General features: G+C 69.3%; 58 protein-coding genes, 1 tRNA gene and 1 pseudogene (1 of these 60 cut by a window edge). 38 read left to right on the top strand and 22 right to left on the bottom strand.

Annotation, left to right across the window (positions count from 1 at the left end; genetic code table 11):
* Together FV234_RS08905 and FV234_RS08900 are read left to right on the top strand one after the other, a co-directional pair.
* Positions 1–98: the end of an ABC transporter ATP-binding protein gene (locus tag FV234_RS08905; RefSeq protein ID WP_147828781.1), read on the top strand. Its footprint begins 1,789 nt before the window's first position; the window shows 98 of its 1,887 coding nt (coding positions 1,790–1,887); its start codon lies beyond the left edge, outside the window; the stop codon is at positions 96–98.
* Positions 99–214: 116 nt separating this feature from the next.
* Complete coding sequence (locus tag FV234_RS08900) at positions 215–1,126, top strand: cell envelope integrity EipB family protein (RefSeq protein WP_147828780.1); 912 nt, start codon at positions 215–217, stop codon at positions 1,124–1,126.
* 18 nt (positions 1,127–1,144) lie between these two features.
* Here the strand turns inward: FV234_RS08900 and FV234_RS08895 are convergent, their stop codons facing one another.
* Positions 1,145–1,390 (bottom strand): DUF3572 domain-containing protein, encoded by a 246-nt coding sequence (locus tag FV234_RS08895; protein ID WP_246686145.1) that lies wholly within the window; start codon positions 1,388–1,390, stop codon positions 1,145–1,147.
* A 145-nt stretch (positions 1,391–1,535) separates the two neighbouring features.
* Between FV234_RS08895 and FV234_RS08890 the strand changes: the two genes are divergently transcribed.
* The 5 genes from FV234_RS08890 to FV234_RS08870 all read left to right on the top strand — a co-directional run bounded on the left by FV234_RS08890 (position 1,536) and on the right by FV234_RS08870 (position 6,885).
* A complete protein-coding gene (locus tag FV234_RS08890) occupies positions 1,536–1,907 on the top strand; it encodes a response regulator (protein WP_147753907.1) in 372 nt (123 codons plus the stop codon).
* Positions 1,908–1,968: 61 nt separating this feature from the next.
* Positions 1,969–3,342, top strand: coding sequence for a PleD family two-component system response regulator (locus FV234_RS08885; RefSeq protein ID WP_147828779.1), 1,374 nt, complete (start codon positions 1,969–1,971; stop codon positions 3,340–3,342).
* A 174-nt stretch (positions 3,343–3,516) separates the two neighbouring features.
* Positions 3,517–4,470 (top strand): acetyl-CoA carboxylase carboxyltransferase subunit alpha, encoded by a 954-nt coding sequence (locus tag FV234_RS08880; protein ID WP_187273623.1) that lies wholly within the window; start codon positions 3,517–3,519, stop codon positions 4,468–4,470.
* Positions 4,467–5,216, top strand: a complete 750-nt coding sequence (locus FV234_RS08875) for a DUF1796 family putative cysteine peptidase (RefSeq protein WP_147828778.1) — start codon at positions 4,467–4,469, stop codon at positions 5,214–5,216. The genes FV234_RS08880 and FV234_RS08875 overlap by 4 nt, the downstream gene beginning before the upstream one ends.
* Before the next feature lie 151 nt (positions 5,217–5,367).
* Positions 5,368–6,885: a murein L,D-transpeptidase family protein gene (locus FV234_RS08870; protein WP_246686144.1), complete on the top strand. Its 1,518-nt coding sequence runs from the start codon at positions 5,368–5,370 to the stop codon at positions 6,883–6,885.
* A 78-nt stretch (positions 6,886–6,963) separates the two neighbouring features.
* On the opposite strand, the gene FV234_RS08865 is transcribed toward FV234_RS08870, so the two are convergent.
* The gene (locus FV234_RS08865; RefSeq protein ID WP_147761587.1) at positions 6,964–7,137 is read right to left on the bottom strand and encodes a YqaE/Pmp3 family membrane protein; all 174 of its coding nucleotides are present in this window, start codon (positions 7,135–7,137) and stop codon (positions 6,964–6,966) included.
* 189 nt (positions 7,138–7,326) lie between these two features.
* Between FV234_RS08865 and FV234_RS08860 the strand changes: the two genes are divergently transcribed.
* Both FV234_RS08860 and FV234_RS08855 read left to right on the top strand, forming a co-directional pair.
* On the top strand, positions 7,327–8,601 hold the full coding sequence (locus FV234_RS08860) for a multidrug effflux MFS transporter (RefSeq protein WP_246685498.1): 1,275 nt from the start codon (positions 7,327–7,329) through the stop codon (positions 8,599–8,601).
* Positions 8,602–8,679: 78 nt separating this feature from the next.
* Entirely contained in the window at positions 8,680–9,192 is a 513-nt protein-coding gene (locus FV234_RS08855; RefSeq protein WP_147828777.1) for a DoxX family protein, read from the top strand.
* Between the two features lie 22 nt (positions 9,193–9,214).
* Here the strand turns inward: FV234_RS08855 and FV234_RS08850 are convergent, their stop codons facing one another.
* Both FV234_RS08850 and FV234_RS08845 read right to left on the bottom strand, forming a co-directional pair.
* Positions 9,215–9,631 (bottom strand): MAPEG family protein, encoded by a 417-nt coding sequence (locus FV234_RS08850; protein WP_238272845.1) that lies wholly within the window; start codon positions 9,629–9,631, stop codon positions 9,215–9,217.
* A 41-nt stretch (positions 9,632–9,672) separates the two neighbouring features.
* The gene (locus FV234_RS08845; protein ID WP_147828776.1) at positions 9,673–11,094 is read right to left on the bottom strand and encodes an MFS transporter; all 1,422 of its coding nucleotides are present in this window, start codon (positions 11,092–11,094) and stop codon (positions 9,673–9,675) included.
* Between the two features lie 325 nt (positions 11,095–11,419).
* On the opposite strand from FV234_RS08845, the gene FV234_RS08840 reads away from it, so the two are divergent.
* The 5 genes from FV234_RS08840 to panE all read left to right on the top strand — a co-directional run bounded on the left by FV234_RS08840 (position 11,420) and on the right by panE (position 15,725).
* Positions 11,420–12,241, top strand: a complete 822-nt coding sequence (locus tag FV234_RS08840) for a DUF3313 domain-containing protein (protein WP_246686146.1) — start codon at positions 11,420–11,422, stop codon at positions 12,239–12,241.
* Between the two features lie 181 nt (positions 12,242–12,422).
* Entirely contained in the window at positions 12,423–13,916 is a 1,494-nt protein-coding gene (gene guaB / locus FV234_RS08835; RefSeq protein WP_147752281.1) for an IMP dehydrogenase, read from the top strand.
* An 83-nt stretch (positions 13,917–13,999) separates the two neighbouring features.
* On the top strand, positions 14,000–14,245 hold the full coding sequence (locus tag FV234_RS08830; RefSeq protein WP_147828774.1) for a hypothetical protein: 246 nt from the start codon (positions 14,000–14,002) through the stop codon (positions 14,243–14,245).
* Positions 14,242–14,661: a type II toxin-antitoxin system VapC family toxin gene (locus FV234_RS08825; RefSeq protein WP_147828773.1), complete on the top strand. Its 420-nt coding sequence runs from the start codon at positions 14,242–14,244 to the stop codon at positions 14,659–14,661. Before FV234_RS08830 ends, FV234_RS08825 begins: the two co-directional genes overlap by 4 nt.
* 122 nt (positions 14,662–14,783) lie before the next feature.
* Positions 14,784–15,725, top strand: a complete 942-nt coding sequence (panE, locus tag FV234_RS08820) for a 2-dehydropantoate 2-reductase (RefSeq protein WP_147828772.1) — start codon at positions 14,784–14,786, stop codon at positions 15,723–15,725.
* 35 nt (positions 15,726–15,760) lie between these two features.
* Here panE and FV234_RS26130 read toward each other — a convergent pair whose 3' ends face one another.
* Positions 15,761–15,931: a hypothetical protein gene (locus FV234_RS26130; RefSeq protein WP_187273620.1), complete on the bottom strand. Its 171-nt coding sequence runs from the start codon at positions 15,929–15,931 to the stop codon at positions 15,761–15,763.
* Between the two features lie 202 nt (positions 15,932–16,133).
* Here FV234_RS26130 and FV234_RS08815 point away from each other — a divergent pair, with 202 nt between their 5' ends.
* From FV234_RS08815 to FV234_RS08800, 4 genes are all read left to right on the top strand, one after another.
* Positions 16,134–17,435, top strand: coding sequence for an RsmB/NOP family class I SAM-dependent RNA methyltransferase (locus FV234_RS08815; RefSeq protein WP_147828794.1), 1,302 nt, complete (start codon positions 16,134–16,136; stop codon positions 17,433–17,435).
* A gap of 93 nt (positions 17,436–17,528) precedes the next feature.
* Positions 17,529–18,527: an alpha/beta hydrolase gene (locus FV234_RS08810; RefSeq protein WP_147752286.1), complete on the top strand. Its 999-nt coding sequence runs from the start codon at positions 17,529–17,531 to the stop codon at positions 18,525–18,527.
* 375 nt (positions 18,528–18,902) lie between these two features.
* Positions 18,903–20,459 (top strand): glutamine-hydrolyzing GMP synthase, encoded by a 1,557-nt coding sequence (guaA, locus tag FV234_RS08805; RefSeq protein WP_147764316.1) that lies wholly within the window; start codon positions 18,903–18,905, stop codon positions 20,457–20,459.
* A 159-nt stretch (positions 20,460–20,618) separates the two neighbouring features.
* Positions 20,619–22,916 carry a fused MFS/spermidine synthase gene (locus tag FV234_RS08800; protein WP_147828771.1) on the top strand — a complete coding sequence of 766 codons (2,298 nt, stop codon included), beginning with the start codon at positions 20,619–20,621 and terminating at the stop codon, positions 22,914–22,916.
* Positions 22,917–22,994: 78 nt separating this feature from the next.
* Here the strand turns inward: FV234_RS08800 and FV234_RS08795 are convergent, their stop codons facing one another.
* Both FV234_RS08795 and FV234_RS08790 read right to left on the bottom strand, forming a co-directional pair.
* A complete protein-coding gene (locus FV234_RS08795) occupies positions 22,995–23,933 on the bottom strand; it encodes an acetamidase/formamidase family protein (protein WP_147828770.1) in 939 nt (312 codons plus the stop codon).
* A 183-nt stretch (positions 23,934–24,116) separates the two neighbouring features.
* Positions 24,117–25,730: an acyltransferase gene (locus FV234_RS08790; RefSeq protein ID WP_147828769.1), complete on the bottom strand. Its 1,614-nt coding sequence runs from the start codon at positions 25,728–25,730 to the stop codon at positions 24,117–24,119.
* Positions 25,731–25,877: 147 nt separating this feature from the next.
* On the opposite strand from FV234_RS08790, the gene FV234_RS08785 reads away from it, so the two are divergent.
* Positions 25,878–26,363, top strand: a complete 486-nt coding sequence (locus tag FV234_RS08785) for a DUF4113 domain-containing protein (protein ID WP_306422433.1) — start codon at positions 25,878–25,880, stop codon at positions 26,361–26,363.
* Positions 26,364–26,687: 324 nt separating this feature from the next.
* Here the strand turns inward: FV234_RS08785 and FV234_RS08775 are convergent, their stop codons facing one another.
* Entirely contained in the window at positions 26,688–26,903 is a 216-nt protein-coding gene (locus FV234_RS08775; RefSeq protein WP_147828766.1) for a hypothetical protein, read from the bottom strand.
* Positions 26,904–27,267: 364 nt separating this feature from the next.
* Positions 27,268–27,915 carry an SOS response-associated peptidase family protein gene (locus tag FV234_RS08770; protein WP_147828765.1) on the bottom strand — a complete coding sequence of 216 codons (648 nt, stop codon included), beginning with the start codon at positions 27,913–27,915 and terminating at the stop codon, positions 27,268–27,270.
* 361 nt (positions 27,916–28,276) lie between these two features.
* On the opposite strand from FV234_RS08770, the gene FV234_RS08765 reads away from it, so the two are divergent.
* The 8 genes and pseudogenes from FV234_RS08765 to FV234_RS08730 all read left to right on the top strand — a co-directional run bounded on the left by FV234_RS08765 (position 28,277) and on the right by FV234_RS08730 (position 37,105).
* Entirely contained in the window at positions 28,277–29,767 is a 1,491-nt protein-coding gene (locus FV234_RS08765) for an ABC transporter substrate-binding protein (RefSeq protein WP_147828764.1), read from the top strand.
* Positions 29,767–30,711 (top strand): ABC transporter permease, encoded by a 945-nt coding sequence (locus FV234_RS08760; protein ID WP_147828763.1) that lies wholly within the window; start codon positions 29,767–29,769, stop codon positions 30,709–30,711. Before FV234_RS08765 ends, FV234_RS08760 begins: the two co-directional genes overlap by 1 nt.
* A complete protein-coding gene (locus tag FV234_RS08755; RefSeq protein WP_147828762.1) occupies positions 30,708–31,631 on the top strand; it encodes an ABC transporter permease in 924 nt (307 codons plus the stop codon). Before FV234_RS08760 ends, FV234_RS08755 begins: the two co-directional genes overlap by 4 nt.
* Positions 31,631–32,668 (top strand): ABC transporter ATP-binding protein, encoded by a 1,038-nt coding sequence (locus tag FV234_RS08750; protein WP_238272837.1) that lies wholly within the window; start codon positions 31,631–31,633, stop codon positions 32,666–32,668. Before FV234_RS08755 ends, FV234_RS08750 begins: the two co-directional genes overlap by 1 nt.
* Positions 32,668–33,594: an ATP-binding cassette domain-containing protein gene (locus FV234_RS08745; protein ID WP_147828761.1), complete on the top strand. Its 927-nt coding sequence runs from the start codon at positions 32,668–32,670 to the stop codon at positions 33,592–33,594. Before FV234_RS08750 ends, FV234_RS08745 begins: the two co-directional genes overlap by 1 nt.
* Positions 33,591–35,186: a gamma-glutamyltransferase family protein gene (locus FV234_RS08740; protein ID WP_147828760.1), complete on the top strand. Its 1,596-nt coding sequence runs from the start codon at positions 33,591–33,593 to the stop codon at positions 35,184–35,186. The genes FV234_RS08745 and FV234_RS08740 overlap by 4 nt, the downstream gene beginning before the upstream one ends.
* A pseudogene (locus FV234_RS08735) lies at positions 35,179–35,322 on the top strand (beta-xylosidase); the annotation flags it as partial. The gene FV234_RS08740 and the pseudogene FV234_RS08735, both read left to right, overlap by 8 nt.
* Before the next feature lie 4 nt (positions 35,323–35,326).
* Positions 35,327–37,105 (top strand): hypothetical protein, encoded by a 1,779-nt coding sequence (locus FV234_RS08730; protein ID WP_147828759.1) that lies wholly within the window; start codon positions 35,327–35,329, stop codon positions 37,103–37,105.
* Between the two features lie 468 nt (positions 37,106–37,573).
* Here FV234_RS08730 and FV234_RS08725 read toward each other — a convergent pair whose 3' ends face one another.
* From FV234_RS08725 to FV234_RS08715, 3 genes are all read right to left on the bottom strand, one after another.
* A complete protein-coding gene (locus FV234_RS08725; RefSeq protein WP_147828758.1) occupies positions 37,574–37,810 on the bottom strand; it encodes a hypothetical protein in 237 nt (78 codons plus the stop codon).
* Positions 37,807–38,511 (bottom strand): Crp/Fnr family transcriptional regulator, encoded by a 705-nt coding sequence (locus FV234_RS08720; RefSeq protein WP_246686143.1) that lies wholly within the window; start codon positions 38,509–38,511, stop codon positions 37,807–37,809. The genes FV234_RS08725 and FV234_RS08720 overlap by 4 nt, the downstream gene beginning before the upstream one ends.
* A gap of 718 nt (positions 38,512–39,229) precedes the next feature.
* Positions 39,230–39,682, bottom strand: a complete 453-nt coding sequence (locus FV234_RS08715) for a GNAT family N-acetyltransferase (RefSeq protein ID WP_147828756.1) — start codon at positions 39,680–39,682, stop codon at positions 39,230–39,232.
* Between the two features lie 119 nt (positions 39,683–39,801).
* Here FV234_RS08715 and FV234_RS08710 point away from each other — a divergent pair, with 119 nt between their 5' ends.
* From FV234_RS08710 to FV234_RS08700, 3 genes are all read left to right on the top strand, one after another.
* Entirely contained in the window at positions 39,802–40,110 is a 309-nt protein-coding gene (locus tag FV234_RS08710; RefSeq protein ID WP_147828755.1) for a hypothetical protein, read from the top strand.
* A 262-nt stretch (positions 40,111–40,372) separates the two neighbouring features.
* The gene (locus FV234_RS08705; protein ID WP_147765358.1) at positions 40,373–41,263 is read left to right on the top strand and encodes an ImmA/IrrE family metallo-endopeptidase; all 891 of its coding nucleotides are present in this window, start codon (positions 40,373–40,375) and stop codon (positions 41,261–41,263) included.
* A gap of 110 nt (positions 41,264–41,373) precedes the next feature.
* Positions 41,374–42,420 (top strand): YihY/virulence factor BrkB family protein, encoded by a 1,047-nt coding sequence (locus FV234_RS08700; RefSeq protein WP_147751952.1) that lies wholly within the window; start codon positions 41,374–41,376, stop codon positions 42,418–42,420.
* A gap of 132 nt (positions 42,421–42,552) precedes the next feature.
* Here FV234_RS08700 and FV234_RS08695 read toward each other — a convergent pair whose 3' ends face one another.
* From FV234_RS08695 to FV234_RS08660, 8 genes are all read right to left on the bottom strand, one after another.
* Complete coding sequence (locus FV234_RS08695; protein ID WP_147828754.1) at positions 42,553–44,307, bottom strand: proton-conducting transporter membrane subunit; 1,755 nt, start codon at positions 44,305–44,307, stop codon at positions 42,553–42,555.
* Positions 44,304–44,723 (bottom strand): cation:proton antiporter subunit C, encoded by a 420-nt coding sequence (locus FV234_RS08690; RefSeq protein WP_246686142.1) that lies wholly within the window; start codon positions 44,721–44,723, stop codon positions 44,304–44,306. Before FV234_RS08690 ends, FV234_RS08695 begins: the two co-directional genes overlap by 4 nt.
* A complete protein-coding gene (locus FV234_RS08685; protein WP_147828753.1) occupies positions 44,720–45,496 on the bottom strand; it encodes an MnhB domain-containing protein in 777 nt (258 codons plus the stop codon). The genes FV234_RS08690 and FV234_RS08685 overlap by 4 nt, the downstream gene beginning before the upstream one ends.
* Positions 45,493–45,744: a DUF4040 domain-containing protein gene (locus tag FV234_RS08680; protein WP_147828752.1), complete on the bottom strand. Its 252-nt coding sequence runs from the start codon at positions 45,742–45,744 to the stop codon at positions 45,493–45,495. Before FV234_RS08680 ends, FV234_RS08685 begins: the two co-directional genes overlap by 4 nt.
* Positions 45,741–46,025: a monovalent cation/H(+) antiporter subunit G gene (locus FV234_RS08675; protein ID WP_147828751.1), complete on the bottom strand. Its 285-nt coding sequence runs from the start codon at positions 46,023–46,025 to the stop codon at positions 45,741–45,743. The genes FV234_RS08680 and FV234_RS08675 overlap by 4 nt, the downstream gene beginning before the upstream one ends.
* On the bottom strand, positions 46,022–46,273 hold the full coding sequence (locus FV234_RS08670; RefSeq protein WP_147828750.1) for a monovalent cation/H+ antiporter complex subunit F: 252 nt from the start codon (positions 46,271–46,273) through the stop codon (positions 46,022–46,024). The genes FV234_RS08675 and FV234_RS08670 overlap by 4 nt, the downstream gene beginning before the upstream one ends.
* Entirely contained in the window at positions 46,270–46,779 is a 510-nt protein-coding gene (locus FV234_RS08665) for a hypothetical protein (protein WP_246686141.1), read from the bottom strand. Before FV234_RS08665 ends, FV234_RS08670 begins: the two co-directional genes overlap by 4 nt.
* 192 nt (positions 46,780–46,971) lie before the next feature.
* Positions 46,972–49,302 (bottom strand): FdhF/YdeP family oxidoreductase, encoded by a 2,331-nt coding sequence (locus FV234_RS08660; protein WP_246686140.1) that lies wholly within the window; start codon positions 49,300–49,302, stop codon positions 46,972–46,974.
* Positions 49,303–49,421: 119 nt separating this feature from the next.
* Between FV234_RS08660 and FV234_RS08655 the strand changes: the two genes are divergently transcribed.
* From FV234_RS08655 to FV234_RS08625, 7 genes are all read left to right on the top strand, one after another.
* The gene (locus FV234_RS08655) at positions 49,422–49,664 is read left to right on the top strand and encodes a hypothetical protein (RefSeq protein ID WP_147764591.1); all 243 of its coding nucleotides are present in this window, start codon (positions 49,422–49,424) and stop codon (positions 49,662–49,664) included.
* Between the two features lie 544 nt (positions 49,665–50,208).
* A complete protein-coding gene (locus tag FV234_RS08650) occupies positions 50,209–51,069 on the top strand; it encodes an SDR family oxidoreductase (protein WP_147764600.1) in 861 nt (286 codons plus the stop codon).
* 557 nt (positions 51,070–51,626) lie between these two features.
* Entirely contained in the window at positions 51,627–51,812 is a 186-nt protein-coding gene (locus FV234_RS08645) for a hypothetical protein (protein WP_147764590.1), read from the top strand.
* Complete coding sequence (locus FV234_RS08640) at positions 51,812–52,030, top strand: hypothetical protein (protein ID WP_147764589.1); 219 nt, start codon at positions 51,812–51,814, stop codon at positions 52,028–52,030. The genes FV234_RS08645 and FV234_RS08640 overlap by 1 nt, the downstream gene beginning before the upstream one ends.
* A gap of 66 nt (positions 52,031–52,096) precedes the next feature.
* Positions 52,097–52,363 (top strand): hypothetical protein, encoded by a 267-nt coding sequence (locus FV234_RS08635; RefSeq protein ID WP_210246533.1) that lies wholly within the window; start codon positions 52,097–52,099, stop codon positions 52,361–52,363.
* 638 nt (positions 52,364–53,001) lie between these two features.
* Positions 53,002–53,307 (top strand): hypothetical protein, encoded by a 306-nt coding sequence (locus tag FV234_RS08630; protein ID WP_147764587.1) that lies wholly within the window; start codon positions 53,002–53,004, stop codon positions 53,305–53,307.
* Positions 53,308–54,133: 826 nt separating this feature from the next.
* Positions 54,134–54,210 (top strand) — tRNA-Arg (locus FV234_RS08625).
* Here the strand turns inward: FV234_RS08625 and FV234_RS26470 are convergent.
* Both FV234_RS26470 and FV234_RS08620 read right to left on the bottom strand, forming a co-directional pair.
* Positions 54,181–54,501, bottom strand: a complete 321-nt coding sequence (locus FV234_RS26470) for a hypothetical protein (RefSeq protein WP_210250867.1) — start codon at positions 54,499–54,501, stop codon at positions 54,181–54,183. The genes FV234_RS08625 and FV234_RS26470 overlap by 30 nt on opposite strands.
* Positions 54,502–54,628: 127 nt before the next feature.
* The gene (locus FV234_RS08620; RefSeq protein WP_147762273.1) at positions 54,629–55,006 is read right to left on the bottom strand and encodes a hypothetical protein; all 378 of its coding nucleotides are present in this window, start codon (positions 55,004–55,006) and stop codon (positions 54,629–54,631) included.
* A 97-nt stretch (positions 55,007–55,103) separates the two neighbouring features.
* Between FV234_RS08620 and FV234_RS08615 the strand changes: the two genes are divergently transcribed.
* On the top strand, positions 55,104–56,035 hold a 932-nt coding region (locus tag FV234_RS08615; protein WP_147828748.1), incomplete at its 3' end, for a LysR family transcriptional regulator.

Raw genomic sequence — 56,035 nt, 5'->3', positions numbered from 1 at the left:
ACGGCAAGGTGCTCGAAGCCGGCACGCACGACGCGCTCCTCGCCCGCCGCGGCCGCTACGCCGAGCTGTTCGAGCTCCAGGCGGCCGGCTACCGCTGATCCGGCTCGGCATTGCTCCGGACCTGGCATTGCTCCGCGCCCGGCACCCACTACCTGCAGCCTGCGCCTGCGCCTGACTTTTCACCTCGGCGGTCGCCGCCTCGGGAGTTTCCACGATGCCACGTCACGCCACCGCCCTCGTCGCCGCGCTCCTCGCCGGCGCGGCCTGCTTCGGCGAAACGGCGCACGCGGCGCCGGCGACCCCGGATGCCGCGACCAAGCCGGCGCCCGAGAGTCCGAAGTCCCAAAAGCCCGAGCCGGTGATCCTCGCCAACCATAAGGCGGTCTACGACCTGTCGCTGGCCTCCAGCGGCGGCACGCGGTCGGTCGAGAGCGCGCGCGGGCGCATCGTCATCGACTTCAAGGGCGACGCGTGCCGCGGCTACACCATGCAGACGCGGCAGGTGACCGTGCTCGAATCGGGCGAGAGCGGCGGCCGCACCTCGGACCTGCGCAACACCACCTTCGAGGGCGGCGAAGCCCACGACTTCCGCTTCCGCACCGTGACGGTGCTGAACGGCCAGCCGAGCCCGGCCGTGGACGGCACGGCGGATGCGAACGGCGACGCCTTCAAGATCCGGCTCAAGGAGCCGAAGAAGGAGCAGGTCTCGGCCGCCGGCCCGGTGCTGTTCCCGAGCCTGCACATGCGCCGCCTCGTCCAGGCCGCGCGGGCGGGCGAGACCACGATGTCGGCGAAGGTCTTCGACGGCTCGGACGACGGCAAGAAAGTCTACGACACCCTCGCGATCATCGGGCGCCGCGCCACGGGGCCGGCGAACGCCGCGGCGTCCGACCGCGACAAGCCCCTGCACGAGGGCGCGATGGCCACCGTGCCGCACTGGCCGGTGACCTTGAGCTACTTCACCCAAGGGGAGGGCGAGCGCACCCCGATCTACACCCTGACCTTCGACCTCTACGAGAACGGGGTCAGCGGCGCGCTCAAGCTCGATTACGGCGACTTCGCCATCCTGGGCGACATGACCCGCCTCGACCTCGACAAGGCGCCGGACAAGCCCTGCGCCCCGTGAGCGGCGCGGCGGCGCCTGTCAGAACTCGTCGGAGCCGCGCGGGGAGAGCCTTCCCCACGCCGCCGCGATCCGCTCGGGCTTGACGTCGAGCCCCTTGGCGCAAGCGAGCAGGACACCTTCGTCGCCCATGACGTGGTCGAGGACGCCGGCCAGGAACGCCGGGTCGGACAGCGACGCCCGCACGGTCTCGGGCGACAGGCCGGTGGCGTTCAGGAACGGGAACAGCCGGTCCTCGTCGGCGACGATCCAGCCGAGCACGTCCACGGCCAGGTTGTGGTCCGCGCCGGTGGCTCGCCCGGACCCATCGTCTTGAAGTGATTTGCGATTCATCAACATCTGGCGCTTACAAAGGAGGGAAGTCGGGTAACGTCCCGTAAAGGACGCGCGGCGGCACCGGGATCGAAGCGTGATGAAGAAGACGGTGCTCATCGTCGAGGACAACGAACTGAACATGAAGCTCTTCAACGATTTGTTGGAGGCCCATGGCTATGCGACCCTCAAGACGGCCAACGGCATCGAGGCGATCGAGCTCGCCCGCGCCCACCATCCCGACCTCATCCTGATGGACATTCAGCTCCCCGAGGTCTCGGGGCTCGAAGTGACCAAATGGCTCAAGGAGGACGACGACCTCAAGCACATTCCGGTCGTCGCGATCACCGCCTTCGCCATGAAGGGCGACGAGGAGCGCATCCTCGAAGGGGGCTGCGAGGCCTATTTGTCCAAGCCGATCTCCGTCGCGAAGTTTTTGGCAACAGTTCGCACGTATCTTGCCGACAAGTAGGGTTCGGATCGAGCCCTCGCCGGCGCCTTCGATCGCCCGCTGAAATTTTGTGCGAGGAACGATGTCGGCCCGCGTCCTGATCGTCGACGACCTCTTCCCGAACGTGAAGCTTCTGGAGACGAAGCTCGCGCTGGAATATTTCGACACCGTCGCGGCCATGAACGGCCCGGACGCGATCGCGATCTGCGAGAAGGGTCTGTGCGACATCGTCCTGCTCGACGTGATGATGCCCGGCATGGACGGGTTCGAGGTCTGCCGCATCCTCAAGAACAACCCGCTCACCGCGCACCTGCCGGTGGTGATGGTCACGGCCCTCGACCAGCCCTCGGACCGCCTGAAGGGCCTCGACGCCGGCGCCGACGACTTCCTGACGAAACCGATCGACGACACCGCCCTGTTCAGCCGTGTGCGCAGCCTCGTTCGCCTCAAGGCCGTCACCGACGAGCTACGCAGCCGCGCGCTGGCCTCGCGCGAATACGGCATGGGCGACCCGCTGGCGCTCGCGACCGCCGAGACCGGCCTCAACGCCAGCCTGCTGCTGGTCGAGGACCGGCGCGGCTCGGCCGAGCGGATGGCGGCGGCGCTCGGCCAGTACCACACGGTCACGGTCGAGGCCGACCCGCAGGCGGCGATCCACGTGGCGGCCGAGGGCAACTTCGACCTCGTGCTCGTCAGCCTCGACCTCGAAGGCTTCGACGGGCTGCGCCTGTGCAGCCAGCTGCGCAGCCTGGAGCGCACCCGGCAGGTGCCGCTGATCATGGTGGCCGAGGCGCATGACCGCGCCCGGATCGTGCGCGGCCTCGATTTCGGGGTGCACGACTACCTCCTGCGCCCGGTCGACCGGAACGAGCTGGTGGCGCGGGTCCGCACGCAGATCCGCCGCAAGCGCTTCTCCGAGGTTCTGCGCAGTGCCGTGCAGGCCTCGATGGAGATGGCCGTCACCGACGGGCTCACCGGCCTGCACAACCGGCGCTACCTCGACAACCACCTCGCCGGCCTGTTCGCCGATCCGCGGCTGCGCGAGCGCCCGGTGGCCGGGCTGATCCTCGACATCGACCACTTCAAGGCGATCAACGACACATACGGCCACGAGGCCGGCGACGAGGTGCTGCGCACCTTCGCCGACCGCGTGCGCCTACACACCCGCACCATCGACATCGTCGCCCGCTACGGCGGCGAGGAGGTGGTCATCCTGCTCCCCGACGCCGGGCTCGCCGAGGCCTACGCCATCGCCGAGCGCATCCGCGAGCGGATCGAGGGCACGCCGTTTCAGGTTCACCGCGACACCCGCAGCGTCGCCGTCACAGTCTCGATCGGCGTCGCGAACCGGCGGCCCGAGGATGTCGGCCCCGGCGAGATGCTGAAGCGGGCCGACCTCGCGCTCTACCGCGCCAAGGCCTCGGGCCGGAACCGTGTCGAGGCCCAGGCGGCCTGACACCTGCCGACCTCGGCCGAGCCGCCTCCGCTCGCCCCGACGTCGCCGCACCGCCGGTTGACACCCGTCCGCGCTTCGCCAACACCTCGCGCCGTTCGCGGCCGGGGCCGCCGGCACCTGCACCCGCGGCCGCTCCGGCCTTCGGATGGGAGTCCTGTGACGACGATGGCGGCGATGCGCTCCTACCTCGATTTCGAGAAGCCCGTGGCCGAGCTGGAGGCGAAGCTCGAAGAGCTTCGCGCCGTCGGCGCCCGCGACGGCGCGGTCGCGATCAGCGAGGAGGTCGGGCGGCTGGAGGCGAAGGCGGCGCAGGCGCTCGCCGAGATCTACGCCAACCTCACCCCCTGGCAGAAGACGCAGGTCGCCCGGCATCCGCAGCGCCCGCATTTCGTCGATTACTGCGCCGGGCTCATCGAGGAGTTCACGCCGCTGGCCGGCGACCGCGGTTTCGGCGAGGACGCGGCGATCGTCGGCGGCATGGGACGCTTCCGCGGCCGTCCGGTCTGCGTGCTCGGCCAGGAGAAGGGCGCGACCACCGAGACGCGCCTGCGCCACAACTTCGGCATGGCGCGGCCCGAAGGCTACCGCAAGGCGGTGCGCCTGATGGAGCTCGCCGACCGCTTCGGTCTGCCGGTGCTCGCCTTCGTCGACACCGCCGGCGCTTTCCCCGGGATCGAAGCGGAGGAGCGCGGGCAGGCCGAGGCCATCGCCCGCTCGACGGAGGCTTGCCTCGGCCTCGGCGTGCCCAACGTCGCCCTGGTGATCGGGGAGGGTGGCTCGGGCGGCGCCATCGCGCTCGCCACCGCCAACCGCGTCTTGATGATGGAGCACGCGATCTACGGCGTGATCTCGCCGGAGGGCGCCGCCTCGATCCTGTGGCGCGACCAGGGCCGCGCGCCCGACGCCGCCACCGCGATGAAGATCACCGCGCAGGACCTGATGCGCCTCGGCATCATCGACACCATCGTTCCCGAGGCGACCGGCGGCGCCCACCGCGACCGCTCAGGCGCCATCGCGGCCGCAGGCGACGCCCTGGCCGGCGCGCTCGCCGAGTTCGACGGGGTTGGCGCCGACGAGATCCGCGACCGGCGCGCCCGCAAGTTCCTCGAGATCGGCCGGCGCCTGTGAGCGGTCAGGAACCCGGCGGCCCCTACGGCACCGGCTTCCTGCGCGGGCTCGGACGCAGGCTCGGCGGTCTGCTCGCCAGCGAGCGCGAGCCCGGCCTCGTCAACCACGTCTCGCTCGGCGCCCACTGCCAGATGGCGCATGTGCTGAAGACGCTCGGGCTGCGCACCTGGTCGGGGCCGTTCGACTGGATCTTCACCATGCCGGGAATGGTCCGCGACTGCCTCGCCGACGACTTCGCCGACCTCCTCGACCGGACCCAGCTCGAGACGATCCCCCTGGCCGAGCGGCAAGGCGAGGGCATCTGGCGCGGACGCCACAGGCTGTACCGCGAGCGCCACGGCCTCGAATGCGTGTTCAACCACCACGACCCGGCCGCCGACGACGCCGACTACCGCTTCCTTGCCGACGGCGTCCGGCGCCTGCGGATCGCTTTGGCGAACCCCGCCGCCGAGAACCGATTCTGGCTGCTGACGCACCTCCATACCCCGATGGATGTAGTACAATCCATCTGCGACGCTTTGGCACAGTCTGGGTCACGGAACCATTTAACGTTTTTGCAACACCTGCCGGGGGCGTGCGAACGCCGCGTCGTCACCGGCGAGGCGACGCGGCCGGACCTGCGTTGGCTTGCGGTGGAAACCCCTTCCGCATCAATCGGTTTGCGGCTCGCCGAGCCTGCCGACGACGCCTTCCTCGTCGACGTGATCGCGGCGGAGTCGCGGCGCCCGGTGCCGCCATCCCCGTGATTCCCACGTTGGCCGTGCAGGGCAGGGCGGCGGGACGCCGATCCTTGCGGTAACGGAGGGGTAAGTTTACCAAAGCTAGAGAGTGGGGGAGTGACGCACGACGGTTGCCGCCAAGGCCCGCGCGCGGTGTGTTCGAGGACGAGGTTCCCCCATGGCTGTGCGCCGGTTCGCCGTTGCAAGTCTCGATCGCGCGTCCCGTTTGCTCGCGCCCGTCGTCGTCGCGGCCGCCCTGACCCTCGGCGGCTGCCAGGACGGGATGATCAACGGCGCCTCGACGCGCTCGCTGACGCCGATCCCGCCGCAGACCTTGTCCCTGATGCAGACCAAGGGCATGCAGCAGGGCGATCCGATCCTGATCCGCGCCTACAAGAAGGAAGCGGAGATGGAGGTGTGGAAGCGCGGCACCGACGGCCGCTACGCGCTCCTGAAAACCTATCCGATCTGCCGCTGGTCGGGCCAGCTCGGGCCCAAGCGCAAGCAGGGCGACCGCCAGGCGCCCGAGGGGTTCTACACGATCACCCCCGCCCAGATGAACCCGAACTCGTCCTACTACCTGTCCTTCGACACCGGATTCCCGAACGCCTACGACCGGGCGAACGGCAGCACCGGCAACTACCTGATGGTCCACGGCACCTGTTCGTCGGCCGGGTGCTTCGCGATGACCGACGCGTCGATGTCGGAGATCTATGCCGTCGCCCGCGAAGCCTTCGCCGGCGGGCAGCGCGCCTTCCAGTTCCAGTCGTATCCGTTCCGGATGACGGCCTCGAACATGACCAAGTACCGCAACGACCCGAACGCCCCGTTCTGGCGCAACCTCAAGGAGGGGGCCGACTACTTCGAGGCCCTGCGCGACGAGCCGAAGGTCGGGGTCTGCGGCACGAAGTACGTGTTCGGCGGCGCCGACGCGGCGGCCGGATCGTGCACGCCCAAGGTCGACCCGCTGGTCGCCGAGAAGCGCGCCCACGACAACCACGAGATCGCAGAGCTCGTCGCCAAGGGCACGCCGGCGACGCGAGTGGTCTACGACGACGGCGGCGGCAACCCGGTGTTTCGCGCCGAGCAGAGTACGGCCTTCGCCAACCTGTCCGGCACCGAGACCGAGCTGCCCTACAGCGCCAAAGATTACGGGCGGCACAACCTCGGCGACGTGAGCCGCCCAGAGAGCTTGGCCGCCGGCCCGCGCGAGATCGAGGTCGACGCCAAGGGCCGGCCGGTGATGCTCGCCGCCGCCCCCGAGGCGCCGATCCCGACGAAGGCCGCCGCCGCCCTCGGCAAGGGGGGCAAATCGGATGCGGCCAAGTCCGATACGGGTAAGTCCGATACGGGTAAGTCCGATGCAGGAAAGCCCGGCGCGTTGAAGCCCGAGGCCCGGACGCTGATGGCCAAGCAGCCCGGCCCGGCCGACGACGACGCCAAGGCGACCGAGAAGGCCAAGCCCGTCCGCATCGCGGTCGCCGGCGCGGACGACGACCCGAGCGCCTACCAGAAGCTCCTCGGCAAGGTCTTCAACAAGGAGACCGCGCCGGTCCCGGCGACGCCCACCGCAGACGCGGTGGTGGCCGAGCCGATGAAGGCGGCGGCCCACAACGTGAAGATCGCCCACGTCGCGCCGCGCTCGGTCCACAAGGTGACGACGGCGCTTCGCACGGACAAATCCGACAAGGATTGATCGCCCGTCGACCACCTGAACCGAAGAGAGCCGCCGGTCGCAGGACCGGCGGCTCTCTTCGTTCGCAGAGCGATACTTTTAGAGCAGCGGGCGGTCGCGGTTCATCAGCCAGAGCGCGTGGATCATGCCCGGCAGGCCGAACATCAGCGTCAGCACGATGTTGAGCAGGAACTGCAGGCCGATGCCGTTGGTCACGAGGACGGCGATCGGCGGCAGGAAGATCGCGAGGAGGATGCGGACGAGCGACGACACGGGAACTCCGGGTATGCGGGCGTTGTCGCAGGTGGAACGAAGCTCGGCCGTTTCCGTTCCAGCCCCGGCCAGGGGATCCCCCGGCGTTCCGCGCATGCGCCGGCCATATCCCCGCCGTGAACTCGCCCGATGAGGCGGCCCGCGCGCCTTCCCGTCGAAGGCATCCCCGCGCCGCCGAGGGCGTTCCCCGTGACAGCACCGATCCGGCCCAACCCCCCCGACGGTCAGGCGATCCCGCGCGAGCGTCCCTGGACCGGGCCGGGCTTCGTCGAGTTCGTAGCGATCATCGCCCTGATGATGGCGGTCACCGCGATCTCGATCGACAACCTGCTGCCGGCCTTCCCGGCGATCCAGGACAGATTCGGGGTCAGCGACCCGAACCACCTGCAATGGCTGATCTACGTCTACATGATCGGGTTCGGCGCGGCGCAGATCGTCTACGGCCCGGTCTCCGACGCGCTCGGGCGGCGTCGCGTGCTGCTGGGCACGCTCGCCGTCTACGTCGCAGGCACGCTGCTGGCGATGGTCGCGCCGTCGTTCGGCTGGCTGCTCGCCGCCCGCGTGATCCAGGGGCTCGGCGCCGCAGGCGGCCGGGTGCTCTCGACCGCGATCGTGCGCGACCGCTTCGCCGGGCGCGAGATGGCGAGCGTGATGTCCTTCACCATGATGGTGTTCCTGATCGTGCCGATGATCGCGCCGGCGATCGGCGGGGCCATGCTCGCCCTCGGCTCCTGGACCTACGTCTTCGTCTCGATGCTCGGGCTCGCGGGGCTGCTCGCGGTCTGGTTCACGGCGCGCATGCCCGAGACCCTGCACCCGGAATACCGCCGGCCGCTCTCCTTCGCCTCGACCTGGGACGCGTTGCGCACGACGCTCCGCTGCCGCGTGGCGATCGGCTACGCCACCGCGCTCGGCCTGCTCACCGGCTGCATCATGGGCTATGTCGGCTCGGCCCAGCAGGTCTTCGACACCGGGCTCTACCACCTCGGCGCGCTGTTCCCCCTGGCCTTCGGCCTGGTCGCCGGCGCGATGGGCGCGGCGACCCTGGTCAACGCGCGGGTGGTCCGCCGTCTCGGGATGCGGGCGCTGTCGCATGCAGGCCTCACGGCCTTCGTCGCGGTGGCGCTCGGACAGGTCGCGATCGGGCTCAGCTATCGCGGGCATCCGCCGCTGGTCCTGTTCCTGGCCGTGCTGGCGGCCAACCAGTTCCTGATCAGCTTCGCGATGCCGAACTTCAACGCGCTGGCACTGCAGCCGCTGGGCGCGATCGCCGGCACGGCCTCGTCGTTCCTCGGATTCTACACCACGATCCTCGGGGCGCTGTGCGGCTTCGTGATCGGCCAGTGCTTCGACGGCACCACCCTTCCGATCGCCTTCGGCTATGCCGGGCTCGGCGCCGCGGCGCTCCTGGTGGTGGCTTGGACCGAGCGCGGAAAGCTGTTTCGCGGCGGCGTCTCCGGTTGAGGGCGGCCGCCGCTTAACCCGGTCTTCAGGGGCGCGGGGGACGATGCCGCCTTCGCCCCACACCACCGGAGTCCACGCGTGATCGCCCGAGCCCAGGACGGACTGCTCCTCGCTGCGCGCCTCTTGCTCGCGGCCGCGCTGCTGCCGACCGGCATCGCCCGCGCCCTCAACGTCTCGGGCTTCGCGCTGACGCTGGCCGGCGCCGGCGTCCCGGCCCCGAACACGGTGGCGACGCTCGCCGTCGTGGTCCAGGTGTTCGGGCCGCTGGCGCTGATCGTCGGCGTGCTGCCGCGGATCACCGGCGTCGCGCTGGCCGGGTTCGCCGCCCTGACGGCGGTGCTGCTCCACGCCTTCTGGCAGTTCTCCGGCCCGGCGGCCGCAGCCGAGCGCACCCTGATGCTGGCCGATTTCGGGCTCGCGGGCGGCTTCCTGATCTATGCGCTGACCGGACCGGGCGCCTGGAGCTGGCAGGGCTGGCGCGCCGGCACGGCCGGCCGGCCCGTCGCGAAATCCGCGTCGAAAGCCTCGGCCAAAGGTGGCGCGAAGGCCAGCGCCAACTCAAACCGCCCCCGCCGCGCCAAGGCGGCCTGAGACGGGCTCGCGGCGGACCGCGCTACCGCGCTGCGAGCGCGATCAGGCCGAGGTGCCCGGCGATCCCGAGGAACCCGACGAGGTTGATCCCGAAGACCCGGCCGCGCAGCCTCACGTCGTCGGTCAGGGTCTGCACCGCCGTGTGCGCGAGGCGGCCGGCGACGAACAGCCACGCGCAGGCGACGTCGAACCGGCCGACCTCGCCCAGGGCGACCAGCAGCGCGACGCAGCCGACCATCAGAACCGGCAACTCGAACTGGTTGGCGAGGTTCCGGGTGATCCGCGCGACCGCCCGCGGCTCGTCGCGCCCGAGCACGAAGGCGTCGTAGCCGACCTCGCCCCGCCCCACCGCGCGCAGGCGCGCCAGCGACAGCCAGACGTAGAGCGCCATCATCAGCCCGATCTGGGCCATCACCGGTTGCAGGATCAGGGCGTTCAAGGGAGGCCTTCGCAGGCGGGTCGACGGGGTGGGGGCACGGCCTATTGCCGGCCCGGCGCGGCCGTCGGCGCGGTGCGCGCGATCATCCGGCCGGACACCTCGGCGCCGGCATCCTGCGCGAGTTGCCGGAAGGGGAAGACCGAGGCGGCCGAGATCAGCGCGACGGCTAGGAACGCCGGGCCGAAATCCGCGGCCGCGATCGCGCTGCGGCCGTGCCACGCGGCGGCCCCTTCCAGCGCAAGCGCGCCCAGCGTCACGCCGAGGCTCAGCGAGATCTGCTGCGCGACGCTGGCGAGGCTCGTGCCCGCGCTCATCTCGGCCTTCTCGAGGTCGGCGTAGGCGATGGCGTTGACGCAGGTGAACTGGAGCGAGCGCAGGCAGCCGCCGAGGAACAGGATGCCGAGCATCAGCCCATGCGGCGTGCTCGCGGTGTAGAGGCCGTTCACCGCGAGGAAGAACGCGGCGAACACCGCGTTGCAGACCATGACCGGTCGGAAGCCGTAGCGTCGCAGGATGCGGGGGCCGACCGTCTTCACGAACATCGCCCCGGCGGCGGCCGAGAACGTGATCAGCCCCGATTGCAGCGGATCGAGCCCGAACCCGACCTGCAGCATCAGCGGCAGCAGGAACGGGATCGCCCCGGTGCCGATGCGAAACAGGCTACCGCCGATCACCGCGATGCGGAAAGTCGGGTGGCGCATCAGGTCGAGGCGCAGGATCGGATGGGCCATCCGCCGCGAGTGCCCGAAATAAAGCGCGAGCAGCACGGCGCCGCCGCCGAGGCTCGCCCAGGTCATCCAGCCCGGCAGCAGGTGCCGGCCGGTGGAGGCGAGACCGAGCATCAGGGCGGCGAGCCCCGGCCCGAGCATCGCGAAGCCGACGAGGTCGAGCGGCGGCCGCTCGGGCTCGCGGACGTCCTCGAAGTACAGCGTCGCGAGCACGATCCCGACGATTCCGATCGGGATGTTGATGAAGAAGATCCAGCGCCAGTCGAGATAGGTGGTGATCAGGCCGCCGAGCGGCGGACCCATGATCGGGCCGATCAGGGCCGGAATCGTCAGGTAGGCGAGCGCCGAGACCAGCTCGGCCTTCGGCACGCTGCGCAGGATCACGAGGCGGCCGACCGGCACCATCATCGCGCCGCCCAGACCCTGCAGGAACCGGGCGGCGACGAAGCCGGCGAGCCCGTTGGAGACCGCGCAGGCGACCGAGCCTGCCATGAACACCGCGATCGCCGCGCGGAACACGGTGCGCGAGCCGTAGCGGTCGGCCATCCAGCCGCTGATCGGGATGAAGATCGCCAAACTCACCAGATAGGCGGTGAGCGCGAGCTTCAAGGCGATCGGATCCTCGCCGAGGCTCTGCGCGATGGTGGGAAGCGCCGTGGCGATCACCGTGGAGTCGGTGTTCTCCATGAACAAGGCGGTGGCGACGACGAGGGGGACGATCTGGGATGCGCGCATCGGGCCGGAGGAAGGTTCGGGGCGCCCTGCCTCGTGGCGTCGGCGGGGCGTGCGCTGCAGCGCTTGACACGGGATGTGCGCCCGGTCGATCCGTGGCGGATCGGCCACGCTTTGTTTCTGAACATGGCTGAACGCGGCCTCGACCCTTCCGAGACGGGGGGATCGGCCTTAAGCTTTACGGTAACGATGCCGAGCTTCCGCGCGGTGCCCCGACGTTCGTCGGCGGCGCCCGGGACGCCGCGGCGAGACCCGCGAAAGTGCCAGGATGCTTCGTCCATCGACCCTGCCCCGATCGGTGACAAGGCTCGCCGCCGCGTCTGCGGTGATGTGTGCGCTCGGCGCCTGCGGCACCGTCCTCCTCAACGACGTCGGCTCGCTCTCCCGATATGACCGCCTCCGGGCCAGCACCGAGGCCTCGACCACGGCGCGCCTCTACGCCGACGCCGGGGCGCTCGCCCGGACCAAGACCGTCCGGATCATCCCGACGCAGTTTCCCGCCAACGTTGCGGGCGCCGTCGGCATCGGCGAGGCCGAGCGCCGGCTCGTGGCGAACAACGCCGACCGCGCGCTCTGCTACGAGCTGTCGCTGCGCTACGACGTGGTGTCGAGCCGCAACGCCGACTTGACGGTGCGCGCGCAGGTGACCCGCGTCGACCCGACCGACCTGCTCGGCGCGGGCGCCACCATCGGCACCTCCGCCGCCGTCACCGTGGCGGGGCAAATCGGCATCGGCTTCGCCGAGGGGCTCGGGCGCATCCCGATCCCGCGCGTGCCGATCGGCCTCGGGAGCCTCACGGTCGAGGCCGAGGCGCTCGACCGCCGCCACGAGCAGCGGGCGGCGATGGTGTGGGGCGGGGCGGCGAACTCGTTCACGAGCCAGCCGCGCTACTCGCGGATCAGCGACGCCTACGACCTCGCCGGCGACTTCGGCCAGGATTTCGGCTTCTACCTCGCCACCGGCGAGGACCCGTTCAAGGCGCCGCTCACCCTGCCGACCTGGAACCGCGTCCGCGTGACCACCCTGGGCGAGGCTCCGCTGGACCCGGATTGCGAGGCGTTCGGCCGGGCGCCCGGCGTCGACGGCATCCTCACCGACTACATCGGCCTGCCGCCGGACTATTCCGACAAGGGGCCGCGCACCCGCTGACGGGCGGGGGCGTCCCGGACGCCATGCGGCGGACGCAACCGGCCCACGCGGCGTTTATCCCGCACCGCGCGGGGTTGCCGCCTTTGCGGGCACCGCACCGCATGATACTGGCCCGTGCCAACCCGCTCCATGCCGCGTTCGACCTTCGGTCGCCCCGGCAGCCCTCCAGGACCGTTGGCTCATGGCCCGTATCAGCTCCGCTTCGATCATCGAGGGCCTGACCTTCGACGACGTCCTCCTGCGCCCGGCCGCCTCCTCGGTGATGCCGACCGAGGTCAACGTCGCGACGCAGCTGACGCGCACCATCAGCCTCAACCTGCCGATCGTAGCCTCGGCCATGGACACCGTCACCGAGGCGCCGATGGCCATCGCCATGGCCCAGAACGGCGGCCTCGGCGTGATCCACCGCAACCTCGAGCCGGCCGAGCAGGCCGAGCAGGTGCGGCTGGTCAAGAAGTACGAGTCGGGCATGGTGCTGAACCCGATCACCATCCATCCCGACGAGACCCTGGCCGACGCCTTCGAGGTGATGAAGGTCAACCGCATCTCCGGCATTCCGGTGGTCGAGCGCGGCCCCAACGGCTCGCGCGGCAAGCTCGTGGGCATCCTCACCAACCGCGACGTGCGCTTCGCGACGCACCCGGCCCAGCCCGTCTCCGAGCTAATGACCCGCGACCGGCTGATCACCGTGCGCGAGGGCGTGACGCAGGACGAGGCCAAGCACCTCCTCCACCAGTTCCGGATCGAGAAGCTGCTCGTCGTCGACGACCACTTCCGCTGCATCGGCCTGATCACGGTCAAGGACATCGAGAAGCAGGTCACCTACCCGAAGGCGGTGAAGGACGAGCAGGGCCGCCTCCGGGTGGCGGCGGCCACCACCACCGGCGACCAGGGCTTCGAGCGGGCCGAGCGCCTGATCGACGCCGGCTGCGACGTGATCGTCGTCGACACCGCGCACGGCCACTCGATCAAGGTGCTCGACAGCGTGCGCCGGGTGAAGCAGCTCTCGAACGCCGTGCAGGTCATCGCCGGCAACGTCGCGACCCGCGAGGGCACGCAGGCGCTGATCGACGCAGGCGCGGACGCGGTGAAGGTCGGCATCGGGCCGGGCTCGATCTGCACCACCCGCATCGTCGCCGGCGTCGGCGTCCCGCAGCTCACCGCGATCATGGAGGCGGTCGAGGCCGCCCACGACGCCGGCATCCCGGTGATCGCCGACGGCGGCATCAAGTATTCCGGCGACCTCGCCAAGGCGATCGCCGCCGGCGCCTCGGTGGCGATGCTCGGCTCGCTGCTGGCCGGCACGGACGAGGCACCCGGCGAGGTGTTCCTGTACCAGGGTCGCTCCTACAAGAGCTATCGCGGCATGGGCTCGGTCGGCGCGATGGCCCGCGGCTCAGCCGACCGCTATTTCCAGGCCGAGGTCAACGACACCCACAAGCTCGTGCCCGAGGGTATCGAGGGGCAGGTGCCTTACAAGGGCCCGGTGGCGGCGGTCTTGCACCAGCTCGCCGGCGGCCTGCGCGCCGCGATGGGCTATGTCGGCGCCCCGACCGTGCCGGACTTCCAGGAGCGGGCGCAGTTCATCCGCATCACCAATGCGGGTCTGCGCGAAAGCCACGTCCACGACGTGACGATCACGCGCGAGAGCCCGAACTACCCCTCGCGGACCTAAGGCTTGGCTGAAACCGGCCGTCCCTTGTTCTTCTCGCCGACCCTTGTGCGATCTCACCGGCAGCGAGGCGCGAAGTTGGGATCGTGGGCGACCTGAATCTGACGATTGTCGATCAGATGCTGATGGCGCAATTGCTCGAGCGAGCGGCCGAAGATGGGCGCGCGCCCGAGGAGATCGCCAAGGACGCCCTCTTCCGCGGCCTGATGTGGACGCCGGCAGAGCGCCTCGCACACGCCGATCGCATCCGAGCCGCCTCCCGGGACCCCGCCGACGGCGATCGGCTCGAAGACAGCACGCTGATGATCCGGCGGTTGCGTGACGGAACGTGATCCTCGTCGTTGACGCGAGCGTCATCGTGAAATGGTACATCCGGGAGGAAGGGTCGGACGGCGCCCGTCGCCTTCTGTCCGGACCGGACTTGCTCGTCACACCGACCCATGCGGCCGCCGAGATCGGGCATGTCCTCACGCGCCATGTGCGTGCCGGGGCGCTGCCTCGGGACGAGACGGCCGCGGCGCTCGCAGGGCTGTCCCGCACGGCGTCCGCAATCCCGCTCGGCGTGCTCCATGCCGAAGCGATCGCGGTGGCGGTCGATGCAGGGACCTCGTTCTACGACGCACTCTACGTCGCGGCGGCGGCCGGCTGGAACACGCGCGTCGTCACGGCCGATCTGCATCTCGTCCGCACGATGTCGGGCACACCGTGGGCCGCCCCGGGTCGTCGGCCTCACGGATTGGTCGGCTGAACCTCGGGGTCCATGAGGGCTGAACGCGCGGATCGACGGTGTGTGATCCGAGACGGCCGTTGCGCCGCGCGTTCGGCGCACGCATGGGATCGTCAGGTGAACGCTGCTCGGGAGAAGACGTGATGCGGGTGCTGGTGGTCGGGGCCGGGGCGACCGGTGGCTATTACGGGGCGCGGCTCGCCGAGGCCGGGCGCGACGTGACGTTCCTGGTCCGGCCGGCGCGGGCGAAGAAGCTCGCCGCGAACGGGCTCGTCGTGACGAGCAAGCTCGGCGACCTGCACCTCGGCGCGCCGCGGACGGTGACGGCGGACGCGCTGGCCGAGGCCGGCGGCTTCGATCTCGTGCTGCTCTCGTGCAAGGCCTACGACCTCGACAGCGCCCTCGACGACATCGCCCCCGCGGTGGGGGAGGGCACCGCCATCTTGCCGGTCCTCAACGGGCTGGCCCATCTCGACGCGCTCGACGCGCGCTTCGGCGCACACCGCGTTCTCGGCGGTTCCTGCGCCATCGCGGCGACGCTGGGGCCGGACGGCGAGATCCGCCACATGAGCGACTTCTGCACCCTGACCTACGGCGAGCGCGACGGCACCCGCTCCGAGCGCTGCGCCGCGATCGAGGCGATGATGCAGGGCGCGACGTTCCAGCCGCGCCTGTCGGACAGGATCGTGCTGGAGATGTGGGAGAAGTGGGTGTTCCTCGCCACGCTCGCCGGCGCGACCACGCTGATGCGGGGCGCGATCGGCGACGTCGTCGCGGCCGAGGGCGGCCGGGACTTCATCGCCGGCCTGCACGACGAATGCCTCGCCATCGCCGACGCGAACGGGTTCGCGCCGCGCGAGAAGGTGGCGACCCAGGCCCGCGTCATGCTGACCGCGGACGGATCGCCGCTGACCGCCTCGATGCTCCGCGACATCGAGGGCGGGGGCCGGATCGAGGCCGACCACGTCGTCGGCGACCTGATCGCCCGCGGGCGCGCGACGGAGCGCAAGCTTCCGCACCTCGAGCGCGTGTTCACCGGCTTGAAGACCTACGAACATCGCCGCGCCCGCGAAACGGTCGCCTGAGACCTCGGCCCCGATGAGCCGAGGGACGGGACCGATCAGTAGCGCGGGCCGGGCGGCGGGGGCGGGTTGCCGTATTCGAGCTGCGTCTTCGCATCGAGCGGGCGGCGCGGCGGCGGCGTGAGGTCGGGTGCGGCCGGCGCGGTGGAGCAGGCGGCGACCGCCAGCATCAGGATGCCGGCGAGGGTGAGGTGGATCACGGGCGACATGGGTTCATCCGGCCTTCGCGACGCAGGGACGCGTCGCAGCCTGCGGGTCTGGACGCTGATCGCGCCGGAAGCTCGGCCGTATCGTGTCCGCCGCGCGGGCTAAGCGTGGCCGTATCGTGGCGTCGCCGATTTCCTTCGACAGGCGGTGGGCGCCGGGTCTATCGCGCTCGCGACACCTGCTGATCCGCAAGAGGAGACCGTCCTGACTCCAGCCGCCCGCTGCGCCGCCGCCATCGAGGTGCTCGCCGACATCGCCGGCCGCCGACGGCCGGCCGCCGACGCCCTTAAGGATTGGGGCCTCAACCACCGCTTCGCCGGATCGGGCGACCGCGGCGGCATCGCCAGCCTCGTCTACGACGCCCTGCGGCGGCGGTCCTCGGCCGCCTGGATCATGGGCGACGACAGCCCGCGCGCGGTGCTGCTCGGATCGCTCCGCCTGCAGCAGGGCCTCGCCGCACCCTCGATCGCGGCGCTGTTTAACGGCGAGGGCTTCGCGCCGGAAAAACTCGCCGAGAACGAGGGCCGGCGCCTGTCGGAGGGCAACCTCGCCGACGCGCCGCCGCACGTCGCGGGCGACGTGCCGGAATGGGTGCTGCCGCAGCTCGAGGCGATCCTCGGCGACGAACTCCTGCCCGAGCTGAAGGCGCTCGCCCGGCGCGCGCCCCTCGACATCCGCGTCAACGCCCTGAAGGGCGACCGCGAGGCGGCGATGCCGGGCCTCGCCCACCACGGCGCCGCGCCGACGCCGCATGCGCCCATGGGCCTGCGCGTGCCGATCGGCGCAGACGGGCGCGGGCCGGCCCTGCATGTCGAGCCGGAGTTCTTGGACGGCTGGTACGAGATCCAGGACGAGGGCTCGCAGCTCGCCGCGATGATGTCCGGCGCCCGCAAGGGCGAGACGGTGGTGGACCTCTGCGCAGGCGGCGGCGGCAAGACCCTGGCGCTGGCCGCGCTCACCGGCAACGGCGGCCGCCTCGTCGCCACCGACGACGACCCGCGCCGCCTCGCGCCGATCCACGAGCGCCTGCGCCGGTCCGGCGCGAACGCCGAAGTGCGCACGCCCCGCGGCGGCCGGATGCGCACGGACGTGCTCGGCGACCTCGACGGGCACGTCGACCGCGTGCTGGTGGACGCCCCCTGCACCGGCACCGGCACGTGGCGCCGAAACCCCGACGCGAAGTGGCGCCTGCGGCCCGGCAGCCTCGCCGCCCGGGTCGCCGAGCAGGCGACGGTGCTCGACCGCGCCGGGAGCCTCGTGCGCCCCGGCGGCCGCATCACCTACGTCACCTGCTCGCTGCTGCCGGCGGAGAACGACGACGCCGTGGCGGGCTTCCTCGCACGCGGCGGCGGCGCGTTCGCGGTGGTGCCTGCGCGCGAGGTGGCGGACGCGCACGCTCCCGGCCTCGCCGAGGCGCTTCGCTTCACTGCGCACGGGCTGCAGATGAGCCCGGCGCGCACCGGCACGGACGGGTTCTACGTCGCCACCCTGACCCGGGCCGGCTGAGGGCCGCAACCGCTCCGTCCAGCCGGCGTTGTCCGAGCGATCCCGAAGACGCTGCCTCTCAAGACGCCGCCTCGAAGACACCGCAGGAGACCGATGGGCCTGGATCGGAGAACGCTCCTGGCGGCGACCGCGGCCGCGATGGCCGGGCAGGGCGCGGCGCGGGCACAGGGGGCGGTCAAACCGCCGGGCGAGCTGGTCCCCGCCCTGCCGCGGACGGCGCCGGGCGCGCAGCTTCAGGTCATCGACCTCTGGCCGGGCGACCCGCCGGGCGGCGGCGAGGGTCCCGATCCGAACGGCTACCGCTTCGACGAGACGGCGCGCGGCGTCATCACCAAGGTCGAGCGCCCGTGCCTTCTGGTGATCCGCCCCGACAAGCCGAACGGGTCGGCGATGATCGTGGCGGCCGGCGGCGGCTACCGGTTCATCGACATCGGCAACGAAGGCGTGCCGGTGGGCCAGATGCTGACGGCCGTCGGCGTGACGGTCTTCCTGCTGATCTACCGGCTGCCCGGCGAGGGCTGGGACAACGGCCCCGACGCCCCGCGGCAGGACGCGCAGCGCGCCGTGCGCCTGGTCCGCGCGCAATCGACGGAGCTCGGCATCGATCCGGCCCGCGTCGGCGTGCTGGGCTTCTCGGCCGGCGGCCACCTGATGGGCGAGACCGCGGTCGGCAACCAGAACCTCTATCCGCCGGTGGATGCGCACGACGCCCTGCCGTACCGGCCGGCGCTCGCCGGGTTGCTCTATCCCGTCATCACGATGAAGGCGCCTTTCGACGGCACCTCGACCCGGCGCGTGCTCGTCGGCGACGAGGTCACCGAGGTCGAGATGCGGACCTACTCGGTCGATGTGCAGGTCCGCGCCGACACGCCGCCGATGTTCATGGCGCAAGCGATGGACGACCCGATCGCGGTCTGCGACCACGTGCTCCTGATGTTCGCCGCGCTGCGCAAGGCGAAGATCCCGGCCGAGATGCACCTGTTCGAGCGCGGCGGCCACGGTTTCGGCCTCGGGCCGCCCGGAACGCCGGTGGCGGCGTGGCCCGGCCTGTTCCTCGCCTGGCTCCACGTCCGCGGGTTCCTCGCCGCCTGATACGATTTCGGGTCGATTGGCTCGGTGAGCACCGTGCCCGTTTTCCCGGACGGGTGAAGCGTCAGTGGAACCCGATCCGGAACTCAGCAGAAGACGTCGCGAAGCAACGAAACCTTGCGCCGTTCGGATCGAGCCGCTGACGCGGCCCTTGATGATGCTGGATCCCGGATCACCGTCCGCTGGCGCTCCAGGCGTCCGGAAAACGTCGCGCAGGCGAAGTCGTCGGTCGGAAACCGGATGTGGGCGCGCCGCCATGGTTCGGGATACGCCGTGCCGCATCGGGTCCGGCGCCCATGCGCGCCGTGAACAGGCTGGCGCGGCCCGCATGCGGCGCCCGCGTTGCACGGCGCAATCGCCTCGTCTAACGCGAGGGGCATGAACACCGACCACGACAAGATCCTGATCGTCGACTTCGGCTCGCAGGTGACCCAGCTCATCGCCCGGCGCGTCCGGGAGGAGGGGGTCTATTGCGAGATCGTGCCATTCACGAAGGCGGCCGAGGCCTTCGCCGAGACGCGGCCGAAGGGCGTGATCCTCTCGGGCGGCCCCGAATCGGTGACGAGCGACGCCTCGCCGCGCACGCCCCAGGTGGTGTTCGATTCGGGCGTTCCGGTCTTCGGGATCTGCTACGGCCAGCAGACCATGGCGGCCCAGCTCGGCGGCGAGGTCGAGGGCGGCCACCACGCCGAGTTCGGCCGGGCCGAGATCGAGATCCTGTCCGATTGCCCGCTGTTCAAGGGCGTCTGGCACGTCGGCGAGCATTACCCGGTCTGGATGAGCCACGGCGACCGGGTCACCAAGTTGCCCGACGGCTTCACCACCGTGGCGATCTCGAAGAACGCGCCGTTCGCCGCGGTCGCCGACGAGGCGCGCAACTACTACGCGGTCCAGTTCCACCCCGAGGTGGCGCACACCCCGCACGGCGCCCTGCTGATCCGCAACTTCGTGCGCGACATCGCCGGCTGCTCGGGCGACTGGACCATGGGCGCCTACCGCGCCGAGGCGATCGCCAAGATCCGCGAGCAGGTGGGCTCCGAGAAGGTGATCTGCGGCCTCTCGGGCGGCGTCGATTCCTCGGTGGCGGCGGTACTGCTGCACGAGGCCATCGGCGACCAGCTCACCTGCGTCTTCGTCGATCACGGCCTGCTGCGCATGGGCGAGGCCGAAGAGGTCGTGCGGCTGTTCCGCGACCACTACAACATCCCCCTCGTCCACGTGGAGGCGCAGGACCTGTTCCTCGACGCGCTGACCGGCGTCAGCGACCCCGAGGAGAAGCGCAAGACCATCGGCCGGCTGTTCATCGACGTGTTCGACGCGGAATCGAAGAAGATCGGCGGCGCGGCGTTCCTGGCTCAGGGCACGCTCTATCCGGACGTGATCGAGAGCGTGTCGTTCTCGGGCGGTCCGTCCGTGACGATCAAGAGCCACCACAACGTCGGCGGCCTGCCCGCGCGCATGAACATGAAGCTCGTCGAGCCCCTGCGCGAGCTGTTCAAGGACGAGGTGCGGGTGCTCGGGCGCGAGCTCGGCCTGCCCGACGCCTTCGTCGGCCGCCACCCGTTCCCCGGACCGGGCCTCGCGATCCGCTGCCCCGGCACGATCACCCCGGAAAAGCTGGAGGCCCTGCGCAAGGCCGACGCGATCTACCTCGACGAGATCCGCAAGGCCGGCCTCTACGACACGATCTGGCAGGCCTTCGCGGTGATCCTGCCGGTGAAGACCGTCGGCGTGATGGGCGACGGGCGCACCTACGACCACGTCTGCGCGCTGCGCGCTGTCACCTCCGTCGACGGCATGACCGCCGACTTCTACCCGTTCGACATGGCCTTCCTCGGCCGGGTCGCGACCCGGATCATCAACGAGGTGAAGGGCATCAACCGCGTCACCTACGACATCACCTCGAAGCCCCCCGGCACGATCGAGTGGGAGTGATCCCGGCTGCGTTCGACCAGCCCGGATTTACTGCACACGCAGGCCCCTCAGGCGGTGCCGACGCCATGCCGACCGCCTGAAACATGTGGCTTGAGGGACGGTTAAGCACCTTTCGCTAAGCTCTGCGCCTTACCGAACTCGGGCCAGGGAACGCGAACGATGACAGCCGGCAGGGCCGATCCGATCGGCGTCGACGCGCCGCGGGCCGCCGCGCCGGTCGGCCGCGACCTCGCCCAGACGCTGGTCTTCGCCGGCACCCTGCTGCTCGCCGCCTTCCTGCTGTTCGCCCTGCAGCCGATCTTCACCAAGCGTGTCCTGCCGGTGCTCGGCGGCACGCCGGCGGTGTGGTCCGTGGCGACCGTGGTGTTCCAGGGTCTGCTGCTGGCCGGCTATGCCTACGCCCACGCGATGACGCGCTGGCTGTCCTTGCGCACCTCGGTCGTCGTGCACGGCGTCGTGCTGCTCGCCGGCTCGACGTTCCTGCCGATCGCGGTCGCGACCGAGGCCGGCGCGGCGCAGGGCGGCGACGAGGCGCTTTGGCTCGTCGGCCTGTTCCTCGCGTCGGTCGGCGCGCCGTTCTTCGCCCTGTCGGCGAGCGCGCCGTTGCTGCAGGCCTGGTACGCCCGCTCGGGCAACGCCCGGGCGCAGGACCCGTACTTCCTCTACCGCGCCTCCAACCTCGGCTCGTTCGCAGCGCTGATCGCCTACCCGCTGGCGATCGAGCCGGTCTTCGGGCTCGCCGAGCAGACCCGGCTGTGGTCGGCCGGCTACGCGCTAGCCGCCGGCGCGGTCGCGGCCTGCGCGCTCACCGTCCTCGGTGGCGCGCACAGTCGCGGCCCGGTCGCAGTGACGCCCGAGGTGGCTGGCACCGCCCCGAGCCTGGCGCGCCGCCTCGCCTGGGTCGGCCTTTCGGCCGTGCCGTCCGGCCTGCTCGTCGCCGTCACCGCCCACGTCACCACCGACGTCGCCGCGATCCCGCTGATGTGGGTGCTGCCGCTGGCGCTCTACCTCCTCACCTTCGTCATCACCTTCCGCCCGCTCGCGACCTGGCCCGAGCGTCCCCTCGCGGCGGTGCAGGTGGCGGGGACCGCCGTCGTCCTTGGCGCAGCCATGATCGGGCGTCTGCCCTTCGCCGCCGACCTGCCGCTCAGCCTCGGCCTCTGCTTCGTCGCGGGCCTCGTCGCCCACCGGGCGGTCTACCACCTGCGGCCGGCCCCGAGCCGGCTGACCGAGTTCTATCTCTGCACCTCGCTCGGCGGCATGCTCGGAGGCCTGTTCGCCGCGCTGATCGCGCCGAGAGTGTTCTCGACGGTGGCCGAATATCCGATCCTGCTGGTGGCGGCGCTCGCCTGCCGGCCCGGCGCCCTGGTCGCCCCGCGGTTCGCCGCCGGGGCGGCCCTGCGGCGGCTTTCCGTGTCGCTGGCCGGCGCGGCCGGCCTCGCCCTCCTCGCGCGGTTCGCGCCCGAGGCGGCGCCTTCCGTGGCCGCCGCGATCATGATGACGATCCTGCTGCTGAGCTGGCGCGCGCCGCGGGCGGCGTTCGGCCGTGCCGCCCTGTTCTGTGCGCTGGTGCTGGCGATGCCGCTCCTGTCGGCACAGGACGTGGAGAACCGGCGGAGCTTCTTCGGCGTCCACCGCATCGAGACCGACCCGCAGGGGCGCTTCCGCCTCCTCGCGCACGGGACGACCCTGCACGGGGCAATGCGCATCCGCGAGGACGACGGGCGCCCGGCCCTCGGGCGCCCGGAGCCGACGACCTACTACGCTACCGGCCATGCGATCGCAGACGTGCTCGAAGTCGCCCGCAACGCCTACGGGCCGCTGCCGCGCGTGTCGGTGGTCGGGCTCGGCGCGGGCAGCCTCGCCTGCCAGGCACGCCCGGGCGAAGCCTGGACCTTCTACGAGATCGACCCGGAGGTCGTCCGGATCGCCAGTGACCCGACCCGGTTCCGCTTCCTCTCAGCCTGCGCGCCCACGGCCCGCATCGTTCAGGGCGACGCCCGCCTGACGCTCGCCCGCGCAACGGAGCCGACGCGCGTCCTCATCGTCGACGCGTTCTCCTCCGACGCGATCCCGATGCACCTGCTGACGGGCGAAGCGCTGGCCCTCTACCGCGACCGCCTCGACGCGCAGGGCGTGCTGGCGCTCCACGTCTCGAACCAGCATTTCGACCTGCGGCCGGCGCTGGCCCGAGCCGCGGCGGAGCAGGGCCTGACGCTGCTTCAGCGCATCGACGCGATCGACGAGCCGATCGAGCGCCGCTACCGCATGCGCGCGATGGTGGTGATCGCGACCCGCGATCCGGCGATCACGCGCGAGGCCGAGCGGCTCGGCTGGACGCGGGTCGCGCCCGACCTGACTCGCCGGCTGTGGACCGACGACTACGCCAACGTGCTGGAAGCCTTCCTCGACCTGATGCGCCTGCGCCTCGGGGGCGGTCTCGCTGCCGGACATTGAGCACGCCCCGCTCTCGGCCCACGCGCGAATTCGACCTCGCTGACAGCGCGGTCTTCGCCACCATGAAGCCGACCGCACTCACAGCGCGGTCTTGGGCATCAGCATGTGCACGCCCTTGTTGCCGTCGACCGTCTGCGTGATGCGCAGGTTTCCGGTGAGCGAGCACAGCATGTAGGCTTGGTTGCGGGTGAGCCCGGTGCGGGCGCAGACGTGGCGCACCATCTCGCGCACCGCCTGCCGCATCGCCTCGTCGAGGCTTTCGTGCAGGCCGATCGACATCAGGTCGGTGGGCGTCTCGGCGAACGGCCATTCGTAGCCGAGGTCCTTGCGCACGGTAAGGCGGAAGGTGCCGGTGAGCCCGGTCTCCAGCGCCGTGATGCAGACCTCGCCGTCGCCCTGCACGCCGTGGCCGTCCCCGGCGTAGAACCCGGCGCCGGCGTTGTAGACCGGCAGGTAGAGGGTCGCGCCGACCTTCAGCTCCTTGTTGTCCATGTTGCCGCCGAAGCCGCGCGGCACCGCCGTGCCGACGCGTCCCCAGGCGGCGGGCGGCGCCGTGCCGAGGATGCCGAAGAACGGATCGAGCGGCAGCTCGGTGCCCCACGGCAGCACGCAGACGCCGCGCGCCACGTCGATGTCCGGGTGGATGGTCTCGTACTCGGTGAACTCGTCGGGCAGCGTCCCCAGCAGCGGCAGGATCGAGACGGAGCCCCAATCCTGACGGAACGCCAGGTCAAGGATCTCCACCTGCAGCACGTCGCCGGGCTCGGCGCCGCGGACGTGGACCGGGCCGGTGACGAAGTGCGGGCCGGGGCCGGGGACGCATTGATCGAGCACCGCCAAGTGCTCGGCCGAGACCCGCGCGGGGTCGGGATGCAGCGTCGCCCGCGCACCTGCGGGAAAGGAATGCAGCGTGACCGTGTCGCCCGACTCGATCTCCAGCACCGGCGGCAGCGCGGCGTCGAAGTATCCGAGCACCATCGTGTCGGGGACGGCCGGAATCTCGTGATGCGTCGGCATGCGCGCTCCTGGGTTGGGTTCGCCGGGTCCGGCGGCGCATCCTGCGCTCCACCTGCCGACGCCGTGCGGGGCGATGCCAATGCAATCAACGAACCAGCGAGCGCCCTTGCCAAGCCTTGGCAAGCGGGAGGGCGGCGGGGCGAGCGGATCCGCCGCTGCCGCCCGCGGCGGCTCACTCTCGCGTCATCGCGCGGGTTGCGGGACCGGCAGCACCGCCATCAGGCCGCCCTCGTCGACGAGGGCGGCGACGATCGTCTCCGGGCCGCAGGCCTTGGCGGGAATGCGGGTGCGGAACCCGATGCGCCGCGTGCCCATCCCCTCGAAGCCCGGCTGCGCGGCAAGGTCCCGGCGGAGGCGCCGCGGCTTGTCCAGGGCGACGAGGCGTCCTCCGCAGAACAGGGCCAGTTGCAGGCCGCGGCTCGGGCGGCCCGGATCGAAGGCGTAAGCCGTGATCAGGAACTCCGTCTGCGACAGGCGCTCGACCGACTCGACGGCCCCGCGCAGGGCGGAGGGTAAGGCGAGACCGCGCTCGGTGATCGCCAGCTCGGCCTGCCTCGGCGCGGTCCAGGCGCCGGCGGGTAGAACGCCGATCGCGGTGCGCGCGCGGCTCTCGGCGAGGGCGTCGCGCGCCGTCTCCACGCTGCCCCAGAGGGCGCAGCCGAGGAAGACGACGAGGAAGGTGGCCACCGCCCGCTTCAGCGCGGCCGGCGTCAGGGCATCGATCCGCCGGCGGAGGCGCCGGTAGACCGCGACGTCGAGGGGGCCGAGTAGGGCGGCGACCAGCAGGGCGCCCGCGACGGCGATGCCGGCGTAAGCCGCGCCCGGCCAGTCCGTTGGGCAGGCCCAGCTCGCCAGCATCAGCACCGGCGGATGCGCGAGGTAAAGCACGTAGCTCCAATCCCCCAGCGCGATCACCGCCCGCGCCGCCGGGCGATCCCGGGGGAGGGCGGGCGCGGTGACGGCGGCGCCCACGATCAGGATTGCGGCGACGCCGCCGATCCAGCGCGCGGCGGCGGTGTCGACGAAGGCGCAAAGCACCACCAAGGGCAGGGCCAGCAGCGCGGTCGCCGGACGCACCCACCCCGCCGCGATCAGGCGCGGCAGCAGCAGGCCCCCCGCGAAGGGCGCGCAGGCCGCCGTGACCGGCACGAGGTAGAGCGGCGGCGGCATCAGGCTGCGGCTGTCGGGGGGCAGCAGCGGGAAGGCGACGGCCAGAAGGACCAGCCAGCAGGCGGCGACGGGAACGAGGCGGCGCGCCCACCCCGCCGCGGCGAGCAGGAACAATCCGACGTAGAAGGACAGTTCCAGGGCGAGCGTCCACTCCACGTTGAGCGGCGAGCCGCGCACGCCGCCCGGCGCAAGCGACAGGGCCAGCACCGACACGCCGCCGAAGGGTAGGCCAAAAGCCGCGAAGACGCCGGCGAACAGGGACACGACCGCGAGATAGGTCGGGAAGATGCGCCCGACCCGATGCGCCAGGAACACGAGCGGCGCGTCGCGGGTGACGAGCCGGGCCATCAGGAACCCGGACAGGGCGAAGAAGATCGCCACGCCCCAGACGCCCATCAGGTGGTCCAGGGCCGCGAACGGCCGCCCGGCCCTGCGCAGGGCCTGCCCGTACACCGCGACGTGGTGCACGAGGACGAGGCAAGCCGCGAACGCCCGCAAAATTTGCAGGTTCGCGATCTCCCCACCCGGACGCGCGATCCCGGTGACCGCGGGCCCCGCCTGCATCGGCACGGCGGGCGGTGCCGGCGCGATGGCGGCGGCAAAATCTCGGCGGGGGCGGTCAAGCATCGCTGCGGCTTCGAACGGTGTGCTGAGCCCAGCACATATCAACGCCGATCTCCTTGGAAACAACAAGAAACATGGCCGACCGGCCGGCGAGGTCCACGGTATCGGCCAGGCGTCGCTCGCCAAGTTCGAGCCATGGGTGTCGAAAGCATGGCAGGTTTCGCCGACCTCGACCCGCGTCCAGTGCGCGAGGCGCTGACGGTGGTGGGCGAGCCCAACATCCACGAGCTGCGTGGCCTGTCCTGCCTGCCGCTCGGCGCGCTCCCGGCCCAGCGTAAGGGCTGCGCGGTGACCCGCTCGTTCTCGATTCCGATCGAGGATCGCGCCAGGCGGGAGTCCGGCGCCCGACCGTGGCGGCTCGGCAAGCCCGGGATCGTCACCACCGACCTGATGCTGCTCGACGCCAGCCCGCGCGCTCTGATCGGCCAGCTCGACCGCGAGCGCTCCGGCCTGCTGATGGCAGCGGTCGACGCCTGCAACGCCCGCTTCGGCCGCTTCGGCCGCTTCGGCCGCGGCAGCGTCATTCCAGCCCGCGCCGGCCTCGTGGAGAAGCGGACGTGGAGCACGAAGTTCGAGATGCGGACGCCGCGCTGCACGACGCAGGTCAGCGAGCTGCCGATCGCGGTGGCGGTCTGATGGAGCGCCTGTGCGACTTGCGCGGGCGCCGCCTCGTCGTAGAGTGCCCGCCGTGCAAGCGGCGCGGAACCTACAACCTAGCGCGGTCCCGACAGCGGTTCGGCGATCATGCCGGCCTTTCCGACGTGTACCCGCGGCTGACGCAGGCGTACCGCTACCAGAAGCCAGTCGGATCGCGCGAGCCCAACCAGTTCGGTCAGACTTGCCGCGCCGCGATCGGCGTCGAGGGTGGCGACGGGCGCAGGAGCTTGCCCTCGCGGACCTAACTGGTACGCAAGGGCTGCTGCTGGATCAAAAACGACCTGCGCGATACGATCGAGGGAATCAGAAGTTCTTCTTCCACCCACGGGCGGAGGGATTGCCGCGGCGCATGTGCTTCATACGGTGCATACGGTGATGCATGCGGACAGCTTCAACGTTTGAAGCGGCAGATCCTCCCACAGTAAGCGCTGACGTCAGACGCACGGCAGACGCGGTTCCGGCTAGACCGAGAGCTGACCCGACGACGAAGATCGAAGCAAGGCCGATGGTCTTGAGCATGGTGGTCTCTTGATCGTGCGGCACCGCATCATACCCGCGATCGTCAGACCTTTGATTGAGGTCTGCCGTTCCCCCCGGCTCAGTCGTGGACTAAGAGACTTGTCGGCAGTCATCTGATCAGGTCAACGTGCCACGATTTGCAATAACACCACCTGCATCGTTTGCAGTTCGGCGGTGATGTTGTCCAAGGTTGGCTACTGCGTGAGGGACTTGCCCCTCCCGTCGCGCCAGGCGCCGACTTCGGCGTGCCGCCTTCGCACGTCACCGATGTAGTGGCACCTGTCAATGCGCGCGGGCCGCGGGTCGAGGTCTTCGATCCTCGCGATGGTACTGTGATAATGCGGTTCCAGTAGGGACCGCGCCTTCAAGCTCCGTCCCGCTTCGCGCCTCGCGCAACGACCTTGAGAGCGCCGTCGCGCAAAGGCCGTTGCAGTTTGGCGGCTTCCGGCCATTCCGCCGACAACCACGTCTCGTGTTCGTCGGCAGTTGTGAGGATCGCCGGCATCGCCTTCGGATGGATCTCGCCGACCTCGGCGTTCGGCTCCGTCGTCAGGAAGGCATACAGGTCGTCCACGGTTTCGCCGTCCTTGACCTTGCGGACGGATTTCCACCCGTCGAGCAGGATGCCCGCGAAACACGCCAGCGGGCGGTCTTCCCCAAGCGCGAACCAGATGTCACCGCCGGCTTTCACGTTGAACTCGCTGAAGGAGGTCAGGGGCACGAGGCAGCGATGATGAGGTTTCAACCACCGCCGCCAGTGCGGCGACCGGGTGTTGCGGACATTGGTGACGCCTGCATCGACCTTCTTGCCCTTCAGTGCGAACTCCGGCGACGGCATGCCCCAGCGCATCATCGCCAGCGTGCGTTCTCCTTCCCGCATCCGCACGACCGGTGCCATCGTGTTCGGAAAGATGCCCGGCAGCGGCGGCAGGTTGCCGGCCTCGTCGCGCTGAACGCCGAAGGCTTTCCGGATCGCGTCCTGACCTTTGTTGAGGCTGTAGAGGTTGCACATGCCTGCACCGTGCGACGGTCAGGTCCGCGAGGGCAAGCCCCTCCGTCCGCCCCCGCTACTGACACAGCACACGGCACGGATGCCGCAGCTGAGAAGCGCGGTACGTCTCACCACGCGCGCATGTCTGTCAAAGAGTCCTATCCCGCGCTCGTGAAGCGGACACTCGCGCATCGCCGGTTCACGATGCATGCCCGCTGATCTCACTCTGAATTGCCCATGCCCAGGAGGGGGTGCGAAATCCGTTCCCCGGCATCAAGATGGCATGGTTGGTGCACTGCATTCAAAACACAAGTTGCCCCCGATCTCGCGGCGGCACATCATTCGCGCCCCGGCCCCGGGCCGCCCGTGACGGAAAGTCTCGATGTTGCGTCTGTCGGCTGCCTGCCTGATCGCGGGTGTTCTCCTGTCCACGCCGCTCTCCGCCCAGACCCTGCGTTATGGCATGATGGAGGACCCGGATGCGCTCGACCCGACGCTGGCCCGCACCTTCGCCAGCCGAATGGTCTTCACCGCGCTCTGCGACAAGCTCGTCGACATCGGCACGGACCTGAAGCCGGTGCCGCAGCTCGCGACCGCGTGGGAGCTTTCGTCCGACGAGAAGACGCTCACGATGCATCTGCGGCCGGGCGTGAAATTCCACGACGGCGAGCCTTTGAATGCGGCGGCCGCCAAGTTCTCGATCGAACGCCATCTCAAGATGCCGGGCTCGCAGCGCCGCAGCGAGATCGCGCCGATCGACGCTGTCGAGGTCGTCGACGACCTGACCTTCAAGATCGTCCTCAAGGCGCCGTTCGCCCCGCTCATGGCGCAGTTCACCGACCGCGCCGGAATGATGGTCTCGCCGAAGGCCGCCGAGCGGCTCGGCGACAAGTTCTCGACCGCCCCGGTCTGCGCCGGCCCCTTCAAGTTCGTCGAGCGGGTGCCGCAGGACCGGATCGTGGTCGAGCGTTTCCCGGATTACTGGAACAAGGACCAGATCCACATCCAACGGATCGAATTCCGCCCGATCCCCGATGCCACGGTACGCCTGACGAACCTGCGCGCCGGCCAGCTCGACCTGCTGGAGCGCCTGGCGCCGACCGACGTCCCTCAGGTGACCCGCGATGCCAAGCTGAAGCTCGGCTCGGTCTACGAGCTCGGCTTCCAATCGTTGCTGCTCAACCCCGCGAAGGCCGGCTCGCCGCTCGGCGACCCGCGCGTGCGGCAGGCGCTCGAGCTGTCGATCGACCGCAACGCGCTGAACCAGGTGGTGTTCAACGGCGAGTTCCTGGCCGGCAACCAGTGGGTCTCGCCCAAGCATCCGAACTACGTCAAGGAATACCCGGTGCCGAAGCGCGACGTCGCCAAGGCGAAGGCCCTGCTCGCCGAGGCCGGCCAGCCCAAGCCGCAGATCACGCTCTCGGTCTACGCCAATAGCGAGGCGCCGCAGGTCGGGCAGGTGATCCAGGCCATGGCCAAGGAGGCCGGCTTCGACATCAAGATCCAGGCGGCCGACTTCACCACGCTGCTCGATATGGCCGACAAGGGCAACTTCGAGGCCTACCTCTATTCCTGGAGCGGCCGACCGGACCCGGACGGCAACACCTTCAGCTTCCTCGGGTGCAAGACGCCGCTGAACTACACGCGCTATTGCAACGCCGACGCCGACGCGGCGCTCCAGGCCGAGCGCGGCACCGTCGACACGGCCAAGCGTCAGGCCGCCTGGAAGAGCCTGGCCGACCGGGTCCTGACCGATCGTCCGGTCGTCTACCTGCTGCACCGAAAGCTGCTCTGGGCCTACGCGAACAAGCTCACCGGGTTCGTCGCCTACCCGGACGGGCTCGCCCGGTTCACGGGGTTGAAGCTGAACTGATGCTGCAGTTCCTCGCAAGACGCTTGGCGCTCGCGGTCCCGACTCTGATCCTGGCCTCGATGATCATCTTCGCCCTGCAGCAATTGCTGCCGGGCGACACCGCGACCGCTTTGTCCGGCGAGGAGCGCGACCCGGAGGTGATCGCGTTCATCCGCGACAAGTACCACCTCGATCGGCCGCTCCCCGTTCGCTACGGCTACTGGGCGGCGGGCGTCCTCGGCGGCGATCTCGGCGAATCGATCCGCCTGCAGAAGTCGGTCTCGGAACTCGTCGCCGAGAAGCTGCCGGTGACGCTGGAGCTCGCCTGCCTCGCCATGCTGGTGGCGCTCGCCATCGGCGTGCCGATGGGCATCCTCTCGGCGGTCCGGCGCGGCACCTGGGCCGACACGCTGGCCAACGGCGTCGCGCTCTGGGGTCTGTCGATCCCGAACTTCTGGCTCGGCATCCTGATGATCCTGCTGTTCTCGGTGCAGCTCGGCTGGCTGCCGGCCTCCGGCTACGTGCCGCCCTCCGAGAGCTTGTGGGAGAACCTCAAGGCGATGGCGATGCCGGCCTTCGTGCTCGGCAACGCGATCAGCGCGGTGATGATGCGCCACACCCGGGCGGCGATGCTCGGCGTGCTCGGCTCCGACTACGTCCGCACGGCGCGCGCCAAAGGCGTCTCGCCCCTGCGGCTCGTGCTGCGGCATGCGCTCCCCAACGCCGCGATCCCGATTATCACGCTCGGCGCCCTCGAGTTCGGGCAGCTGCTGTCCGGCGCGGTTCTGACCGAGCAGATCTTCTCGGTGCCGGGCTTCGGGAAGCTGATGGTCGACGCCGTGTTCAATCGCGACTTCGCCACCGTGCAGGGCGTCGTGATCTGCACCGCCGCCACCTATGTCGGCCTCAACCTCGCCGCGGACGTGCTGGCGGCGGCCGTCAACCCGAAGCTGAGGCGGGCATGAGCGGGATCGATCGCGACGGCGCCGCGCTCCTGCCGTCCCCCACGGTGGCGGAGGGACGACGGGTGCCTCTGCCCCGCGAGCCCGGTACGCTCCGCGCTTTCTGGCGTCGGCTGCGGGCGCGGCGGAGTGCCGTCGTCGGGTTGGTCATCGTCGTCGGGCTCGTCCTGATGGCGGTGTTCGCTGCATGGATCGCGCCCTACGACCCGACGGAGACCGATTGGGGCGCGGTGCGAGCCGCCCCGTCGCTCGCCCACCCGTTCGGCGGCGACGAGGTCGGGCGCGACGTGCTCGCGCGCATCGTCTACGGGGCGCGGGCCTCGCTCGGTGCCGGCCTCGTCTCGGTGGCGCTCGCCGTCTCGCTCGGCCTGCCGCTGGGGCTCGTCGCCGGCTATGCCGGCGGCTGGGTCGACGGGGCGATCATGCGGCTCACCGATGCGTTGCTGGCGATCCCGTTCCTGATCCTGGCGATCGCGCTCGCAGCCTTCCTCGGTCCGAGCCTGACCAACGCCATGGTGGCGATCGGCCTGTCGGCGACCTCCACCTTCGTCCGGCTCACCCGCGCGCAGGTCCAGGCGGTGGCGGCGGAGGAGTTCGTGGAGGCGGCGCGCTCGGTCGGCAACCCGCCCTGGCGGATCGCGCTGGTGCACATCCTGCCCAATATCGTGCCGGCGATCCTGGTCCAGGCGACGCTCACCATCGCGGCGGCGATCATCGCCGAGGCGAGCCTGTCGTTCCTGGGGCTCGGCCAGCAGCCGCCCGAGCCGAGCTGGGGCGCGATGCTCAACGTCGCCAAGAACTTCCTCGACCAGGCGCCGTGGATGGCGATCTGGCCCGGGCTGTCGATCTTCCTCGCCGTGCTCGGCTTCAACCTGTTCGGCGACGGGCTCCGCGACGCCCTCGATCCGAGAGGCAGGACCTGATGGCGGCGGAGATGGGCGGCGCCCCCCTCCTCGAGGTCCGCGACCTCGCGGTCGCCTTCGACACCGACGGCGGTGCCGTCCACGCCGTCAACGGCGTGTCCTACGCGCTTCGCGAGGGCGAGACGCTGGGAATCGTCGGCGAATCCGGCTCGGGCAAGAGCGTGCACGTGCTGGCGATGCTCGGGCTGATCCCGCGCCCGCCCGGCCGGATCACCGGCGGGCAGGTGCTGTTCCAGGGGCGCGACCTCCTGAGCCTTCCCGAGAAGGCCCTGCGCCGGGTGCGCGGCGGCGAGATCGGGTTCGTGTTCCAGGACCCGATGAGCTCGCTCAACCCCGGCATGACCGTGGCGGCGCAGATCATCGAGCCGCTGCGCATCCATCTCGGCCTCGACCGCCGCGCCGCCCGCGCGCGGGCACGGGAGCTCCTCGACCTCGTCCGCATCCCGAATGCGGCCGGCCGCCTCGACCAGTACCCGCACGAGTTCTCCGGCGGCCAGCGCCAGCGCGTGATGATCGCCGTCGGCATCGCATGCCGGCCGAAGATCCTCATCGCCGACGAGGCGACGACGGCCCTCGACGTGACGGTGCAGGCCGAGATCGTCGCGCTGGTCCAGGACCTGAAGCGCGAGATCGGCATGGCGATCATCTGGATCACCCACGATCTGGGCGTCGTCGCCGGCATCAGCGACACGGTGCAGGTGATGTATGCCGGGCGCATCCTCGAGCGCGGCCCGGTGGACGACATCTTCGCCGACCCGCGCAGCGCCTACACCCTCGGTCTGCTGCGCTCGCTGCCCGACCTCACACGGGGGCGGGCCGGGCGCGGGCGCCTTCGCCAGATCGAGGGCGCTCCGCCGGACATGCGCGTCCCGCCGCCCGGCGACCCGTTCGCGCCGCGCAACGCCTACGCGACCGCCCGCTGCCGCTCCGAGATGCCTCCGCTGGTCCAGGCGAAGGGCGCCGCGCCGGGTCATCTCGTGGCCGCCTGGTACGACCTTCCCGAAATCCTCTCCGACGAAGCGGAGCGTGCGCGGTGATGCGGGCTTCGGACGAACCGATCATCTCGGTGCGCAACCTGTCGAAGCACTATCCGCTGCGGTCGTGGTGGGGCGGCAAGGGGTCCGTGTTCCGGGCGGTGGAGAATGTCAGCTTCGACATCCGCCCCGGCGAGACCCTTGGGCTCGTCGGCGAATCCGGCTCGGGGAAGTCCACGATCGGTCGCGCCGTGACCATGCTGAACCCGCCGACCGAAGGCAGCGTCGCCTTCGAAGGCACGGACCTGTCCATGCTTTCGGCCAAGGCGATGCGCGCGAAACGCGCCCGGATCCAGACCGTGTTCCAGGATCCCTACGCGGCTCTGAACCCGCGGATGAGCGTCGGCGACTACGTCTCCGAGGCGTTCAAGCTGCACCGGCCCGACATGAGCCGTGCCGAGCGCCGCGAGGCGGTCGCCGGACTGTTCGAGCGGGTGGGGCTGGAACCGCGTTTCGCCGGGCGGTTCCCGCACCAGTTCTCCGGCGGCCAGCGCCAGCGCGTCTGCATCGCCCGAGCCATCGCGCTCAAACCGAGCTTCATCGTCGCCGACGAGCCGATCGCGGCGCTCGACGTCTCGATCCAGGCCCAGGTGGTCAACCTGTTGCAGGACCTGCAGGCCGAGCTCGGCCTGTCCTACCTGTTCATCTCCCACGACCTGCGCATGGTGCGCTACCTGTGCCACCGGGTCGCCGTGCTCTGGCGCGGCCGCATCGTCGAGCTGGCCGAGAGCGACGCGCTCTACGACGACCCGCGCCATCCCTACACTCGCCGCCTGCTCGGCGCCGTACCGGTGCCTGTGCCGGCGGTCGAGCGGGCGCGCCTGGCCGCCGAGAGCGCCGCACCGGCTTCCGCCATCGCCGAAGGCGGCGACCTCGTCGAGGTCGCGCCCGGCCATTGGGTCGCCACCCCACCTGAGGATCGCCCATGAGGAATTTCGAGGGACCGGGCCGCTCGCCCGTCTACGCGGCGCAGGCCGCGGTCGCGACCTCGCATCCGGCTTCGACGTTGGTGGCGATCGAGACCCTGCGCGCGGGCGGCAACGCCGTCGACGCGGCGATCGCGGCGGTGGCGGTGCAATGCGTCGTCGACCCGCTGATGACCGGCATCGGCGGCGACTGCTTCGCGCTGTATGCGCCCAAGGGCGCCTCGGTGCCGGTGGCGATCGACGGCTCCGGCCGCAGCCCGGCGGCGGCCGACGCCGCGTGGTACCGCGAACACGGCGTCGCGATCGAGCCGGATTCCCCGCACGCGGTGACCGTGCCCGGCGCGGTGGCGGCGTGGCAGAAGCTCGTCGCAGACCACGGCACCCGTTCGCTCGGCGAGCTGCTGCAGCCGGCAATCCGGCTGGCCGAGGAGGGCTTTCCCGTCCAGCCGCGGGTCGGCTGGGACTGGGCGCGCAACGTCGCCCGCGTCGCAGGCGATCCCCACGCCGCCGCCACCTACCTCGTCGACGGCCGCGCGCCCGCGATCGGCACGGTGGTGCGATTGGAAGAACTCGCCGCGACGCTCCGGCGGATCGCCCGCGAGGGCGCGCGCGGTTTCTACGAGGGGCCGGTGGCCGACGACCTCGTCGGCCGCCTGCGGCAACTCGGCGGCCTCCACACCCTGGAGGATTTCGCGCGCGCCGCACCGGACGTGGTCACCCCGATCAGCACGCGCTACCGCGGCTACGACGTCTACGAGTGCCCGCCCGCCGGCCAGGGGCTCGCGGCGCTGATGATGCTCAACGTGCTGAAGCCCTTCGACGTGGCGGGGCTCTCGGACCTCGACCGGGTCCACCTCTTCGCCGAAGCCTGCAAGCAGGGCTACCACCACCGCGACGCGCTATTCGGCGACCCGGCCCTCCAGGCGATCCCGGTGGAGCACCTGCTATCCGACGCTTGGCAGGCCGCCGCCCACGGGGCGATCGACATGGGCCGGGCGCAGGCGCCCACGCTTTATCCCGAGATCCGCGCCGAGGTCGCGGCCCGCGCGCACAAGGACACGGTCTACCTCTGCGTGGTCGACCGGGCCGGCAACGCGATCTCGCTGATCAACTCGATCTTCCAGGGCTTCGGCTCCGGCATCCTCGGGCCGTCGAGCGGCGTGCTGCTGCACAACCGCGGCCTTTCGTTCCGCACGGAAGCCGGCCACCCCAACACGATCGGCCCGTCCAAGCGCCCGATGCACACCATCATCCCCGGCATGCTGATGCGGAACGGTCGCGCGGTCGCGCCCTTCGGCGTGATGGGCGGGCACTACCAGGCGATGGGCCACGTCGAGCTGCTGACCGGGCTGATCGACCGCGGCCTGGACCCGCAAGAGGCGCTCGATGCACCACGCAGCTTCGCCTACGGCGGTACCCTGGAACTCGAAGGCGGCCTCTCCGGCCTCTCCGCCGAGCTGAAGGGCCGCGGCCACGACGCACTCCCCGCGCCCCTGCCGCTCGGCGGCGGTCAGGTGATCTGGATCGACCATGAAGCCGGCATGCTCGCGGCCGGCTCGGACCCCCGCAAGGATGGCAGCGCGCTGGGTTACTGAGGCGTTCTGCTTCACGCCCGAGCACCGGGGCATCGCGCCCCACCACTCGAGCGCACCCGTCGATTTCCGCGAATACGCCGACTTCTGCGCGGCGATGGTGCGCCGCTACGCGCCTGGAGGCGCCGGGCCGGCCTGATCCGGTGCTCGTCTACGGCGAGACCACCTGGACCGGGGACCCGCGGGCGCGGATCGCCGGGCTCGACGCCCTGCTCCGCGAAGGCGCCGACGCGGCGCCTGGGATCCTCCGCCACGGCACCCTGACAGCGGCCCTGATCGAGGCCGGCGAGTTGGCGCAGGGGATCGCCGACGCGGCGTTCGAGGGTTTCTGCGCCGATGCGCCCTCGCCGGCTACGGATGCCGCCACGGTCGTGCTGATGCGGCTCGCCCGGGCCACCTGGGCCTCGTGGCGGGGCGGCCTCGACGGCGAGATGCCTGGACCGGACATCCTGCGCGAATTCGCGGGCGTGACGCTGCCCGGCCGCATCGCCACGCGCTGGGCGGAGGGGTTCGCCCATTACGCGCTCTACCCCGAGGGCTACGCGATGGCGGCCGTCGCCTCCGGCCTGACGGCGGCGACGCGGGTCGTCGGCATCCGCAGCATCGGTACCCCGCTCGGGGCGATGGTCGCCGCCGCCCTCGACGCCGCAGACCCGGTGACGGTCCGGCCGACCGGGCACCCGTTCCGGCGGGAGCTGGCGCTCTCCGCGCCGCTGACCGCCCGCCTCCGCGCGGGCGATCCGCCGGCCTACGCCGTCGTCGACGAGGGACCCGGCCTGTCCGGAAGCTCGTTCGGTGCCGTGGTCGACACGCTCGAATCCTGGGGCGTGGCGCAGGCCCGCATCGCGCTGTTCCCGAGCCATCCCGGCGCACCGGGCGACCGGGCAAGCTCGCGCCACCGCGCGCGCTGGAACGGGCTCGCGCGTCACGTCGCACCGTCGGCCGACCACCTGATCGAGGGCGACCGGCCGACGCTCGCCGGCTGGATCGCCGACCTGACCGGCCCGCTGGTAGGGCCCCTCGACGACCTCTCGGGCGGAGCCTGGCGGCGCCGGCATTACGCGAGCGAGGCCGATTGGCCGCCGGCCAACACCGCGCAGGAGCGGCGCAAGGTCCTGGCGCGAACCCCGAGCGGGCCGTGGCTCGCCAAGTTCGCCGGGCTCGGGCCGGCGGCCCGGCGCAGGCTCGACCGCGCCCGCAGCCTGCACGCGGCCGGCTTCACGCCGGAGCCGGCCGGCTACCGCCACGGCTTCCTCGTGGAACGCTGGATGGCGGAGGCGCGGCCCCTCGACCGCTGGACGCGCGACGTAGGCGCCCCGGCCCCGCACCTCGCCTTACCGGACCTTGGAGAACGGGCCGGAGATTATCTCGGGTTCCGAGCGCGGGCCTTCGCTCGCGAGGCCGGACGGGGCGCGTCGCTCGCCGACCTGGTCGCGATGGCGCGCCACAACACGGCGGAGGCGCTCGGCCCCGACATCGCTCGCGCCCTCGACGCCTGGACGCCTGCGCAGATCGAATCCCTCGCCCGGCGGGTCCGCCCGGTCGAGGTCGACGGGCGCCTGCACGCCTGGGAGTGGCTGGTACTCCCGGACGGGCGGCTCCTGAAGGCCGACGCCCTCGACCACCATGCCGGCCACGACCTCGTCGGCTGCCAGGACATCGCCTGGGACGTGGCCGGCGCGGCCGTGGAGCTCGCCCTCGACCCCCACGCCCTGCTGCCGACGCTCGCCGACAGGGCGGGAACCCGCGTCGACCCCGACCTCCTGGCGCTGCTGACCCCCTGCTACCTCGCCTTCCAGCTCGGCTTCTCCAACATGGCGCAGGCCGCCACCGGAGATCCGAACGAAGCCGCACGCCACGCGCGCTCGGTGGAGCGCTACGCGACGCGTTTGCGCGCGGCGCTCGGCAACGGGCGCTCTTGAATTGAACCGCACGTTCGGATGAGGCGGCAGTTCGTTCTCAAACGGATCCCAGGCTTGCCCGAGATCCGTGCGTTTGGTGTTCAAGCCGGGCACGCTCGAAACAGAGAGGGGATCGAGACGACACGCCCCAGAAGGAGACACCGATCCCCCCTCCACCCTCGCACATGGGAAAGGACGCCTCGCCGCGCGATCCATGCACGGCACCTGCCATTGCGCGATACTTCTCATAGGGCGAGAGGTAAGCCGCATGGCTCGAAACCACACCTTATCGAGAACCACTTCTCCGAGGCCAGACCTCTGCCATGACAGACCGTGAAGGGCATCGTGCCGGCGCGTGAACGGGCGACACCCGTCAGCACGATGCTTATCATGGGAGAGGCGGCGACCGCTGTGAGGCCGACGCGGCGGGTGACGGCCGTGCGCCTGATCGTGTGGTTGGTCGCCCGAATGACACGCCGCGTCCGGCGATCATGGCAGCTGTTCGGCGATCCAGGCCTGCGCACGGTCGAGATCCTTGAACAACGGTGGGTGCGCGTCGCCCACCGGGCCGAACCCAGCCTCTAGGAACCATTTGCCCGCGTCCGTCTCGTGAAGGTCCGAGAGCTGGACCAGGATGGCGACCAGGAACCCGTCGTGGAAGACCAGCCGGCTCTCCTGATCGTTGCTGCCGGTGGCCACCTGCACCGGCTGAAGACGCAGGTTCATGCTGCAACCCTCCCGCCGAGGTGGAGGTATTCCGGCCTGAATTCGGCCAGAGCCTCCAGCCGCGCTCGATCGAGAATGCGCAGATACCCGCCGGACATCGCGATCAGCCCTTGCCGCTGCAGATCCGCGAGCGTTCGGTTCACGTGGACGGTCGTGAGGCCGGTGGTGTCGGCCAAGTCGTTTGGCGTAATCGGCAGGGGATAGCCCTCATCGGCGGCATGTCCTGCCGCGCGCAGGCGAAGCAAAAGCTCACACATCAGGTGGGCGATGCGCTCCGGGGCGGACCGCCGTCCGAGGTTGACGACCCACTCGCGCAACGTCGCCTCGTCCACGAGCGTGGCGAGCCGCAGCGCGTGAGCGATGCCGGGATGGTGCCGTAGCAATTCGAGAATGGTCGCGAGATCGATCCGCACGACCTTGCAGGTGGCCAGGGTGCCGATCGAGTGGTCCATCCGGGCAAGCAGGGCCACGTCGAGGTCGCAGTAGTCGCCCGGAATGAGGTAGGCCATGATCTGGCGGGCACCGTTGGCCCGCAGGGTGTATCGGCAGGCTATCCCGTCCATGATCAGGTAGACGCCGTCCGGCTTGTCGCCGACGCTGATCAAATCGATCCCAGGTTCGATGACCTGAGGGTTCGCGCTGATCTGCTCAAGCACCGCCCGGTCTTCGTCGGCGAGTGTGGCAAGGCTTTCCAGCTTCAAGATCAGGGGATTGGTACTTCTGCCGTCGCCGGGCGGGGCAGCCTTGTAAAGGTCGTCGCTTGCCTGTGGCATTGCCTTTCACCCAAACTTTGTCGCGAGGCTCGAAGAAGCTACAACCCTTGATGGGCCGTCGCGAACAGCCACATCGGATTTGCTATCTAGGATAGTGATCGCCGAGCGCCAACCGGACGTGCTCCATCGAAAACCGCCTGATCAGCCCCATGGCCCTCGGTTAAGGCAATCGCTCGACCCAAGACGATAAAACCCCAAACCCGCTGAGCTGACACAGGTGGCCATGGCTTATCTAGATGAACGCCTGGTCGGTCGTTGGTGTCACTCATCCGAGCCACTATCGATCCTCTCGAGGACCCGGCCGCGAGAGGTCTGGCTTGGGAACTGCGACCGTATCCTGCTACCGAGCCGAAGGGCCGCCTCTGTCGGCAGAGCGAGCGTATGGCTTCGAAGCGGCCAAGATTTCTGTGACGCAGCCTCTCGACAGCATCGCGAGCGTGCTCGAGGGTACCGGGGAGTAACGGGTGCTGCGGCGGGTTAGACCGGCCGTCGCGTGCGTTGGTACGCCAAATGAGCCGACGTTCATCGGTCTGACCCTCGACACGGAGAGGACTGGCATCGATCACAGCTGCGACGCGGTGATCGGGCTTGGCACAATCACGTTCGAGTGCGGCGCAAGCGACCGCTTCGACAGTGTGATCGAGCCCTACCGATTTGCGTCGAAACCGTTCGCGCGTTCCATCTCGAAACGGCGGTGCCGGCGCCCGAGGCTATCGATCTGTGTATCCTCATCGACGACCGCAAAGCCGCGCGCTTTGTAAAATTTCACAGCGAAGATGTTATCTGCGAAAACGTGAAGCCCGAAGCGTCGATGACGGTCCTGTGCCGCTCGTAGAAGAGCTGATCCACAACCGGCGCTGGCACGAGAGACGTACAAAGCGGATATGTAGCCCCCATCGTCCACGGTGATGAAGCCGATCACTGCGCCGTCGAGCTCGGCAATCAAATTTTCGGCGTGTCCCAGCACAAGCTTCAGATACTGACGCGCCTTAAGCTGTTCACGGCGTTCTAGGAAAGAATGAGAGACGGTGAATGCCATATCGAAAACCGCGAGTACAGAAGATTCGTCACTGTCGCGCTGGTAGGGACGAATGTGCATTACCTGTAAGTCTCCTCCGCGATGAAAAGCCCTGCCGCTCGGATCAACGAAAGCTTACGCTCCATGCGAAGAATCTCGCCACGCGATGTCGTGAGATAGACGCTGCTATGGAGTGGCGGGTGGTCAAGCACGTCGTTGGTACAAAAAAGGAGGCAGCATCGCCGATGTCAGAGGCAGACGATTATCTCCGAGCGTTTCTCGATCAGGCAGCCGCGGAGGAAGCATACCTTGGCCGGCTGCGCGAAGCGAACGACGCTAAGCCGGGTGTCACGCTGCCCAGACCCGCATCAGCTCCCGCCGTGTCGTTGATGATCACGAACCAGCAACGAGCGGAGCTGCGGGCGCTTGGGTTTTCGGATGAGGCCGTTCGATTGATGACGCCCGCCGAGGCGCATGCGCAGCTTGGGCTGAGCAGGCCCAGCCTCTGAGCACGACATCACCGGTCTATGAATTTGAGAAAAGCCCTTCGACCTGACGGTCGCCGTTGTGCCAGCTCGGCAAGCGCGGCCGCGATCTTAGCTCCTCCGACGCCGTCGGGATCACAGGGGCCGCCATGCCAGGCCAGCATGGCCTTTGCGCACGATGGCGCGGTTGGGTTACCGCTCGCGCGAACGCCCTTGCAACCTGGTCTTGGGATCGCAGGTGCGTGGCGCCTGACGGATCGCCTCGGAAATACGAAGGGGTCCGCGCATGCAGATCAAGAGGAAGGACCTTGCAGACGCAGGCTCGCCGGAGGCGCTCGTCAAACGCATCCTACAGGCCGAGCCGAACCTTCCGGTGCCCGTGCCGATCCAGGAGCTGTGCGCGCGCCTCGGCATTGTGAAGATCGAGGACCTCGACACCGATGCGTTCGAGGGCGGCCTCGTCACCGACACGAAGCGGTCTGACGGCACCATCCTCGCCAGGCGCGGGGGCGAACCGCGTCGCCGCTTCACCATCGCGCACGAACTCGGCCACTTCCTGATGGCGCACCACATCCCCGATCAGCCCGACCGGTTCTCGTGCAAGACATCCGACATGCTGCGCATGACGGCCAAGGAGGGCGACCCGCGCCAGCGCAGAGAGGTCGAGGCCAACCGCTTTGCCAGCCTCCTGCTGATGCCTCCGCACCTCCTACGGGGGGCTATGACGGCGTTTCGCGAGCCCGATCTGCAGCACGTCCTTGCGCTCGCGCGCGACTTCGCGGTCGGTAAGGAGACGGCGGCCCGGGCCTACGTCCAGTACCACTCCGAGCGGATCGCCATCGTCGTGGCGGGCCACGGCCGGGTGCAGCGTTGCTACCGCAGCCTCTCCTTCCCGGCCATCGTCTGTGCCGTCGGAAGCCCGGTCCCGGAGCGATCGCTCGTTCACAGCCGTTCGCATCAACCGAGCATCCCGAGCGACATCGCGGCCTGCAGTGCTGATCTCTGGATCGATGTGAAGCGCGACCTCCATGTGCCGTCGCTCTACGAGCAGGTGTACCTCCAGCAGGGTGGCTTTGCGATGATCCTGCTGCGTCTCAAAGCCGTTCCGGAGGAGAGCGCGGAGGAGCGCAGGCTGGAGGAGGGCTGGCGCCACCGCTTCCATTCAGGGCGACGGTAGGCGACACTCCTGCAGGATCGGACGCTCCGCGCCGCTACGACTTCGGCTGAACCGATGTCAGCAGGATCAAATCGCGATCACTGGTACCAAGTCCTCGCAGGATCGTAGCCGTGATTCAGGACGTTGACGAAGGCGACGACTGGCGCTCAATCGCCACGCGTCCGCAGGATGCAGCGACCCTCGAAACGGCTCGGCAGCGCGCCCGCGAGCCTGATCGTGGCCGCGATGCGAACCGCCCTTCCGAGATTCCGAAGGCAGGATGGCAGGACATCCTGTGGCGCGCCGTGTGGGCTCTCCCGAAGGATCGTGTGCTCGCCACGGCCGGCGGCGTCGCCTTCTTCGCCCTGCTCGCCGTGTTTCCCGGACTCGTGGCCGTGGTCTCGATCTACGGGTTGTTTTCCGATCCCAACGTGATCAGCCAGCATGTCGGCCTCCTAACCTACATCCTCCCTGCCGCCGCGCTCGAACTGCTCTCCGAGCAGCTCGTGCGGATCGCCGCGCGAAGCACGGGTTCGCTGAGCCTCACCTCGACGATCAGCTTGCTGATTGCGCTCTGGAGCGCGAATTCCGGCGTCAGCGCCCTCTTCGATGCCCTCAACGTGATCTACCGGGAACGGGAGGATCGCACCCTGATCCGGTTCTACGCCACGACCTTTCTGTTCACCCTTGGCGGCGCGGCGTTCCTGCTCCTGACGATCAGCGTGGTGGTCGTCCTTCCGGCGATCCTGGCGCGCTTCGGGTTCGGGGGATTGGCCGACACCATCCTGTCCGTGGCCCGGTGGCCCGTCATCCTGGTCGTGGTCAGCCTGAGCCTGACGCTGATCTATCGCTACGGCCCGAGCAGGCGCCGGGCGAAATGGCGCTGGGTGACCTGGGGCAGCGCGCTGGCAGCGTTTCTTTGGGTCTGCACGTCTGGCGTGTTCTCCTGGTACGTGGCGAGCTTCGATAGCTACAATCGCATCTACGGGTCTCTGGGTGCCGGCATCGGCTTGATGTCCTGGATGTGGCTCTCGATCGTGGTCGTCTTGCTCGGCGCCGAGATCAATTCGGAAATGGAACGCCAGACCGCCCGCGACAGCACCGAAGGATGGCCCAAACCCCTTGGCGTCCGGGACGCCTTCGCTGCGGACAACGTCGGACCAAGTCAGGATAGGTGAAACCGATGGAGTGAATGGTCCGGCACCGGCTCGTGCGATTGCGCTCCGGTGTGCGCTGTCTCCTGGTGCATGGCGCTTATCTCTCATGCGAGTTGGCGCTTCATTTGGTCCCGATGCGGCGAGGCGAGGTTCTCACCCCACGGTGAGCACCCCGGAGATGATCGCCACCCCGATCGCGAGCCAAGCCGCGTAGTCGCCGATCAGGCCGCTGTGCAGCAGCTCGAGGGTGCGGGTCGGCGCCGACTGCGTCGCGCGGAGCGGGCGGACGACGAGCTTCGGCAACCGCGTCCGGAACAGGCCGTAGCCCGCCCCCGCCAGGGCCAGCGCGACGGACGCCCAAGGTAGCCATGACGGCCCCTCGGCCAGCGCCGCCATGGTGGGTCGATGCATGAAGGCCGGGGCGGCGCGTGGGATCGCGTCGGCGATCAGGCCCGCCGGCATGCCGACGTCGAGGGCCAGCAGGACGCAGCACGGGGCCAGCATCAGCCAGAGCGGGCGGTTGGCCTTCTCCCGCTCGTCATCGCTCGGCGCCCCGGCCTCGTCGCCGGGATCGGGCCCGAGGCCGAGGAAGATGCGGCCGGCCGCCCGCAGCACGGCCGCCCCCGTCAGCCCCGCACCGATGGCGCCCGCGGCGAGCGCGATCCCGTGCCCCTGGTGCGAGAGAGCCCCCTGGACGAGGCGCGTGCCCTGGTCGAGGATCCCGACCGGCAAGCCGCTGAGCAGGAGACCGGCCAGGGCCATCGCGATCCCGGCCGGACCGATGCCGCGTCCGAGATCCCGCAGGGCGATCTCGTCGATGCTGGCCCGGGTGGCGAGCAGAATGCCCGCGATCATGAACAGCGCGCCCTTCACCAGGCCGTGGCCCACTACGTAGACCAGCATCCCGCCGGTGCCGGCCGGTGAGAGTGCCCCGATGGCGGTGAGCATGATCCCGGCATGCGAGATCGTCGAGAAGGCGAGCATCCGCTTCAGGTGGCGCTGCAGCAGCGCCATCCAGCCGCCGAGGATGGCGGTGACGCTGCCGAGTCCAGTCAGGAGGGCCGGGAGCGCGTGCTGGATTTGCTCGGACCCGGCGAAGACGACGGCGCTGACCTTTGCGAGCCCGAAGAGCCCCAGCGACACCATCGCGCCAGAGAAGATCACCGAGACCGGGCTCGGCGCCACCGCGTGGGCGTCCGCGAGCCAGAACTGGAACGGCACGATCGCGCCCTTGATCATCAGTGCCGCCGCGACGAGGCAGAACGCGCCCGCCACCACCGGGTCCCGGCCGCCCCGTGCCACCGCCGCCGCGATGCCCTCGAAGTCGAGGGTGCCGGTCCGGGCGTAGATCAACCCGATGCCGCCGAGCATCAGGAAGCCGGCGAGGCTGTTGATCACGGTGAAGTTGATCGCGCCCGCGAGGGCGGACTTCTCCAGATGGTAGGCGGTGAGCGCGAAGGCGGCGACGCTCATCACCTCGAACCATACGAACAGGTTGAACATGTCGCGGGTGAAGCAGAACCCGACCATGGCCGCCAGGAACAGCAGCATCAGGATATGGAAGTGTCCGTGCGTCCGGCCGAAGAAGCCCCAGGCGAACACGAAGGTGAGCGCGTAGAGCAGGCCGATGAAGGCCGCGACCCAGGCGCTCGCCGCGTCCACCCCGAAGCCGATCCCGAGATGGACGCCGTCGCGCGGCTCCCAGCCGCCGAACCAGTAGACCAGGGGCCCGTCCGCGGCCCCTACAGCGATCACGCTGGACAGGATCGCGACAGCGAGCGCGGCGAGCGTCGCCAGGATGTCGGGCAGGCGGCCCGGCAGGAGGTGGGCGGTTGCCAGCATCGCCGCGCAGAAGACCAGCGGGACGGCGACCGGCAGCGGGAGGAGTGCGGCGGAGCCGAGGGTCACGAGGCCGCCCGCTTGCCGTCGTCACCGGGCGCCGACCCGTTCGCACGTTCGGAGCTGCCCTCGGCGCGCATCGGGCGGAGCTGCTCCGGGTCGAGGCTGCCGCTGCGCTTGTAGACCTGGATCGTCAGCACCAGGAGAAGGGCGGTCAGGGTCGCGCCGACCACGATGTCGGTCAGCACCAGCGCCTGCATGACCGGATCGACGGCGGGCGTGCCCGGCGGGTGGTCGTAGAAGATCGGCGCGATGCTTCCCCAGCGGTAGCCGAGGCCCAGAAGCAGCACGTAGGTCGCCGACTGGCACACGCCGAGGCAACCGACGAGGTGGATGAAGTTCCGGCTCGTGGCGATGCCGTAAAGCCCGGCGCCGAACAGCCACGCGGCGACCGCGTAAGGCAGCATGCCCGAGACCGCGTTCACGCCGATTCCTCCCCCGGCTCGTCGGCCTCGTCCGCCTCGCGGGTCTCCTCCATGAATTCCAGGAAGAGCTGGGTGAAGCCGCCCGCCACCGCCAGGGCGACGCCGAGGTTCTCCACGAGCATCAGACCGCCCGACATCAGGTCGCGAAAGGTGCCGAACGGCAGGACGTTCTGCATGAAGGCGCCGCCGGCCAGCATCGGCGCCAGCCCGCACAGGGTGAAGAGCAGGGCGCCCCCGCCCTCCAGCCCATCGAGCCAATGGCTGCGCACCGCGTCGCGCCAGCCGGCATAGCCCTCGCCGAGGTAGATCAGCAGCGTACCCGACGCGAGGATCACGCCGCCCTGGAAGCCCCCGCCCGGGGTGACGGTGGCGTGCAGCACCACGTACAGGCCGAACTGCGCGGTGAGCGGGCCCGCGATCCGGCAGACGAGCACCACGGCTTCGGAGCGCGGGATCACCGCCCGCCCGGGCTGACGCAGGGCGCGCTCGGTGCTGCCCTCGCCGCGGCGGCCGCGCAGCAGCACGACCGTTCCGGTGATGGCGGCGAGCAGCATGAACTCCTCGCCGAGGGTGTCGAGGCCGCGCAGGTCGAAGTTGATCGCGCTGACCATGTTGGCCACGTGGCGCGCCTCGGGCACGATCGCGTTGATGCGCTCGCCGTAGGCGGCGATCGTGGCGCCGAAGCGGGGCAATCCGGCGATCACCGCCGCGGCGCCCGGAAGCAGCATCACGCCGGCCAGGGCGAGCAGCGCGACGCGCAGGCGCAGGCTCACGATTCCTCCTCGGGCGGCTGGTTGCGCACCGCCATGAGGGCCACGAAGAAGAGGAGCGGCACCGCCGCCGAGCCGACCGCCAGCTCCGACAGGGCGACATCGGGGGCCTGCAGCGCGGCGAAGAGGATCGTCAGGACGAGGCCGTTGGCCGCGATGGCGAAGACCTGCCGGACGGGATCCCGGACGAGCACCACGGCGGTGCCCGAGCAGGCGGTGAGCAGGAACAGCAGGGGCAGGATCACGCTCATGCCGACCGGCCCTCGCGCATCAGCACGGCCCGGCCGGACACGTGCGACAGCACCGCCGCCCAGGCGAGAAAGACGACCATCGTCAGCAGGATCTTGACCGAACGCCCGGAAACGCCGTCGGCCAGGAAGGCCGCCGCCGTGACGAGGACGGAGGTGGTGACGTTCAGGAAGGCGAGGACGTGCAGCCGGTCGAGGGCCCGGGGTAGGCGCCACAAGGCGAAGGCCGCGAACCACGTGACGATGACAGTGAGGCCCAGCAGAAGGCCGATCGCGACGCTCATATCCAGCGCTCCAGGACGACCGCGAAAAGCATCGTGCCCGGCAGGTTCAGCAGCACGAGCGTCAAGGCGAGATCCGTGATCGAGGCTTGGTCGGTGGCGAAGGCCAGCAGGGTCAAGATCAGCACCGTGACGCTGCCGGCGAGTTGGTAGGCGGCGAAGCGCCGGCCGGGGGTGCCGCTCCACGCCAGCGCGACCGCGAGGGCGAAGGGCGGCAGCAGCGCCAGGATGGCGGCCGTCCAGATCGTCACGGCTTGCCGTCCCCCAGAGCATGCGTGGCCACCGTCCCATGCGCGCGGTCGAGGACGAGGACGAAGCTGTCCGGAGCCAGGGACGCGGCGAGCAGACCGATGGCGCGCGCGGCTGGGGCCGTCGGCCCGTTCGGCGTGGCCCAGGCCAGCTCCGCTACGCTCTGCTTGCAGATCCTTCCGCCCGCGCCGTCCGCGCGCAGGGCCTCGACAAGATCACGACCCGCCCGGGTAGTCTGGCGGGGAAGGCCGAGGATCGCCGCCCCGAGCGGCCGAAACGCCGCCCGGTCGAAGTGGAACCGCACGCCGCCCCGCCGTCCCACGCCCCACCACCAGGCCGTCGCGAGCGTGGCGCAAACGATCGCAGCCACACACTCGTTCACGCTCACCGTACCGGCGAAGACCAGGTAGGCGAAGTCGAGGGCGATCCAGATCGCCGCGGCGTCGCGCGTCGATCGCTCCTGATGCTGCCGATCGGTCCTGACCGCATCCATCTCGCCCATATCCATCTTGCCCGCATCGATCCTGAACCGGCCGCCGCGAGAAGCAAGGTCATGCGCCCAGCTAGGCCAGACCGTGGCTGCCCCGATGCCGATCCCCGAATGTGCCGACACGGTTTCGTGTAGGAAATCCCGGACTTGCGCGATCCCGCCTGCCTTACTTCCCCTCCGCCCGCCCGGTGGTGCGGGGAGGTGCAGCCCTCACCCCGTGGCGTATTCGAGCTGCGGCTCGAGCACACGTGGATCGTCGGCTTGCACGGTGACCGGGATGGTCTTCGCCGCTGGGGTCTTGCTGCCGATGGCGTAGTGCCAGATCGGCATCAGCACGTTGCACTCCGGATAGTAGCCGCCGATGCAGCCGATCGGGATATCGTAGGCGACCACGAGCATGCCGGGTAGCCGGCGATCGACGCCGTCGTCGGCGACCGTCTTGAGGGTCACCGCTTGCCCGATCTTCAGCCCGAGCCTGTCGATGTCGGAGCGGTTCATTAGCACCACCTTGCGTGTGTTGTTGATGCCCCGAAAGCGGTCGTCGTAGCCGCAGACGGTGGTGTTGAACTGGTCGTTCGACCGCAGCGTCATCAAACGCAGGACGCCGTGACCCACATCCGGCATGTCGGCGTCCTCGTCGAGGCCCGTCGGGGTCACGATGTTCGCCCGGCCCGTGTCCGTGCGCCATTCGCGCTTGTTGGCCGGCAGGTGCCGCTGGAATCCACCCGGCTCCCACATCCGCCGCTCGTAGTCCCAGAACGACTCCGGCAACGTCTCGCTGATCTCCTTCCGGATCTCGGCGTAGTCGTCCTGGTAGTCGGCCCACCGGACGCGGGGGTTGGGCTCGAGCACCCGCTGGGCAAGCTCGCAGATCAGTCGGATCTCGCTGATGAGGTGCGGCGAGGCCGGCCGGCGCAAGCCCCGGTTCCCGTGGACGCAGGCCGAGGTGTCCTCCATCGAGAGCACCTGCTGCCCGGACTTGGTCTCGTCGATCTCCAGCCGGCCGATCACGGGAAGGATGTAGCTGATCTCGCCGGGCAACAATGCCGAGCGGTTCAGCTTGGTGATCACGTTGACGGTCAGCCGGAGCCGGCGCCAGGCCGGCTCCATCTGACCGTGGTCGGGGATCGCCCGCACGAAGTTGCCACCCAGCATGAAGAAGGCCTGCACCTCGTCCTTGAGGATCGCCTCGCAGGCCTCGACCGTGTTGTAGCCGGCCTCGCGCGGCGGTTCGAAGCCGAACTGCGCGCCCAAACGATCGAGGTCGAAGAGTTCCGGCTTCTCGGTGATCCCGACCGTGCGCTGGCCCTGGACATTGGAATGCCCCCGGATCGGGCAGATCCCGGCTCCTGCGCGGCCGAGATTACCGCGCAGCAACAGGAGGTTGACCAGCATCTGCACGGTCTCGACCCCGGCCCTGTGCTGTGTCAGCCCCATGCCGTAGACCCCGATCACGGCGCTTGACCGGCAATAGACCGTCGCGGTCGCCTCCATGTCGGCCCGACGCAAGCCCGAGCGGCGCTCCAATTCGTCCCAATCCTGCGCGCGCAACCAGTCGGCGAAGGTCGAAAAGCCATGCGTGTGCTCGGCGATGAAGGCTTCGTCCAGCACGGCCGGACCGCCGCCAGCGCGCGATGCGTCGTGGGTCTCCAGCACGGACTTGCAGATGCCGGCGAGCGCCGCGAGGTCGCCGCCAGCCTTCACCTGATGGTACTGCGAGCTGATCCGGGTGTCCTTGCCGGTCAGCATCTCGGTCGGCGATTGCGGGTTCAGGAAGCGTTCCAGTCCGCGCTCGCGCAGCGGGTTGTAGGTAATGATCGGGAGGCCGCGCCGGCTTGCCTCCTGCAGCGGGTGGAGCATCCGGGGTGCGTTGCTGCCCGGGTTCTGACCGAAGAACAGGATGCAGTCGGCACGGCCGAAATCGCCGAGGTCGACCGTTCCGACGGCTTGGCCGATGCTCGCCGGCAGGGCCACCGAGGTCGTCTCGTGGCACATGTTGGACGAGTCGGGCAGGTTGTTGTTCCCGTAGAGCCGGGCGAAGAGCTGGTAGAGGTAGCTCCCCTCGTTCGACAGCCGCCCGGAGCTGTAGAACACCGTGCCTTTCCGGCGATCCTCGACCGCGCGCAACTCGCGGGCGATCTCGTCGAGCGCATGCCCCCAGGACACGGGCACGTACTTGTCGCTGGCGGCGTCGTAGCGGAGGGGGTGGGTCAGGCGGCCAGGTTGTTCGAGGTGGTAGTCGTCCCAGCCCAACAGCTCGGTGACGGTGTGCTCGGCGAAGAACTTCGGCGTGCAGCGATGCGCGGTGAGTTCCCAGGCCACCGCCTTGACGCCGTTCTCGCAGAACTCGAACGGCAACGGGCTGGCCGGCTTCACCCATGCGCAGCTGGTGCACTGGTATCCGTCCACCTTGTTGTGGCGCGTCAGGGCCACCGGGACGCTCGCCAGCACGCCCTCGCGCCTGAGGATGTTGCCCACCGAGAGGGCCGATCCCCAACCGCCGGAGGGCAGGCGGTATGGCTTGAAGGTCGGCTTTTCCAACGGATGCACTCCGGAGTTGGACAATCGAGGAAACACCTGCCGTTCGGCAGCGTTTCCGCCACAACTCATGCACCTTCAGAATTGTTCGCGAGATTTTCCTGTTCTTAACAGAGGTTAGTATGGTCATCGGGCGCGATTACACCTTGGAAAAGCCTTCCCGGCCGTCGGCGCCGAAGTTTTTCCTGGATACGAAGGTCGTTCCACTCGCCGTGAACATGACCGGTGGCATGGAAGTCGCCCTTTCGCGAGCCTCTGCGCGGACGGGTGTCCGGCCGTCGATGATCCTTGCTGGCGCCGGGGGGCTGGCCTGCCTTGCCGTCGCGCTCTTGCTGCGCAGCCGACGTACGGTGGACGAACGTTGATCCGCGATGGGATGGATTGCGGCTTCGAGGTTGCCGATGAGGCCGGCAACCACGTGCTCACCGCCCCATTCAGCGCCACGGTTACGAACGACGACGGCCTGAGTTGACCCTCTCCGATCGTCAGATGCCGGAAGGTTTCCCGATGCGCTCGACGGCCGAGCTCGTTCGGACAGCTTCTCTGCTTCGATCCGATCAGGATCGGGACAGTTTTAGATTACGGCCTCAACCCACGGCCTTTCCATCCTCTCCCGCTACGCTGGCCAGGAACCCCGCACCACATCAGCAAGCTCGGCCATCCTGCAATCGATCTGAAACAATGTCTTGTCAGTCCGGTTGTCCGTTTGAAACGGGTATCGTCATGAGGACACGCCGCTACGCTGCTTTGTCGGCGTACGGTATGGACTGAAAAACTACCGACTTAATATTTGTTAATGATTGCGCTGAGATCTCAGCCGGTGACGTGTAGTCGGTTCGACGCAACTGCATGCTGGATCACGTCTTCGTCGTCGAGCAAGGATGCTTCGCCGTGACAGAACTCTCAGACATGAAGGACTTTCCGAAGCCGCCCTTCGAGCATCAGCGCCGACTTACCCCACCCGCGCGCGACGCGGACATGGATCCGCCGCCCGATTACGGTGAGGCGCACTATAAGGGCTGCGGGCGGCTCGCCGGACGCAAGACGATCATCACCGGCGGCGACAGCGGCATCGGTCGGGCGGTGGCGCTGGCCTTCGCTCGCGAAGGCGCCGACGTGCTCGTCAGCTACTACGACGAGCACGAGGATGCCGCCGAGACCTGTCGGTTGGTCGAATCGGCTGGCCGCAGGGCGATCTCGATGCCGGGCGATATCAAGGATGCCACGCATTGCCGGGCGATCGTCGAGCGCGCCGTGACCGAATTCGGGCGGGTGGACGTCCTCGTCAACAACGCCGCCCACCAGAAGACCTTCGCGAACGCCGAAGAGATCAGCGACGAGGAGTGGGAGGTGACCTTCGCCACCAACATCCACGCGATGTTCTACCTGGTGAAGGCTGCGCTGCCGCACATGAAGCCCGGCAGCGCGATCATCAACACCACCTCGGTGAACGCCGACACGCCGAGCCCGCAACTGCTCGCCTACGCCACCACCAAGGGCGCGATCCAGAACTTCACCGGTGGCCTCGCACAGCTGCTGGCCGAGCGCGACATCCGCGTGAACTGCGTCGCGCCCGGTCCGATCTGGACACCGCTGATCCCCTCGACGATGCCGATGGAGAAGGTGCGGAGCTTCGGCAGCCAGGTGCCGATGAAGCGCCCCGGGCAGCCCTGCGAACTCGCCCCCGTCTACGTGATGCTGGCCAGCGCCGAGGCGAGCTACGTTTCCGGCGCAACGGTGGCGGTGACGGGCGGCAAGCCGATTCTTTGATCAATCTCGGACAGGAGCTTGCTCATGGACCAGCCCCACGACGTTTGCCCCTTCGAGCGAACGCCGAAGTATTTGCGAAATCGATGCCTCCGCGGATCGGAAGGGCCAGGATTGCGTCCGAAATTTCGGTGAGCGCGAAGCCTGCGACATCGTCCTTTGGTGGACCTGCAGCGTAGCCTCGACTGGGATCCGAGGCGGCGGATCGAGACTATGCGCTTCGCCGCAACTCATCAGCACCTCTATGCAGGGGCACGGCGCGCGCATTACCTCGGGGCTTCTATCGCGGGCGAGACGCTGACTGAAACCCTCAAGCTGGAACCCGCGCCAGCGTCGAAACCCAACCAAAACCAACGCCAGCCCGCCTGACGAAATGAACGCGCAGGATGACGACAATATTTGTGCGAATATGATAATTCAAAATTCCATTCACAAATATGGCTCGCAGATATAAAATATAGACGCAAAATATCTAAAAACAACACGGCTTCGGCATCTGAAACTACAGGCTTACAGGACGATTATTCAATCGGAACTGCCTAACGAACGAGGATCAGGATATGACCACCAAGCCCCCACCCGTTCCGCCTGCCAACCGATCCGACAAGGGACCTGGCAGCGCCCCCAAGGTCCCGCTCTCCACCGCGCCCAAGGGAGCGGCCCAGTCGCAGAACCCTGACAAGGTCGGGCAAGCCGGAAACGCGAAGGTGAACACGACCAATCAGGGCTACCAGCAGGATCGATGATGAGCACCTCGAAGAAGACGCCCGCGGCTGACCGCCATCACGGCGGCCCCGGCAGCAGCCACCAGGATGCCAGCAAGCCCGAGACCGAAGACCGGCACGGCCCAAATCCGGGCAGCCCGACGAACGACTCCAAGTCCCATGTCTCCGGCGGCGGCGGCGAACCAGACCAGCATCACGCTCACGATGCCCCAGGCAAGGGCGCGGCCCGCTCGCACTGACGGGCAGGGGCCGTCGAGCAAAACCACGGATGTTGGAACCTTTTCGACTGACAAGGGTGACGATGCATGGCGAAGGCGAACAAGCATACCATGGGCCCCGGCGCGCAAGGCAAGAACACCGGCACCGGCGCGATGACCGACCTTCCGGAGGGCGTCCTGCCAGAGAACATGGTTCTCAGTAACCGCGACAAGTCCCGCCACAGCGATGCGCGCGGTCTGGACAGCAAGAACGTCCGGAGCGAGCAGTATCACGACCATGCCAGCAATCGGCTGACCACGGATGCTACGACTGACGAAGATGACCGTCCTCGCGATCTCCCAGGGGCGATTTAAGGTTAAGCCCGCCTTCGGTCTGCTATCGAACCGAAACGACAGGTGGTGAGCGCGACTCTAGAGAGACATCGCTATTCCGTTGGAAGTATTTTTATAAATTGAATGCCTTCTACACTCATATCTATGGATATAGAGACGCAGTCCTTGAAAAGATTAGTGTTGGCTCTGCTCCCGATCGGCATTTCCACCGGGGCTCTCACATAGGAGCTCACGCCGACCGATAACGTCCCCGCTACGCCGCGGACCACCGGAACGATGATCGCCGTGCAACCCAACACAACGGGCAACGATCGCGACCTGGTGATCAGCCGCGGCGTAACGAAAGCCGAGGCCACCACAATGGACTCGGCGGCTGGGGGTAACGCACGGCTACCCGAGCGGGCCGTGCCAAACGGCAGCGCGGGTGGCGGGTCGAGCAGCGGCGGCGGTGGCTAGGATTGCCACCCGGCATAGTCTCGCAACAAACCGCATCGGAACGGGTGTTCCACTCCAGTCGCGCAAATGACGACGGAGGGAGCGCCCGCACCAACGTATCTCGGTCCTTCAGTCCCGCTTGTTACGAGAACTCATCTCTTGCGCTCTGCCCAGAACTATATGCGCTCTGCCCAGAACTATATGCGCCGGGAAGGGCTGCGTCGATGAACAAGAGCCGGCATGAAAGTGACCGGAGGGTTCGGCGCAGACGATTTGAACAAGCCATGCCGCACTCCTCCGAGGATCCCCCGCCCCCCGGCAACTTGCACGTCGACCCGCCACAATCGTTCGACCGGGTGACGACCGCGATGTTGATGGCCGACATCAACAGTGGCGGCACGGGTCACGAGTTCGCGGCCTCCGATTCCGGCCTTTTGCAGCTCGGCACCGACGACGAAGCTGCTGACACCACCCCATCCCAAGGGCGCATTGCGACGGCCTGCGCTGCGGAAGCCGCTCGGGCGGTGTGAAGCTTACGCGCACGATCTCACACGAGCGGCGGCTTGAGCAGGCAGTGGGGCTGCTGCAGCAGTTCCTCAAGGAGATTGCTGGGCTCAGACCAGAGCGACTCAATCCTGCTCCCGTTACTGCCAAGCCTTCGTTTCGACCCAAACACGAGCGCTGGATTTATTCACGCCTTCTGGACTATTTACGCTAGCATCATGGTGTGCGAACCGAGGCAAGACAGCTGGTGCATGCCCAATGTCGACAACCTTCTGAGCAAACTACGCATTACTCGCTTGGAAGCCGATCCGGCGCCGGTGCCCAGCGCAGATGAACCAGGCGGTTGTCACGGCATACGCTACTAACGACTGCACGGTTCATCGAAGATCTAATTTTCCGCCTACGCACCCGCCCCTGACGGGCTTGCTGGACGATTAGGTTCGCATACCGCACAGGGGCGCGAGTTCTCGTGCATCTTCGACCACACCGCTGCATTCGCAGCAGTCGGCGACGCGTTCGTCACACACGATGGCCTTCGCAGGCACTCACCTCACAGCGAAAAACCAACGCCGTCGGAGTGCCACCGTGAGGCGCTTCGGCGCGGCGCAGGCGCGGCGAACACCGAGGGCCGAACTCTCGCCGCAGTTGCATCTTTTGACAAATTGCCGGCACCTGCGTGCGGGCTCCACCCCTCTACCAAGTCATCGCCCGACATGCTTCGAACGGGTGATCTACGCCGCAGGAGCACTCGCCATTATCTCTTTGAGCACCGCCATCGATCTATACACGACCGCCCGCGACACTGCCCCGTTGCGCGCGGCGACCGCATCGGCTAGGAAATCCGCACGGTCAGCACCCGTAGCTCAGCTGGATAGAGCGTTGCCCTCCGAAGGCAAAGGTCACACGTTCGAATCGTGTCGGGTGCGCCATTTCCATAGAAAACCGCGAACACGATGCGCGGCCGATGAGTCGGCGTCAGCGATGACGGTTTTACGGATTGGCTTTGTCCCCTCCAATCCAGAGTAAATCGATCTCGACGCGATCGGCACGCCTCGAAGCCAAGCTTCGTCGAACGGGTTTCGACCGCCTGTAATGCGCTCGCGTCTGAACGCACCGAAGCCTTCGATCAGTCTGCGGTAGATCAACCCGCCGGAAGAACCCGACGAGGTGCGGAGCAGGGGCTGCGAGCTGCCGGCGCGGGGCAGGTGTTTCGCGAGCATGTCCGCGTGGCGCTGGGCCGCGCCTTGGAGGGCATGCGGACCGACGGGGCGGCTTTGCGACGAACGCCTGCTCCCGGCCTCGTCGAGAGACCGGGAGGGTCGGCGAGCCCGGGCATACCGGGCGCGATCAATCGACGGCCGCGGCCTCGAGCGTCACGGCCTTGGTCCGGGACGGCTGGACCAGGATGCGGTCGCCGGCGCGGCTGATCTCGATCGTCTCGGCAGGCGCGTCGGCCTGGCGGGGGGTCGAGAGCGTGACGCTCTGGTCGTCGGCCAGCACCGTCTCGAAGCGGACGGCCGGGGCGGCGGCCCGGGGCGCCAGGGTGACGACGACGCGGTAGCCCTTCGGCTCGGCCGTGTAGTAGGCGACGCCCGAGAGCGTGCCGAGATCGACGCTGCCGGCCTGGGCCGGCTTGATCTCGGCGGCGGCCGCCGTGCCGAGGCCGGCGGAGAGGGCGAGGATCGCGGCGAGGGCGACGGTGCGGCTGCGGGTCTTGGTGAACATGGTCGTGTGACTTTCGTGCTGCGAAGGGCCCGATGCCCTTGCCTTGGTCACGAATATGTTCTGCAGTGCAGCATGGATCAAACCGATCGTATCGTTGATGACTATCGATCATATCGATCTTAGCCGCGTCGACCTGAACCTCCTCGTCGCCCTCGACGCGATGCTCGCCGAGCGAAGCGTGACGCGCGCCGCGGCCCGGATCGGCGTCGGCCAGTCGGCGATGAGCTCGAGCCTCGCCCGCCTGCGCCGGCTGTTCGACGACGAGCTGCTGACCCGCGCCCCCGACGGGATGCGCCCGACCCCGCGCGCGCTGGCACTCGTCGAGCCGGTTCGCGCGGCCCTGCGACAGATCCAGGCGATCGTGCGGCGCGAGGCGGCGTTCGACCCGGCGACGACCGAGCGGACCTTCACCGTGAGCCTGCCGGACAGCACCGAGGTGCTGCTCGGGCCGCGGCTGCTCGGTTACCTGCGCGCGGAGGCGCCGGGCATCCGCCTGCTGCTGCGCTCGGTCGATCGCACGCACATCCTGGAGGAGCTCGACGCGGACCGGGTCGACCTCGCGATCGGCTTCGGGTTCGAGGGCCAGACCCACCACAAGCAGCGGCTGCTCTACCGCGACACCTACGTCTGCCTGTTCGACGCCGGCCAGGTCGGGCTCGTACCGCCGATCTCGCTCGACGACTACCTGCGCTTCCCGCACATCCTCACCAGCCTGCGCGAGACCGCCCACGGGGTCGTCGACGACGCGCTGGCCAAGATCGGCCGGGCGCGCACCCTCGCGCTCACGACGCCGCGCTTCCTGGTGGTGCCGTTCCTGGTGCGCGCCGCACCGGTGATCACGACGATGCACGCGCGCCTCGCGACCTACTTCGCCGACGCCCTCGGCCTGACGGTGAGCCCGGCGCCGGTGGCGCTCGAAGAGGTCGCCGTCTCGATGCTCTGGCACACCTCCTACGACGACGACCCGGCCCACCGCTGGCTGCGGCAGGTGCTGGTGCGGCTGGCGGGGGAGGCGGCGGAGGCCGAGCG

It is taken from the genome of Methylobacterium sp. WL8 (assembly GCF_008040045.1).
Classification (GTDB): Bacteria; Pseudomonadota; Alphaproteobacteria; order Rhizobiales; family Beijerinckiaceae; genus Methylobacterium; species Methylobacterium cerastii.
This window is presented reverse-complemented; position numbering and strand designations above follow the sequence as displayed.

Excerpts from the sequence above, each read along its gene's own strand:
- FV234_RS08900 (WP_147828780.1), top strand. The coding sequence starts at position 215 with ATGCCACGTCACGCCACCGCCCTCGTCGCCGCGCTCCTCGCCGGCGCG.
- FV234_RS08890 (WP_147753907.1), top strand. The coding sequence starts at position 1,536 with ATGAAGAAGACGGTGCTCATCGTCGAGGACAACGAACTGAACATGAAG.
- FV234_RS08885 (WP_147828779.1), top strand. The coding sequence starts at position 1,969 with ATGTCGGCCCGCGTCCTGATCGTCGACGACCTCTTCCCGAACGTGAAG.
- FV234_RS08880 (WP_187273623.1), top strand. The coding sequence starts at position 3,517 with ATGCGCTCCTACCTCGATTTCGAGAAGCCCGTGGCCGAGCTGGAGGCG.
- FV234_RS08870 (WP_246686144.1), top strand. The coding sequence starts at position 5,368 with ATGGCTGTGCGCCGGTTCGCCGTTGCAAGTCTCGATCGCGCGTCCCGT.
- FV234_RS08845 (WP_147828776.1), bottom strand. The coding sequence starts at position 11,094 with ATGCGCGCATCCCAGATCGTCCCCCTCGTCGTCGCCACCGCCTTGTTC.
- FV234_RS08840 (WP_246686146.1), top strand. The coding sequence starts at position 11,420 with ATGTGTGCGCTCGGCGCCTGCGGCACCGTCCTCCTCAACGACGTCGGC.
- guaB (WP_147752281.1), top strand. The coding sequence starts at position 12,423 with ATGGCCCGTATCAGCTCCGCTTCGATCATCGAGGGCCTGACCTTCGAC.
- panE (WP_147828772.1), top strand. The coding sequence starts at position 14,784 with ATGCGGGTGCTGGTGGTCGGGGCCGGGGCGACCGGTGGCTATTACGGG.
- FV234_RS26130 (WP_187273620.1), bottom strand. The coding sequence starts at position 15,931 with ATGTCGCCCGTGATCCACCTCACCCTCGCCGGCATCCTGATGCTGGCG.
- FV234_RS08810 (WP_147752286.1), top strand. The coding sequence starts at position 17,529 with ATGGGCCTGGATCGGAGAACGCTCCTGGCGGCGACCGCGGCCGCGATG.
- guaA (WP_147764316.1), top strand. The coding sequence starts at position 18,903 with ATGAACACCGACCACGACAAGATCCTGATCGTCGACTTCGGCTCGCAG.
- FV234_RS08800 (WP_147828771.1), top strand. The coding sequence starts at position 20,619 with ATGACAGCCGGCAGGGCCGATCCGATCGGCGTCGACGCGCCGCGGGCC.
- FV234_RS08795 (WP_147828770.1), bottom strand. The coding sequence starts at position 23,933 with ATGCCGACGCATCACGAGATTCCGGCCGTCCCCGACACGATGGTGCTC.
- FV234_RS08790 (WP_147828769.1), bottom strand. The coding sequence starts at position 25,730 with ATGCTTGACCGCCCCCGCCGAGATTTTGCCGCCGCCATCGCGCCGGCA.
- FV234_RS08785 (WP_306422433.1), top strand. The coding sequence starts at position 25,878 with ATGGCAGGTTTCGCCGACCTCGACCCGCGTCCAGTGCGCGAGGCGCTG.
- FV234_RS08775 (WP_147828766.1), bottom strand. The coding sequence starts at position 26,903 with ATGCTCAAGACCATCGGCCTTGCTTCGATCTTCGTCGTCGGGTCAGCT.
- FV234_RS08770 (WP_147828765.1), bottom strand. The coding sequence starts at position 27,915 with ATGTGCAACCTCTACAGCCTCAACAAAGGTCAGGACGCGATCCGGAAA.
- FV234_RS08765 (WP_147828764.1), top strand. The coding sequence starts at position 28,277 with ATGTTGCGTCTGTCGGCTGCCTGCCTGATCGCGGGTGTTCTCCTGTCC.
- FV234_RS08760 (WP_147828763.1), top strand. The coding sequence starts at position 29,767 with ATGCTGCAGTTCCTCGCAAGACGCTTGGCGCTCGCGGTCCCGACTCTG.
- FV234_RS08755 (WP_147828762.1), top strand. The coding sequence starts at position 30,708 with ATGAGCGGGATCGATCGCGACGGCGCCGCGCTCCTGCCGTCCCCCACG.
- FV234_RS08750 (WP_238272837.1), top strand. The coding sequence starts at position 31,631 with ATGGCGGCGGAGATGGGCGGCGCCCCCCTCCTCGAGGTCCGCGACCTC.
- FV234_RS08745 (WP_147828761.1), top strand. The coding sequence starts at position 32,668 with ATGCGGGCTTCGGACGAACCGATCATCTCGGTGCGCAACCTGTCGAAG.
- FV234_RS08740 (WP_147828760.1), top strand. The coding sequence starts at position 33,591 with ATGAGGAATTTCGAGGGACCGGGCCGCTCGCCCGTCTACGCGGCGCAG.
- FV234_RS08725 (WP_147828758.1), bottom strand. The coding sequence starts at position 37,810 with ATGAACCTGCGTCTTCAGCCGGTGCAGGTGGCCACCGGCAGCAACGAT.
- FV234_RS08715 (WP_147828756.1), bottom strand. The coding sequence starts at position 39,682 with ATGCACATTCGTCCCTACCAGCGCGACAGTGACGAATCTTCTGTACTC.
- FV234_RS08705 (WP_147765358.1), top strand. The coding sequence starts at position 40,373 with ATGCAGATCAAGAGGAAGGACCTTGCAGACGCAGGCTCGCCGGAGGCG.
- FV234_RS08680 (WP_147828752.1), bottom strand. The coding sequence starts at position 45,744 with ATGAGCGTGATCCTGCCCCTGCTGTTCCTGCTCACCGCCTGCTCGGGC.
- FV234_RS08675 (WP_147828751.1), bottom strand. The coding sequence starts at position 46,025 with ATGAGCGTCGCGATCGGCCTTCTGCTGGGCCTCACTGTCATCGTCACG.
- FV234_RS08665 (WP_246686141.1), bottom strand. The coding sequence starts at position 46,779 with ATGGATATGGGCGAGATGGATGCGGTCAGGACCGATCGGCAGCATCAG.
- FV234_RS08655 (WP_147764591.1), top strand. The coding sequence starts at position 49,422 with ATGGTCATCGGGCGCGATTACACCTTGGAAAAGCCTTCCCGGCCGTCG.
- FV234_RS08650 (WP_147764600.1), top strand. The coding sequence starts at position 50,209 with ATGAAGGACTTTCCGAAGCCGCCCTTCGAGCATCAGCGCCGACTTACC.
- FV234_RS08645 (WP_147764590.1), top strand. The coding sequence starts at position 51,627 with ATGACCACCAAGCCCCCACCCGTTCCGCCTGCCAACCGATCCGACAAG.
- FV234_RS08640 (WP_147764589.1), top strand. The coding sequence starts at position 51,812 with ATGAGCACCTCGAAGAAGACGCCCGCGGCTGACCGCCATCACGGCGGC.
- FV234_RS08635 (WP_210246533.1), top strand. The coding sequence starts at position 52,097 with ATGGCGAAGGCGAACAAGCATACCATGGGCCCCGGCGCGCAAGGCAAG.
- FV234_RS08630 (WP_147764587.1), top strand. The coding sequence starts at position 53,002 with ATGAACAAGAGCCGGCATGAAAGTGACCGGAGGGTTCGGCGCAGACGA.
- FV234_RS26470 (WP_210250867.1), bottom strand. The coding sequence starts at position 54,501 with ATGCTCGCGAAACACCTGCCCCGCGCCGGCAGCTCGCAGCCCCTGCTC.
- FV234_RS08620 (WP_147762273.1), bottom strand. The coding sequence starts at position 55,006 with ATGTTCACCAAGACCCGCAGCCGCACCGTCGCCCTCGCCGCGATCCTC.